The organism is Streptosporangiales bacterium (genome assembly GCA_009379955.1).
Classification (GTDB): domain Bacteria; phylum Actinomycetota; class Actinomycetes; order Streptosporangiales; family WHST01; genus WHST01.
Genome location: WHST01000037.1, coordinates 1 through 47,907, shown reverse-complemented (window position 1 = coordinate 47,907; position 47,907 = coordinate 1). Strand labels below are relative to the sequence as shown.

The 47,907-nt window shown below is 71.0% G+C and carries 48 protein-coding genes and 1 tRNA gene; 24 read left to right on the top strand and 25 right to left on the bottom strand.

The window, feature by feature from the left end; translation table 11 throughout:
* Positions 1 to 109: IS3 family transposase (locus tag GEV10_13450; protein ID MQA79462.1), on the top strand; the 109-nt coding region annotated here is incomplete at its 5' end.
* A gap of 272 nt (positions 110 to 381) precedes the next feature.
* On the opposite strand, the gene GEV10_13445 is transcribed toward GEV10_13450, so the two are convergent.
* Positions 382 to 1,257, bottom strand: coding sequence for a gfo/Idh/MocA family oxidoreductase (locus GEV10_13445; protein MQA79461.1), 876 nt, complete (start codon positions 1,255 to 1,257; stop codon positions 382 to 384).
* Between the two features lie 101 nt (positions 1,258 to 1,358).
* On the opposite strand from GEV10_13445, the gene GEV10_13440 reads away from it, so the two are divergent.
* The 8 genes from GEV10_13440 to rdgB all read left to right on the top strand — a co-directional run bounded on the left by GEV10_13440 (position 1,359) and on the right by rdgB (position 7,080).
* The gene (locus GEV10_13440; GenBank protein MQA79460.1) at positions 1,359 to 1,694 is read left to right on the top strand and encodes a YciI family protein; all 336 of its coding nucleotides are present in this window, start codon (positions 1,359 to 1,361) and stop codon (positions 1,692 to 1,694) included.
* 29 nt (positions 1,695 to 1,723) lie between these two features.
* Positions 1,724 to 2,116, top strand: a complete 393-nt coding sequence (locus tag GEV10_13435) for a VOC family protein (GenBank protein MQA79459.1) — start codon at positions 1,724 to 1,726, stop codon at positions 2,114 to 2,116.
* Between the two features lie 103 nt (positions 2,117 to 2,219).
* Entirely contained in the window at positions 2,220 to 3,470 is a 1,251-nt protein-coding gene (locus tag GEV10_13430) for an RNA polymerase subunit sigma-24 (GenBank protein ID MQA79458.1), read from the top strand.
* 11 nt (positions 3,471 to 3,481) lie between these two features.
* Positions 3,482 to 4,315, top strand: coding sequence for a glutamate racemase (locus GEV10_13425; protein MQA79457.1), 834 nt, complete (start codon positions 3,482 to 3,484; stop codon positions 4,313 to 4,315).
* A gap of 2 nt (positions 4,316 to 4,317) precedes the next feature.
* Positions 4,318 to 4,941 carry a LysE family translocator gene (locus GEV10_13420; protein MQA79456.1) on the top strand — a complete coding sequence of 208 codons (624 nt, stop codon included), beginning with the start codon at positions 4,318 to 4,320 and terminating at the stop codon, positions 4,939 to 4,941.
* Between the two features lie 37 nt (positions 4,942 to 4,978).
* The gene (locus GEV10_13415) at positions 4,979 to 5,728 is read left to right on the top strand and encodes an MBL fold metallo-hydrolase (GenBank protein ID MQA79455.1); all 750 of its coding nucleotides are present in this window, start codon (positions 4,979 to 4,981) and stop codon (positions 5,726 to 5,728) included.
* Positions 5,729 to 5,752: 24 nt separating this feature from the next.
* Positions 5,753 to 6,481, top strand: a complete 729-nt coding sequence (locus tag GEV10_13410) for a ribonuclease PH (protein ID MQA79454.1) — start codon at positions 5,753 to 5,755, stop codon at positions 6,479 to 6,481.
* Positions 6,436 to 7,080, top strand: coding sequence for an RdgB/HAM1 family non-canonical purine NTP pyrophosphatase (gene rdgB, locus GEV10_13405; GenBank protein MQA79453.1), 645 nt, complete (start codon positions 6,436 to 6,438; stop codon positions 7,078 to 7,080). The genes GEV10_13410 and rdgB overlap by 46 nt, the downstream gene beginning before the upstream one ends.
* A gap of 111 nt (positions 7,081 to 7,191) precedes the next feature.
* Here rdgB and GEV10_13400 read toward each other — a convergent pair whose 3' ends face one another.
* From GEV10_13400 to GEV10_13385, 4 genes are all read right to left on the bottom strand, one after another.
* Entirely contained in the window at positions 7,192 to 8,196 is a 1,005-nt protein-coding gene (locus GEV10_13400) for a hypothetical protein (protein ID MQA79452.1), read from the bottom strand.
* A 105-nt stretch (positions 8,197 to 8,301) separates the two neighbouring features.
* Positions 8,302 to 10,380: an MFS transporter gene (locus tag GEV10_13395; GenBank protein ID MQA79451.1), complete on the bottom strand. Its 2,079-nt coding sequence runs from the start codon at positions 10,378 to 10,380 to the stop codon at positions 8,302 to 8,304.
* A 217-nt stretch (positions 10,381 to 10,597) separates the two neighbouring features.
* The gene (locus GEV10_13390) at positions 10,598 to 12,151 is read right to left on the bottom strand and encodes an aldehyde dehydrogenase family protein (protein ID MQA79450.1); all 1,554 of its coding nucleotides are present in this window, start codon (positions 12,149 to 12,151) and stop codon (positions 10,598 to 10,600) included.
* A 44-nt stretch (positions 12,152 to 12,195) separates the two neighbouring features.
* A complete protein-coding gene (locus tag GEV10_13385) occupies positions 12,196 to 13,542 on the bottom strand; it encodes an L-lysine 6-transaminase (protein MQA79449.1) in 1,347 nt (448 codons plus the stop codon).
* Between the two features lie 220 nt (positions 13,543 to 13,762).
* Here GEV10_13385 and GEV10_13380 point away from each other — a divergent pair, with 220 nt between their 5' ends.
* Entirely contained in the window at positions 13,763 to 14,308 is a 546-nt protein-coding gene (locus GEV10_13380; GenBank protein ID MQA79448.1) for a hypothetical protein, read from the top strand.
* A gap of 126 nt (positions 14,309 to 14,434) precedes the next feature.
* Entirely contained in the window at positions 14,435 to 15,253 is an 819-nt protein-coding gene (locus tag GEV10_13375; GenBank protein ID MQA79447.1) for a DedA family protein, read from the top strand.
* On the opposite strand, the gene GEV10_13370 is transcribed toward GEV10_13375, so the two are convergent.
* The gene (locus GEV10_13370; GenBank protein ID MQA79446.1) at positions 15,040 to 15,915 is read right to left on the bottom strand and encodes a GNAT family N-acetyltransferase; all 876 of its coding nucleotides are present in this window, start codon (positions 15,913 to 15,915) and stop codon (positions 15,040 to 15,042) included. The two genes, GEV10_13375 and GEV10_13370, sit on opposite strands and share 214 nt — an antisense overlap.
* Positions 15,871 to 15,955: transfer RNA gene (locus GEV10_13365), tRNA-Leu, on the bottom strand. The genes GEV10_13370 and GEV10_13365 overlap by 45 nt, the downstream gene beginning before the upstream one ends.
* A 186-nt stretch (positions 15,956 to 16,141) precedes the next feature.
* On the opposite strand from GEV10_13365, the gene GEV10_13360 reads away from it, so the two are divergent.
* Positions 16,142 to 18,508, top strand: a complete 2,367-nt coding sequence (locus tag GEV10_13360; GenBank protein ID MQA79445.1) for a penicillin acylase family protein — start codon at positions 16,142 to 16,144, stop codon at positions 18,506 to 18,508.
* Between the two features lie 20 nt (positions 18,509 to 18,528).
* Here GEV10_13360 and GEV10_13355 read toward each other — a convergent pair whose 3' ends face one another.
* Together GEV10_13355 and GEV10_13350 are read right to left on the bottom strand one after the other, a co-directional pair.
* Complete coding sequence (locus tag GEV10_13355) at positions 18,529 to 18,738, bottom strand: redoxin domain-containing protein (GenBank protein ID MQA79444.1); 210 nt, start codon at positions 18,736 to 18,738, stop codon at positions 18,529 to 18,531.
* Positions 18,739 to 18,762: 24 nt separating this feature from the next.
* The gene (locus GEV10_13350; protein ID MQA79443.1) at positions 18,763 to 19,305 is read right to left on the bottom strand and encodes a MarR family transcriptional regulator; all 543 of its coding nucleotides are present in this window, start codon (positions 19,303 to 19,305) and stop codon (positions 18,763 to 18,765) included.
* A gap of 133 nt (positions 19,306 to 19,438) precedes the next feature.
* On the opposite strand from GEV10_13350, the gene GEV10_13345 reads away from it, so the two are divergent.
* The gene (locus GEV10_13345; GenBank protein MQA79442.1) at positions 19,439 to 20,371 is read left to right on the top strand and encodes a zinc-binding dehydrogenase; all 933 of its coding nucleotides are present in this window, start codon (positions 19,439 to 19,441) and stop codon (positions 20,369 to 20,371) included.
* Between the two features lie 6 nt (positions 20,372 to 20,377).
* Here the strand turns inward: GEV10_13345 and GEV10_13340 are convergent, their stop codons facing one another.
* The gene (locus GEV10_13340; GenBank protein MQA79441.1) at positions 20,378 to 20,848 is read right to left on the bottom strand and encodes a thioredoxin-dependent thiol peroxidase; all 471 of its coding nucleotides are present in this window, start codon (positions 20,846 to 20,848) and stop codon (positions 20,378 to 20,380) included.
* A gap of 268 nt (positions 20,849 to 21,116) precedes the next feature.
* Between GEV10_13340 and GEV10_13335 the strand changes: the two genes are divergently transcribed.
* From GEV10_13335 to GEV10_13325, 3 genes are all read left to right on the top strand, one after another.
* Entirely contained in the window at positions 21,117 to 21,422 is a 306-nt protein-coding gene (locus GEV10_13335) for a DUF3618 domain-containing protein (GenBank protein MQA79440.1), read from the top strand.
* A gap of 23 nt (positions 21,423 to 21,445) precedes the next feature.
* A complete protein-coding gene (locus tag GEV10_13330; protein MQA79439.1) occupies positions 21,446 to 21,805 on the top strand; it encodes a co-chaperone GroES in 360 nt (119 codons plus the stop codon).
* Positions 21,806 to 21,903: 98 nt separating this feature from the next.
* Positions 21,904 to 23,814 carry a glycosyltransferase gene (locus GEV10_13325; GenBank protein MQA79438.1) on the top strand — a complete coding sequence of 637 codons (1,911 nt, stop codon included), beginning with the start codon at positions 21,904 to 21,906 and terminating at the stop codon, positions 23,812 to 23,814.
* A gap of 28 nt (positions 23,815 to 23,842) precedes the next feature.
* Here the strand turns inward: GEV10_13325 and GEV10_13320 are convergent, their stop codons facing one another.
* Positions 23,843 to 24,577 carry a methyltransferase domain-containing protein gene (locus tag GEV10_13320; GenBank protein MQA79437.1) on the bottom strand — a complete coding sequence of 245 codons (735 nt, stop codon included), beginning with the start codon at positions 24,575 to 24,577 and terminating at the stop codon, positions 23,843 to 23,845.
* A 505-nt stretch (positions 24,578 to 25,082) separates the two neighbouring features.
* Between GEV10_13320 and GEV10_13315 the strand changes: the two genes are divergently transcribed.
* Positions 25,083 to 25,724 carry a hypothetical protein gene (locus GEV10_13315; GenBank protein MQA79436.1) on the top strand — a complete coding sequence of 214 codons (642 nt, stop codon included), beginning with the start codon at positions 25,083 to 25,085 and terminating at the stop codon, positions 25,722 to 25,724.
* Positions 25,721 to 26,263, top strand: a complete 543-nt coding sequence (locus tag GEV10_13310; protein ID MQA79435.1) for an OmpA family protein — start codon at positions 25,721 to 25,723, stop codon at positions 26,261 to 26,263. Before GEV10_13315 ends, GEV10_13310 begins: the two co-directional genes overlap by 4 nt.
* Here GEV10_13310 and GEV10_13305 read toward each other — a convergent pair.
* Genes GEV10_13305 through uraD form a run of 10 tightly spaced genes read right to left on the bottom strand, consistent with a single transcriptional unit; the run spans position 26,251 to position 35,625 of the window.
* Positions 26,251 to 27,288, bottom strand: a complete 1,038-nt coding sequence (locus tag GEV10_13305; protein ID MQA79434.1) for an allantoicase — start codon at positions 27,286 to 27,288, stop codon at positions 26,251 to 26,253. The genes GEV10_13310 and GEV10_13305 overlap by 13 nt on opposite strands.
* Complete coding sequence (gene allB / locus GEV10_13300; protein ID MQA79433.1) at positions 27,285 to 28,604, bottom strand: allantoinase AllB; 1,320 nt, start codon at positions 28,602 to 28,604, stop codon at positions 27,285 to 27,287. The genes GEV10_13305 and allB overlap by 4 nt, the downstream gene beginning before the upstream one ends.
* On the bottom strand, positions 28,597 to 28,983 hold the full coding sequence (locus GEV10_13295) for a gamma-glutamylcyclotransferase (GenBank protein ID MQA79432.1): 387 nt from the start codon (positions 28,981 to 28,983) through the stop codon (positions 28,597 to 28,599). The genes allB and GEV10_13295 overlap by 8 nt, the downstream gene beginning before the upstream one ends.
* Positions 28,984 to 28,998: 15 nt before the next feature.
* The gene (gene pucD, locus GEV10_13290) at positions 28,999 to 31,284 is read right to left on the bottom strand and encodes a xanthine dehydrogenase subunit D (protein MQA79431.1); all 2,286 of its coding nucleotides are present in this window, start codon (positions 31,282 to 31,284) and stop codon (positions 28,999 to 29,001) included.
* A complete protein-coding gene (locus tag GEV10_13285) occupies positions 31,281 to 32,657 on the bottom strand; it encodes an 8-oxoguanine deaminase (protein ID MQA79430.1) in 1,377 nt (458 codons plus the stop codon). The genes pucD and GEV10_13285 overlap by 4 nt, the downstream gene beginning before the upstream one ends.
* Positions 32,654 to 33,118 carry a 2Fe-2S iron-sulfur cluster binding domain-containing protein gene (locus GEV10_13280; protein MQA79429.1) on the bottom strand — a complete coding sequence of 155 codons (465 nt, stop codon included), beginning with the start codon at positions 33,116 to 33,118 and terminating at the stop codon, positions 32,654 to 32,656. Before GEV10_13280 ends, GEV10_13285 begins: the two co-directional genes overlap by 4 nt.
* Complete coding sequence (locus GEV10_13275) at positions 33,109 to 33,987, bottom strand: xanthine dehydrogenase family protein subunit M (GenBank protein MQA79428.1); 879 nt, start codon at positions 33,985 to 33,987, stop codon at positions 33,109 to 33,111. Before GEV10_13275 ends, GEV10_13280 begins: the two co-directional genes overlap by 10 nt.
* Complete coding sequence (gene pucL, locus GEV10_13270) at positions 33,984 to 34,811, bottom strand: urate oxidase (protein MQA79427.1); 828 nt, start codon at positions 34,809 to 34,811, stop codon at positions 33,984 to 33,986. Before pucL ends, GEV10_13275 begins: the two co-directional genes overlap by 4 nt.
* A gap of 2 nt (positions 34,812 to 34,813) precedes the next feature.
* A complete protein-coding gene (gene uraH, locus GEV10_13265; protein ID MQA79426.1) occupies positions 34,814 to 35,137 on the bottom strand; it encodes a hydroxyisourate hydrolase in 324 nt (107 codons plus the stop codon).
* Positions 35,134 to 35,625 carry a 2-oxo-4-hydroxy-4-carboxy-5-ureidoimidazoline decarboxylase gene (gene uraD, locus GEV10_13260; GenBank protein MQA79425.1) on the bottom strand — a complete coding sequence of 164 codons (492 nt, stop codon included), beginning with the start codon at positions 35,623 to 35,625 and terminating at the stop codon, positions 35,134 to 35,136. The genes uraH and uraD overlap by 4 nt, the downstream gene beginning before the upstream one ends.
* Before the next feature lie 230 nt (positions 35,626 to 35,855).
* Here uraD and GEV10_13255 point away from each other — a divergent pair, with 230 nt between their 5' ends.
* From GEV10_13255 to secD, 4 genes are all read left to right on the top strand, one after another.
* Positions 35,856 to 37,346, top strand: a complete 1,491-nt coding sequence (locus GEV10_13255) for a PucR family transcriptional regulator (GenBank protein MQA79424.1) — start codon at positions 35,856 to 35,858, stop codon at positions 37,344 to 37,346.
* Positions 37,347 to 37,454: 108 nt separating this feature from the next.
* Positions 37,455 to 38,429: a hypothetical protein gene (locus GEV10_13250; protein MQA79423.1), complete on the top strand. Its 975-nt coding sequence runs from the start codon at positions 37,455 to 37,457 to the stop codon at positions 38,427 to 38,429.
* A gap of 39 nt (positions 38,430 to 38,468) precedes the next feature.
* Positions 38,469 to 38,921: a hypothetical protein gene (locus tag GEV10_13245; GenBank protein MQA79422.1), complete on the top strand. Its 453-nt coding sequence runs from the start codon at positions 38,469 to 38,471 to the stop codon at positions 38,919 to 38,921.
* A 54-nt stretch (positions 38,922 to 38,975) separates the two neighbouring features.
* Positions 38,976 to 41,303, top strand: coding sequence for a protein translocase subunit SecD (gene secD / locus GEV10_13240; GenBank protein ID MQA79421.1), 2,328 nt, complete (start codon positions 38,976 to 38,978; stop codon positions 41,301 to 41,303).
* Positions 41,304 to 41,390: 87 nt separating this feature from the next.
* Here the strand turns inward: secD and GEV10_13235 are convergent, their stop codons facing one another.
* Both GEV10_13235 and GEV10_13230 read right to left on the bottom strand, forming a co-directional pair.
* Positions 41,391 to 42,308: a zinc-binding dehydrogenase gene (locus GEV10_13235; protein ID MQA79420.1), complete on the bottom strand. Its 918-nt coding sequence runs from the start codon at positions 42,306 to 42,308 to the stop codon at positions 41,391 to 41,393.
* Positions 42,309 to 42,356: 48 nt separating this feature from the next.
* Entirely contained in the window at positions 42,357 to 42,611 is a 255-nt protein-coding gene (locus GEV10_13230; GenBank protein ID MQA79419.1) for a hypothetical protein, read from the bottom strand.
* A gap of 155 nt (positions 42,612 to 42,766) precedes the next feature.
* Here GEV10_13230 and GEV10_13225 point away from each other — a divergent pair, with 155 nt between their 5' ends.
* On the top strand, positions 42,767 to 43,732 hold the full coding sequence (locus GEV10_13225; protein MQA79418.1) for an AsnC family transcriptional regulator: 966 nt from the start codon (positions 42,767 to 42,769) through the stop codon (positions 43,730 to 43,732).
* Between the two features lie 27 nt (positions 43,733 to 43,759).
* Complete coding sequence (locus GEV10_13220; GenBank protein ID MQA79417.1) at positions 43,760 to 44,065, top strand: EF-hand domain-containing protein; 306 nt, start codon at positions 43,760 to 43,762, stop codon at positions 44,063 to 44,065.
* Between the two features lie 999 nt (positions 44,066 to 45,064).
* On the opposite strand, the gene GEV10_13215 is transcribed toward GEV10_13220, so the two are convergent.
* Positions 45,065 to 45,838 (bottom strand): hypothetical protein, encoded by a 774-nt coding sequence (locus GEV10_13215; protein ID MQA79416.1) that lies wholly within the window; start codon positions 45,836 to 45,838, stop codon positions 45,065 to 45,067.
* 711 nt (positions 45,839 to 46,549) lie between these two features.
* Positions 46,550 to 47,587: a helix-turn-helix domain-containing protein gene (locus GEV10_13210; protein ID MQA79415.1), complete on the bottom strand. Its 1,038-nt coding sequence runs from the start codon at positions 47,585 to 47,587 to the stop codon at positions 46,550 to 46,552.
* Between the last annotated feature and the right edge of the window lie 320 nt (positions 47,588 to 47,907).

Below are 47,907 nucleotides of genomic sequence, written 5' to 3'. Positions count from 1 at the left end.
GCTGGACTGGTGCTACGGCTTCTACAACCACGACCGACGGCACACCGCCGCAGGCATGATGAGCCCGATCAACTACGAGAACGCCGTCCCCGACCGGGAAGCGGCATAAGGAACCCTCCACGATTTCGGGGGAACCACAGCGCTCACCCTCACCCGCGACCGCTTGCTACGCTTCACCCGCGAAGTGTCTTTCTCCAAGAGCAACAGGACCGTCGACAAGTCCCAGTTTCCCTTGCAGACAAGGCACTTTCGCATCACCACACCCCGTGTCGCCCCACCAGGTGTGAAAGACCGAGGTTAACGTGATCAACGGGTGCTTCACCTCGTGCAGGGACGAGGTGAAGTCCACCTCGGTGAGGTGAAGCTCCGACGACTGACGACTCAGAGCAGGTCGCCGGCTGCCGCGAGCACGCGCTGCACCTGCAGGCCGCGGTGGACGTCGCAGGCGGGTCCGGCGCCGGTGCCCTCGACCCGGTCGGCGAGCTCACCGAGCAGCACGCCGTACGCGTCGGTGGCCGACATCCCGGCGAGGGCGAACGCGTGGCTCCCCTCGTCGCCGAACAGCTCGACCTCGGCGAGAGTCGTCGTGAGCGGCACGCGCAGGCTCAGCAACGCCTGGCTGACCGCGCCGCTGTCGTGGTCGAGCACGAGGTGGACGAGGTCGCTCGGGCCGCGGGCGGCCGCGCGCACGCCGGTGACCGGGCCCAGCGCGGCGTCGAGCAGCTCGACGGCGTGCGGGCCGACGTCCCAGAGGGCGCCGGACTCGTGCCGCCACGGCGAGTCGGCGAACTGGCCCGCCAGGAGCGCGCCGGACACGAACGTCGCCTGTCCGCCGTGCCACTTCCCTGCATGGGCCTCGGTGAGGAACTCGCGTGCCGCCGGCAGGTAGCGGCAGGTGAAGAACACGCCACTGTGGACGCCCGCCCGCTCGGCGGCAGTCGCCAGCGGCTCCCCGGTGGCCAGATCGGCGGCGATCGGCTTGTCGAGGACCAGGTGACGTCCCCGCACCGCCGCACGCGTCGCGAGCCGCGCCTGGACCTCCGGCGGGACGCAGAACGCCACCGCGTCGACCGCCTCGACGAGCGTGTCGACGTCGTCGTACACCGGCACGCCGTGGGCGTCGGCGAGTGCGGCCGCAGCCTCGGCCCGGCGCGCCCACACGCCGGCGAACTCGACCCGCGGTGACGCGGCGAGGCCGACGCCGTGTACCTCGTGGGCCCAGGGGCCCGCTCCGACCAGTCCGATTCGCAGTGGCATGCCGAGACTCTATAGATCTCCGGGAGAAAGTCCCGGCGCGGTTGTCGATCCGGCGGCGGTCGTACGTCATCCTCGCGGGTGCACCGAGAGAAAGGACCGTGATGAAGTTCCTCCTGTTGCTGTACGGCGACGAGGCCGCGGATGCCGCGATGCCGGTCTCCGAGCAGCGTCGGATCATCGGCGAGCACGAGGAGTTCACTGATCGCCTCCGCGAGGACGGCGTCTACGTGTCGGGCGAGGCGCTCGACCAGTCGAGCTCGGCGAAGACGCTACGCGACGACGTCGTGACCGACGGGCCGTTCGCCGAGGCGCGTGAGCAGATGGGCGGCGTATACGTGATCTCGTGTGCCGACATCGACCAGGCGCTCGCGTACGCGAAGCAGGTGCCGAGGAGTCCCGGCCTGGCCGTCGAGGTGCGCCCACTGCTGGACTTCTGACCGGAGATCGACGGAGTAAGGAGCACGTGATGGCAGAGAACGTGAACGACTACGACAGGGTCACCTGGTGGGAGCTGCCGGTACCGGACCTGGAGAAGGGCAAGGCCTTCTACGGGGCGGTCTTCGGCTGGACGTTCCAGAACTTCGGTGGCACCTACGAGATGATCTCCACGTCCGGTGGCGACATGGTCGGCGCCCTCGACGGATCCCGCGAGACGCCGCCGGGCCACGGCGTGGCCGTCTACGTCAACGTCGCCGACCTCGAGGCGACGCTCGCCCGGGTGGCGGACAACGGCGGCACGGTGCTCGACGCGCGTACCGAGGTCGGCGGCGACATGGGCTGGTGGGCGCAGTTCCACGACCCCGCGGGCCAGCGGCTGGGCCTGTGCACGAGCAACCCGGCCAGGGAGGGCGGAAGCTGAGCGAGTGTCCCGCCGTTCTCCGCCGCTCCGCTCCTCGCTCGGTGGGCGGGTGGTGGCGCCGCGCGCTCCGAACCGCTGCGATGCTCACTTTGGAGAACGGCTCATGACCGACGCGGGTCAGGCCGTCGAGCAGGCGCACCGGACGCACTGGTCGCGCCTGCTCGCGCTGCTCGCCCGCGAGCTGCGGAGCATCGACCTCGCCGAGGAGGTGCTGCAGGACTCCTACGCGACCGCGGTGACCACCTGGCGCCGCGACGGCGTCCCCCGCAACCCACCCGCGTGGCTGCTCACCACCGCGCGCCGGCGCGCGCTCGACCGGAGGCGACGCGAGACGACGCTCGCCCGCAGGCTGCCGCTGCTGGTGACCGACGACGTCGACGACCCGCGCGCGCTCCCGGACGACGAGGTGACCGGCGTGACCACGATTCCCGACGAACGGCTGCGCCTGCTGTTCACCTGCTGCCACCCCACTCTGGCGCCGGAGGCACGGGTGGCGCTGACGGCTCGGCTGCTCGGCGGGCTCACGACACCCGAGGTCGCGCGCCTGTTCCTCGTCGCCGAGCCGACGATGGCCGCCCGCATCACCCGCGCGAAGAAGAAGATCGCCGGGGCCGGCATCCCGTACCGCGTGCCCAGCGACGCCGAGCTGCCGGAGCGGCTGCCCGCCGTCCTCACCGTGCTCTACCTCGTCTTCACCGAGGGGTACGCCGCGACGCAGGGCGACCGGCTGATCCGTGCCGAGCTGTGCGACGACGCGATCCGGCTCACCCGCATCCTCGTCGGGCAGGCGCCGGACGAGCCGGAACCGGCCGCGCTCCTGGCCCTGATGCTTCTCCACCACTCGCGGCGCGACGCCAGGATCGACGCCGGCGGCGAGGTCGTCCTGCTCCGCGACCAGGACAGGTCACGATGGAACGCCACCGAGATCGCGGAGGGCCTGGCACTGACGGAACGGTCACTGCGGATGTCACGCGTCGCCGGTCACTACGCACTCCAGGCGGCGATCGCCGCCGAGCACGTGAGCGCAGGCGCCGACGGCCCCGACTGGGCGGCGATCGCCGCGCTCTACGCGTTGCTCGACGAGCGGACGGGTTCCCCGATCGTGCGGCTCAACCGTGCCGTCGCCGTCGCCGAGAGCGACGGCGCGGAGGCGGGCCTGGCGCTGCTGGCCGGCCTCGACGACCGGCTGGGCCGCCACCACCTGCTGTACTCCACGAGGGCCGAGCTGCTGGGCCGGTTGGGTCGCCGCGACGAGGCGGTGGCGCAGTACGACCTGGCGCTCGCCGCCGTCGTCCCCGAGGCGGAGCGCCGCTTCCTCCGCAAACGCCGTGCCGAGGTCGCCGCTCCGCCGTAAGGTGGTGTCTCGTGGCCGACGCTCCCATCGGAATCTTCGACAGCGGCGTGGGTGGGCTGACTGTCGCCCGCGCCGTCCTCGACCAACTACCCCACGAGCCCGTCCTGTACGTCGGCGACACCGCGCGCTGTCCGTACGGTCCGCGACCGATCGCCCAGGTGCGCGCGTTCGCCATCGAGATGCTCGACGAGCTCGTCGCCCAGGGCGTGAAGATGCTGGTGATCGCGTGCAACGCGGCGAGCTCGGCGGTGCTCCGCGACGCGCGGGAGCGGTACGACATCCCGGTCGTCGAGGTGATCCGGCCCGCCGCGCGCCGCGCGGCGGGTGCGACGAGGAACGGTCGGGTCGGTGTGATCTGCACCCAGGCGACGAAGACGTCGGGCGCGTACCACGACGCGTTCGCCGCGGCGCCGCACCTGTCGGTGACCACCGTCGCCTGTCCGCGGTTCGTCGAGTTCGTCGAGGCGGGCATCACGACGAGCGACGAGCTCGTCGACGTCGCGCGTGAGTACCTCGCGCCGGTGCAGGCGGCCGGCGTCGACACGCTCGTGCTCGGCTGCACCCACTACCCGCTGCTGTCGGCGGTCATCTCCTACGTCATGGGCGACGAGGTGACGCTCGTGTCGAGTGCGGAGGAGACCGCGAAGGACGTCTACCGCGAGCTGCACGACAGCGGCCTCGCCCGTCCCGACGGCCTGCCGGAGCCACGGCACCACTTCCTCACGACCGGCGACGAGCACTCCTTCGCCCGGCTCGCGCACCGGTTCCTCGGCCCCGTGATCAGGCGTGCCGGCACGCTCGCGGACCAGGTCGGGCAGATCGACGAGGTCGAGCGGGCCGGCTGACCATGGAGTTGCTGCCGTTCCTCGTCCTGTGCCTGCTCATCACGGTCACTCCCGGCCTCGACACCGCGGTCGTCGTGCGCAACACGCTGCGCGCCGGCGCGGGCGCGGGGCTCCGTACCGCCGTCGGCTGCGCACTCGGGCTGTTCGTGCACGCCGTCGCGGTCGCCGTGGGGCTGGCCGAGCTGCTGCTGCGCAGCGAGGTGGCGTTCCAGGCGGTCAAGCTGGTCGGTGAGTTCGTCCTCGTGGTGCTCGGCGGCCGGTCGCTGTGGGCGGCATGGCGGGCGGGTCGGGTGAAGCACGACGTCGAGGACCCAGACGAGCGCGGGATCCGCCGTGGCACGCCGTTCCTGCAGGGCCTGCTCACCAACCTGACCAACCCGAAGGCGACGCTGTTCTTCATGGCGAGCCTGCCGCAGTTCGTCCCGAGCGACCCCGCGCAGGCGCTTCCCGTCGCGCTCGGGCTGGCGGCGATCGCGGTCGCGTTCAGCCTCACCGGGCTCAGCCTGGTGTCCCTCGGTGTCGGCAGGGCGCGGCACCTGCTCAGGTCGCCGCGGGTACGACGCGTCCAGGACGCGCTGCTCGGCGTCACCCTCGTCGCGCTCGGCGTGCGCGTCGCCACCGAATGACCCAGGCCCTCGGCCGTGCGTGTGGCACAGTCGGGGTATGCGGCTCACGGTGCTGGGGTGTTCCGGCAGCTTCCCCGGTCCCGAGGGACCCGCGTCCTCGTACCTGCTCGAGGTCGACGGCTTCCGCGTCGTCCTCGACATGGGCAACGGCTCGGTGAGCCGGCTGCAGCAGGAGGACGTCCTGTACGGCGTCGACGCGGTGCTGCTGTCGCACCTGCACGCCGACCACTGCCTCGACCTGTGCTCGTACTACGTGGCGCGCAAGTACCGTCCCGAGGGCCCCGCGCCGAGGATTCCCGTCTACGGCCCGCCGGGCGTCAACGCGCGCATGGACACCGCGTACGAGTACGTCGAGCCGGCCGGCATGGCCGAGACCTTCGACTTCCACGAGTGGGCCGACGGCGCGGGCTACGACGTCGGGCCGCTCCGGGTGACCGTCAGGCGCGTCTGGCACGCGATCGAGGCGTACGCGATGCGCATCGAGCACGACGGCGCCGTGCTCACCTACAGCGGCGACTCCTCCGTCGATGACAACCTGGTCGAGGCGGCGCGCGACGCCGACCTCTTCCTCTGCGAGGCGTCGCTGCTGACGGAGTGGAAGGTGCCCGACGGCGTGCACCTCACCGGACGGCAGGCGGGCGAGCATGCGCGGCGCGCGGCGGCCCGCCGGCTCGTGCTGACGCACCTGCCGCCGTGGACCCCGAAGGACCGCATCCTCGCCGAGGCGCGCGAGACGTACGACGGTGACGTCGAGCTGGCGCGCCCGGGCGCGGTGTACGAGGTCTGACGCCTGATCGGTAGGCTCGCGCGCATGTCCCGTCCAGACGAACGTACTGCCGAGGAGCTCCGCGAGATACGCCTCACCCGGGGCTGGACCGATGCCCCGGAGGGGTCCGTGCTCTGCGAGTTCGGCCGCACGAGGGTGCTGTGCACCGCGAGTGTCACGGCAGGGGTGCCGCGATGGCGGCGCGAGTCGGGGCTCGGCTGGGTCACCGCCGAGTACGCGATGCTGCCGCGCGCGACCTCGTCACGCAACGACCGCGAGTCCGTCCGCGGCAAGGTGGGCGGCCGCACCCACGAGATCTCCCGGCTCGTCGGCCGCGCGCTCCGTCCGTGTGTCGACATGAAGGCGCTCGGCGAGAACACCGTCCAGCTCGACTGCGACGTCCTGCAGGCCGACGGCGGCACCCGCACGGCCGCGATCACCGGCGCGTACGTCGCGCTGTGCGACGCCGTCGCGTGGATGCATGCCAGGGGCGGGATGATCGGCAAGAAGGCCCAGCCCCTCGTCAGGTCCGTCGCCGCGGTCAGCGTGGGGCTCATCGGCGACGAGCCGCGCCTCGACCTCTGCTACGAGGAGGACGTCGCCGCGGAGACCGACCTCAACGTCGTGTGCACCGGCGACGGCGCGTTCGTCGAGGTGCAGGGCACCGCCGAGGGCGAGCCGCTCGCGAGGGAGGAGCTCGACGCGCTGCTCGACCTCGCCGCGAAGGGTTGCGCGCAGCTCACCCAGATCCAGCAGGCCGCTCTCGCGTCGTGAGGCTCCTGCTCGCCACGCGCAACGCGCACAAGGTCGAGGAGCTGCGGCGCATCCTCGCGGCCGCGGGGATCGGTGCGGAGATCGTCGACGCGTCCGCGTTCCCCGAGGTGCCCGACGTCGCCGAGACCGGCGCAACGTTCGCGGACAACGCGCTGCTCAAGGCGCGCGCCTTCGCATCGGCGACGGCACTGCCGTCGGTCGCCGACGACTCGGGCATCGCTGTCGACGCGCTGAACGGCATGCCGGGCGTCCTGTCCGCGCGCTGGTCGGGACGCGACGGTGACGACCGCACGAACCTCGCGCTGGTACTCGACCAGCTCGCCGACGTCCCCGACGAGCGTCGCGGCGCGTCGTTCGTCTGCGCCGCCGCGGTGGCGCTCCCCGACGGCACCGAACGCGTCGTCGAGGGAACCCTGCCCGGTCTGGTCGTCCGCGAGCCGCGCGGTGGTGGTGGCTTCGGCTACGACCCCGTCTTCGTCCCCGAGGGCGAGACGCGTACGACGGCCGAACTGTCGCCGGACGAGAAGGACGCGATCAGCCACCGCGGCCGCGCCTTCCGCGCCCTGATCCCCGTCCTGCGCGACCTCCTCGCCACCTGACCCCCTGACCCGGCGCCCGGCTTGTCCCCGTTGATCACGTTAACGTGATCAACACGGACTTCACCTCGTGCCGGGACGAGGTGAAGTCCACGTTCGTGAGGTGACGTCCCGTCAGCCGGGGCCCTTGTCGTCTGTCACCGGCCAGCCGTACGACCACAGCGCCGTCAGCACCTCCCTGCGCTTCGGCCGCAGCGGGACGAGCGCACGCGCCTTGCCGTACTCGTCGCGCAGCCGGACCCAACGTCGGCCGGCGGTGCCCCTGGCGACCGACCACCGGGTGACCGTCTCGGCAGGCATCGCGCCGTATCGCACCGCCAGCCGGTCGCGGTCGATCGTCACCGTGAGAGGCGACAGCCGGCGGACGGCGAACGTCGCGCCCATGATGCCCAGCACCGCGAGGCCGAAGCCGCCCGCGGCGACGCTGATCGTGACCGCGGTCGTCAGGTCGGCGTAGAAGGCGGCGACGATCGTCGCGAACGCCGCGAGCCCGAGGACGACGACGGGGACGAGGAACGCCTTCGTGGCGGTACCGGCACCGAGCACGCCGTCGCGCAGCGCGATCTCGACGCCGACACCCGGCTCGTCACCGTACGGCCTGACGACGGCGCCGGTCCTTGGCGACCGCCACGCCCAGCCGCGCTCGAGCGCCGCGTGACCGACCGCCTCGGGGTCGAAGCCGCGGAGGCCGATCGACGCGGTGTCGACGCCGGCGACGTGCAGGTGGGGCTCGCCGTGATGGTCGGAGACGGTGAGCACGCCGTCGCCCGACCGGCGGAGCCCGGCGACCTCGCCGAGCGGTCCTAACGCGGTGATCTGGTCGGCGCGCACCTCGATCCGGTCCGCGACGTTCGCGGGCTGCCGGGGGTTCGCCGCACGCCGGCGCCTCAGTGGACCGGCGAGCCTGGTGAGGGCGCGGTTGACGATGGACACCTGCGTCACGGCGAACACGCCGCCGGCCACGCCGAGTACCAGGTTGACCAGGTCGCCGAGGAGGAACAGGACCACCAGCACCGCGGCCACGAACAGGGCGACCTTCAGTCGCGACAGCAGCACGGGCTTGCGCCCGACGACCGTGATGTCGGACCGCTCCGCCGACTCCATGGACGGCGACGTCATCGCGCGTTCCTCCCGGCATTGTTATGGGTTGCGGTGGGACGGTATCCGTCCGCGTGGCGACCCATGCCACCAGTGGCCTGATCCGGCCAGGGGAGGACGGCGCGGTCAGTGGAAGAGCTCGCGCGCCTCCCACTCGATGGCGCGCTCGTCGAGCAGCACGTGGTAGGCGGCGTCGCCGAGCGGGATGAAGCTGTCCTCGCTCGCCACCCGGCTCACCCGGCCGCGGTAGCCCGCGTCGAGGAGCGCGGCGATCACGCCCTCGGAGACGCCGCCGGTGCGCCTGGTCTCGTCGACGACGAGGACCTTGCCGGTCGCGTTGGCGTGCAGCAGGAGGTCGTCGACCGGGAGCGGCGCGAGCCACCGCAGGTCGAGCACGCGGACGCCCACGCCGGCCTTCTCCAGCGTGGTCGCGGCGCGCAGCGACATCGCGAGCCCGTTGCCGTACGTCACGAGCGTCAGGTCGTTGCCGTTGCCGTACACACGAGCGCGACCGAGCGGCACGTGGGCGGACTCCCAATCCTCCGGCGGCGCGTACGGGGCGAGCCAGCCGCCGTCGCCCTCGGTGTGCAGGTCCTTGGTGTGGTACAGCGCGATGGGCTCGAGGTAGACGCAGACCGAGCCGTCGACCTCGGCCGCGGCGAGGCAGGTGCGCATCATCGCGGCGGCGTCGTCGGGCCGTGACGGCGCGGCGATCACGATGCCCGGGATGTCGCGCAGGACGCCGACGGAGTTGTCGTTGTGGAAGTGCCCGCCGAAGCCCTTCTGGTACGCGAGGCCGGCCACCCGGACGACCATGCCGTTGCGGTACTGGCCGGCCGAGAAGAACTGCTGCGTGGCCGCCTCGCCGCGCAGCTGGTCCTCGGCGTTGTGCAGGTAGGCGAGGTACTGGATCTCCGGCACCGGCAGCAGCCCGGTGAGGCCGGCGCCGAGTGCGATGCCGAGGATCGACTGCTCGTCGAGCAGGCTGTCGAAGACCCGTGCCGCGCCGAACCGCTTCGCGAGCCGCTGCGTGACGCCGTAGACGCCGCCCTTGCGGCCGACGTCCTCGCCGTACACGAGCATGCCCTGGCGGACGGCGAGCGCGTCGGCGAGGGAACGGTTGATCGCGGTGGCCAGCGTGACGGGGCCCTCGTGCTCGGGCAGCCTGCCCTCGAAGATCCGCTTGCGCTCCTCCGCGTCGGCCGCGGTGGTGGCGACCTCGGCGACCCGCGCCGGACGCCGCGGCGCGAGTGACGCGGTGACCTCGGCGGTGCTGGACAGCCGCCGGCTGCCGCAGACCTTCTCCGCCGTGGCCATGACGTCGGCGCGGATCCGCTCGTACCTGTCGATCACCTGGCGCGGCTTGGCGACGCCCGACCGGACGAGCAGGGTGGCGGTGCCCACGAGCGGGTCGCGGGCGTAGTCGGCCTCGATCTCCGCGGCGCTCCGGTAGCCGATCTCGGCGTCGGTGCCGGCGTGGGCCAGGTAGCGCACGACGGACAGGTGCAGGAACGCCGGTGACCGCCTGGTGCGGACGTGCTCGACGGCGGCGGTGGCCGCGGCATGGCAGCTCTCCGGGTCGGCGCCGTCGGCGGCGAAGTAGGCGAGTCCCGGCCGGTTGCCGTACGCCGTCTCGATCCACCCGCGCGGTGTCGGGACGCTGATCCCGATGCCGTTGTCCTCGCAGACGAACAGCACCGGGAGCGGGAGGCCGGAGTAGCTGACCTGGCAGGCCGTGTTGATCGCGCCGACGGCGGTGGAGTGGTTGGCCGACGCGTCGCCGAAGCTGCACACGGCGATGGCGTCGTCCGGCCAGGCGCTCGGCACCCGTAGCTTCGCGGCCCGCCCGATCGCGAACCCGACGCCGACCGCGCGCGGCAGGTGCGAGGCGATCGTGGACGTCTGCGGGATGATCGACAGCGCGTGGTTGCCGAAGACCTTGTGCCGGCCGCCGGAGATCGGATCCTCGGCCGCGGCGACGAGGCTGAGCAGGACGTCGCGGACGGGTTCCTGCCCCGGCACCTGCGCGGCCCGGGCGAGGTAGAAGGCGCCGGACCGGTAGTGCAGCAGCGCCGGGTCGGTCGGCCGCACCGCGTCGGCGACGAACGCGTTGGCCTCGTGGCCGGCCGAGCCGATCGTGTAGAAGCCCTCGCCCTGGGAGCGCAGCCACCGCGCCGCGAAGTCGAGGTGCCGGCTGGCGGCCATGGCGTCGAAGACCCGCGCGAGCTGACCGCCGGTCAGGATGGTCCCGTCGCCGACCGGGGACCGCGGATCGAGGCGTCTGGCGAGCACGGGAAGGCTCCAGACGGCATCGGTGAAGTGCCGGTCCACCGGCTCGTCGCTGGGCGACAAGCGACGCTCCTCTGCTACCCCCGAGTGTCCCAACCTACCGTCATGATCGCACCTCGCGCGCTCACGCAGGTCAGTCGGGCAGGGTGAACGTCGTGTTCGGGACGAGCTCGGCAACGTCCATCTGGGCCTTCTGCAGCTTGCCGGAGTAGTCCCAGTTGAGCGACTGCCAGCGGGTGAACTGGTCGAGCACCCAGATGCCGGACTGCCGGCTGCCGTTGCCGGACTTGCCGTTGCCGCCGAACGGCAGGTGCGCCTCCGCGCCCGACGTCGAGTTGTTCACGCTGACCATGCCGGCCTTCACCCCGCGCCGGAAGCGGAACGCTTCCTTGGCGTCGTCGGTGTAGATCGCCGCGGACAGCCCGTAGCCCGGCAGGTTGGCCAGCTCGACCGCCTCGTCGAACGTGCGGTACGTCGCGACGCCGACGATCGGGCCGAACGTCTCCTCCAGGAACAGCTGGTCGTCGCGGCCGACGCCGTCGACGATCGTGGGGTGGTAGAAGATGCCGCCGTCCGCGTCGCCGACGAACCCGTCGCGCGGGTTGCCGGCCGTGATCCTGCCCACACCCGAGGAGCCGAGGACGCGGTGACCGTCGCCGACCCAGTCGAGGTACTCCTCGAACCGGCCAGCGAACTTCTCGTGCAGCATCGGCCCGAACAGGACCTCCCGCGTCGGGTCGCCGACCGCGGCCGACCGGGTCGCCTCGTCGAAGCGGCGGACGAACTCGTCGTGGATGCTCTCGTGCACGATCACCGTGCCGAGGGACGTGCACCGCTGTCCCGCCGTGCCGAAGCCGGAGAACAGCGCCCCCTCGACGGCGAGGTCGAGGTCGGCGGCCGGGGTGACGACCATCGGGTTCTTGCCGCCGAGCTCCAGGCACGCCGACTGCAGGTGCCGGCCGGCGAGCGCGCCGATCTCCGAGCCCACCGCGCTGGAGCCGGTAAAGCCGATCTTGTCGACGTAGCCCGCGTCGAGTGCCTGCTCGAGGCCGGCGAACGTCTGCTCGCCGTCGGCCAGGACCAGGTTGAGCACGCCGTCGGGCAGGCCGCCGCCCTCGACGAACAGCTCGTACATCGCATGCGCGCAGGCGGGGGAGTAGTCTGCGGGCTTCCACACCACGGCGTTGCCCGCGAGCAGCGCCGGGACGAGGTACCACGACGGCACGGCCACGGGGAAGTTGCCCGCCGTGACGACCGACACGACCCCGACCGGCTCGCGGAAGGTGAACAGCTGCTTGTCCGGCATCTCGCTCGGCACGGTCTGGCCGTACAGCCGCCTGCCCTCGCCGAGGAAGAAGTCGCAGGTGTCGACGATCTCGCGGACCTCGCCAAGCGCCTCGGCGTACGGCTTGCCGATCTCGCGGGTGACGATCGAGGCGAGCCGCTCGGCGTTGGCCTCGACGACCCGCCCGATGTGCGCGATCGCGCGCCCGCGCACCGGCGCGGGCACGTCGGCCCACGCGCCCTGCGCGTCACGCGCCGCCTGGCACGCCGCGAGGTAGGTGCCGCTGTCGCCGAAACGGACCTCGGCGACGGCCTCGTCGAGGGTGGCCGGGTTGTGGGACGTGACGGTCCCGCCCGGAGCGTCCGTGACCGGCTTCCCCGCCACGACCGAACTGACAGCCATCATGCGCGCGATCCTCCCCCGTGTTCATCCCGTGGTCTTCGTCGTCATGCCATGCCCGACAGTGCGCGGTCGAGTGCCGCGACCGCCATGCCCAGCTCATCCTCCGTCACGACCAGGGCCGGACGGAACCTGACCGACCGCTGACCGCACGGCAGGACGATGACACGCTCGTCGCGCAGCCGGACGATCAGCTCGTCGCGCACCTCGCCGGACGGGACGTCGAACGCGCACATCAGGCCGCGGCCGCGGACGTTGGTGACGGTGCTCGGGTGCCGCTCGGCCAGCGTGCGCAGGCCGGCGAGCAGGGTCTCCCCGCGCGCCGCCGACCGCTCGAACAGGCCCTCGGACTCGATGACCTGCAGCAGGCGGGTCGACCGCACCATGTCGACGAGGCCGCCGCCCCACGTCGAGTTGATCCTGCTCGACACGCGGAAGACGTTGTCGGGCTCCTCGTCGACGCGGCGCCCGGCCATGATGCCGCCGACCTGGACCTTCTTGGCGAACGCGACGACGTCGGGCTCCAGCCCGAGCTGCTGGTACGCCCACGGTGTGCCGGTGCCGAGCCCGGTCTGCACCTCGTCGAGGACGAAGAGGGCGTCGTACTCGTGGCAGAGGTCCTGCATCGCGCGGAGGAACTCCGGCCGCAGGTGGTTGTCGCCGCCCTCGCCCTGGATCGGCTCCGCGATGAAGCAGGCGATGTCGTGCGGGTGTGCCTCGAACGCCGCCCTGGCCTGGCCGAGCGCGTGCCGTTCGGCGGCCTCGACCTCGGCGAGGTGCTCCTCCAGCGGGAACGTGATCGCCGGGACGTCGATGCGCGGCCAGTCGAACGCCGGGAAGCGGTCGGTCTTGGTCGGGTCGGTGTTGGTGAGCGACATCGTGTAGCCGGTGCGGCCGTGGAACGCGCGGGTGAGGTGCAGCACCTTCGTGCCGAGGTCGCGCGAGCGGCCCGCCGCCTCGTTGCGCCTGCTCTTCCAGTCGAACGCGGTCTTGAGGGCGTTCTCGACAGCGAGGCCGCCGCCCTCGACGAAGAACAGGTGCGGCAGCGCCGGGTCGCCGAGCACGCGGGCGAACGTCTCGACGAACTCGGCGTACGCCACCGAGTAGACGTCGGGGTTGGCCGGCTTGTTGGCCGCGATGCGGGCGAGGTGGTGCAGGAACTCCTCGTCGCCGGCGACCGCCGGGTGGTTGGCGCCGAGCGGCGCCGAGGCGAAGAACGTGTAGAAGTCGAGGTAGGACTCGCCGGTGCGGGCGTCGACGAGCCACGAGCCCGAGCTCCGCACCGGGTCGAAGACCAGCTTGAACCCGTCGGTCAGCAGGTGCCGGCCGAGGCTCTCGTGGACCCGCTCGGGGGCGACGGTCGCCGTGGTGGTCTGGTGCAGGGCTGTGGGCATGTCGTTCGCCCCCTTCGCTGGTGGGTGGCCTGTGTGGAGGATCTTCGGTCGATTTCCGTATTCACGGGAAGACCTCTCCACCCTAGCGCGAGACGCGGGAAGATTCCCAGTGCCGAGAGGACGGTGGCGAGCCGATGGCCGACCGATGGCCGCGCGGTAGCGACCGCGGTCAGACTCACCCGGGTACGCAGGATGCAGGACCTGGAGGAAGGACGAGACGATGCGGAAGATCATCGAGCAGGGCGTGGTCACGCTCGACGGGCAGGTCACCACGCCGCAGGACTGGCTGCCACGGTTCTGGGCCGGTGAGTTCGAGAAGCACTCGCGCGACCTGCTGTTCTCGGTCGACGCGCTCCTCTACGGGCGGGTCAGCTGGGAGGCGCACAAGGACGTCTGGCCGACCATGGAGGAGGCCTTCGGCGACTACGCCGTGCGGATGAACGGCATCAAGAAGCACCTCGCGTCGACCACGGTCACCGAGACTGCCGAGTGGAACACCGAGCTCCTGCAGGGTGACGTCGTCGACGCCGTCCGCGCGCTGAAGGACCAGCCCGGCGGCGACATTCTCAAGGTCGGCACCGGCGGGCCGTTCAGCCGCACCCTGATGCAGCACAAGCTCGTCGACGAGTACCTCTTCTGGCTGTTCCCCGTCATCGCCGGCAGCGGCGGACGCCTCTACGACGGGATCGACCCGACCTACCTGAAGCTCGCCGACGTGACCAGGCTGGACTCGGGAGTTCTCGGCCTCACCTACGTGCCCGAGTAGGTCCGCGCGTCTCGTCGCCCACCGTGACGGGGGATGGCCCTACCTCACTGAGGGCATTGTCACCCTCGCGCCGGAGTCGCCCGACCACATACCGTTCTCCTCAGGGACGGGAGAGGCGGACGCCGGATGGAAGACGTGCTGCTCGGGCATCTCGTACCCCTGATGGCGTCGCCGTGGCTCTACGTGATCGTGTTCCTCGTGTCGGCGATCGACGCGTTCTTCCCCCTCGTCCCCAGCGAGACCGTCGTCATCACCGCCGGCGTCTTCGCGCTCACGGGCGCGCCGAACGTCGTACTCGTGGTCGTCATGGCGGCCGTCGGCGCGTTCATCGGCGACAACATGTCGTACGCGATCGGCAGGTTCGCCGAACGACGGCTCGGTGACCGGTTGTGGCGCAGCCCACGCCGACGCCGGGCGCTCGAGTGGGCGCAACGGATGCTGCGCGAGCGTGGCGGGCAGGTCATCATCGCCGCCAGGTTCGTCTCCGGCGGACGCACCGCGACGACGATCGCCGCGGGCGCGCTGGAGTTCGACCGCCGGCGGTTCCGCGTGTTCACGGCCGTCGCCGCCGTGGCATGGGGCGTGTACGCGGTGCTCATCGGCTACCTCGGCGGCATGGCCGGTGCCGGTAGTCCCGTCCGTGGCGTCCTCATCGGCATGGCGATCGCCCTCGGGCTCACCGCGCTCGTCGAGGTCGTGCGATTCGTCGTGCGGCGCGTGCGGGTGCGCGCTCAGGCCGACGGGGTCGGCCAGGCGTACACGTCGACCACGCGGCGGAAGCCCCGGTCGACGAGGGCGTCCTCGAGCACCGGGTCGTCCTCGCCGCACACGACCACGAGCTGGGCGTCGCGACGCGTGCCGGCGATGGCGGTCGCGGCGTCGACGAGCGACCCGCGCCGACCTGCGACGCGGTCGACCAGACCTGTCGTACCGCCGGGGTCGTAGACCGGCGGCGCCTCCGTCGACGGCGCGAGCACCGCGTAGCCGCCGCTCCCGTCGGCCAGGACCGTGGCGGCGGCCGGATCGGTCGGCGCGAAGGTGTGGAGCGACGCCGCGGGCAGCTCGGTGGGCGGCGCGACGGTCTCGACGTCCGCGGGTGGCGCGGTGTCGGTACCGGCGAGGGAGAGTCGCCAGTACGCCGACCGCGGCCGCAGCCCGACCGTCGTGCTGCAGCCGACGAGGCGGATGTGCTGGCGCGGCACGCACATGGCGGCGGGCCGCTCGGACACGGCGCGCAGCAGCTCGATCATGCCGTCGCTCCACCAGCCCTCGTCGAGGGTGGCGATGTCGTCGACGATCCACCGGTCCTGCTGCCGGACGGCGAACGCGCAGCCCACGACCTCGTCGCCGGACGCCACCACCCGGGCGACGGCGTCTGAGGAGTCGAGTAGTGACCCGAGGTACGCCTCGTGCGCGGCGTCCGCACCGGCCGCCGGTGAGAAGAACTCCGGCTCCCAGGACGCCCGCTGCTCGCGCGCCCGCCGGGTGATCTCGACGATCGCCGGGAGGTCGTCGGCCGTCGCCTTGCGGATCGTGGTCACCGTGGCTCCTTGTCGCGATCGTGGTGCGGGAGGAGGGACTCGAACCCACACGCCCGAAGGCACCAGGTCCTAAACCTGGCGCGTCTACCAGTTCCGCCACTCCCGCGACGTGCAGGCACATGCTACGAGGGCGGCCACGCCGGGCGTCGCCGGCCGCCGTGATGGCGCTGCGTCGTCCTCTGGTCCGAGGTCTGGTCACGCGTCGTGGACCAGGTGTATACACAGTGCCAACTGCCGCGGGCAGTCCTGCGACAGCGAACGCACCGGGGGTGGGCCCTGTCGAGGAGTCACCATGCGCCGTCGATCCCGTCTCGGTCTGCGGCCAGCCGTGCTCTGTGCCGCCTTCACGGTCGTCGCCCTCACCGTCCCCGCCGCCGCCGGCACCGCGGGGACGGCGTTCGCGGGGCCCGGCGGGAGCACCACCCACCGCATCGAGGGACTCGACCAGCGCGTGGAGATCGCCATCGACGACTGGGGCGTGCCGCACCTATTCGCCAAGACCACCGACGACGCCTTCCTGGCCCAGGGCTTCAACGCCGCGCGGGACAGGCTGTTCCAGATCGACCTCTGGCACCGGCGCGGACTCGGCCGGCTGGCCGAGGCGTTCGGTCCCGAGTACGTCGAGCAGGACCGGGCGACGAGGCTCTTCCTGTACCGCGGCGACATGGACGCCGAGTGGGACTCGTACGGGACGGACTCCAAGCGGATCGCTACCCGCTTCACGACCGGCGTGAACGCGTACATCGACTGGGTGAAGCGCAACCCGGAGGCGCTGCCGCAGGAGTTCCGGATGCTCGACTACCTGCCCGACAGGTGGCAGCCGGAGGACGTCGTCAGGATCCGCACCCACGCGCTGGTGTCCGGCCTGAGCGGTGAGGTCGACCGGGCGAGGCTCGCGTGCGCGGGCGGGCTCGACATCGACCCGCTGCGCAAGTGGCTGCAGCCCGCGCACCGGGTCGAGGTGCCGGACGGCGCCGATACCTGCCTGCCCGACGACCTGCTCGACGTCTACGACCTCGCGACGCAGCCGGTCGAGTTCACCGGTGACGCCGAGCGCCCGCTGGCGCGCCGGCCAGCCGCCGACGGTGCCGAGGAGGGCAGCAACAACTGGACGATCACCGGGGATCGGACGACGACGGGACGGCCGATCCTGGCCAACGACCCGCACCGCAACCACCAGGCGCCCTCGCTGCGCTACATCTCGCACCTGTCGGCCCCGGGCATGAACGTGATCGGCGGAGGTGAGCCGGCGCTGCCCGGCATCTCCATCGGGCACAACGAGTCGATCGCCTTCGGCCTCACCGTCTTCGGCATCGACGCCCAGGACCTCTACGTCTACGACCTCGACGACGCGAACGCGCGCTACCGGTACAAGGGCGGCTGGGAGGACCTGACGACGGAGCGCGAGCGGGTCGCCGTCCGCGACGGGGCGAGCAGGACCGTCGAGCTGCAGTACACCCGACACGGCCCCGTGATCTATGTCGATGAGGCGAAGCACAAGGCGTATGCGGTGCGCAGCACCTGGTCGCAGCCGGGGACCTCGGCCTACTTCGCCAGCATCGGCTACATGCGCGCCGACGGCTGGGACGGCTTCCTCGACGCGATGGCGCGCTGGGGCGCGCCCGGCGAGAACCTCGTCTACGCCGACGTCGACGGCAACATCGGCTGGAAGCCCGGCGGCCTCGCCCCGCGCCGCACCGGCTACGACGGACTGCTCCCGGTGCCGGGCGACGGCCGGTACGAGTGGGACGGGTTCATCCCGAGCGAGGACCTGCCGGAGGTGTTCAACCCGCGCGAGGGCTTCTTCGCCACCGCCAACCAGTACAACCTGCCACCGGGCACCTCCCCTGCGAACGTGACGGCGTACGAGTGGTCCGGCCCCGACCGGCACCAGCGGATCGTGTCGGTGCTCGCCAAGGACCGCGACCACTCGCTGAGGGAGTCGGGCCGGCTGCAGAACGACGTCGTCAGCCCGCGGGCCCAGGCGCTGCTGCGGCTGATCCGGCCGCTGCACTCCACCGACCCGACCGAGGCGTTGGCACTGCGGTTCATGTCGCGCTGGAACGGCTCCGAGCACCTCGGCTCGCGCCAGGCCACCCTGTTCGAGGGGTACTGGGAGGCCCGGCTCGACACAGCGGTACGCGACGCCCTCGTCCCCGCGGAGCGGCGCGACCTGATCGAGACCGTCGACTGGCTCGTGATCATGGACGTGCTCGAGCATCCGCGCAGGTGGCTCGGCGCCGGTGCGGTCGCGGAGCGCGACAAGATCCTGCGGTCGACCCTGCGTGAGTCCTACGCCGCGGCGGCCCGCGAGCTGGGGTCGGACACCGCGGCGTGGGGCTACCGGGGCAACTCGCGCACGATGCCGCACCCGCTCGGTGAGCGCGAGCCGTCGTTCGACGTCGGGCCCTACGCGATCCCCGGGTCGAGCACCACGCCGATCGCGAGCGGCAACGCGTCGTACCGCCAGGTCATCGACGTCGGCAGGTGGGACAGGTCGCTGGCGATCAACACGCCGGGCCAGTCCGGCGAGCCGGGCGACGAGCACTACCGCGACCTGGTCGAGATGTGGTCCAAGGGCAGGTACTTCCCGCTGCTCTACAGCAGGGCGGCGGTCGACCGGCACACCGAGCAGCGGATCGTGCTCGTCCCTGCGTGAGGGGGAGGACGCCCGGTGGGTCAGGCGGCGGTGAGGTCGCGCAGTAGCCGGGCGACGTGGCCGGTGGCCTTGACGCCGTACATCGCCTGCTCGACCCTGCCGTCCTCGCCGACGACGACGGTGGTGCGGATGACGCCGACGACGGTCTTGCCGTAGTTCTGCTTCTCGCCGTACGCGCCGTAGGCCTGCAGCACGGCCTTGTCGGGGTCGGGGAGCAGTGGGAACGTCAGCTTCTCCGCGTCGCGGAACGCGCACTACGTCGCGGCACGTGGGGTGGGGCTGGGGCGGCGTTTGCGGGGGGCGGCGGAGCGGGGTGGCTGGGTGCGCATGTGGTCGCGTACGCGGGTCATGATGTCGCCGAGGCGCTGCAGGTCGTCGTCGGAAAGGGGTTCGATCAGCAGCCGGCGGACGACCTGGATGTGGCCGGGCAGGATGCGGCCGACGAGGGCGAGGCCGTCGTCGGTGATGGTGACCAGGGTGGCGCGCTGGTCGTCGGGGCTGGGGTCGCGAGTGATGAGGCCGGCCCGCTCCAGCAGGCCGGCTTGGTAGGTCAGGCCGCTGCGGCTGTAGACGACGCCGTCGGCCAGAGACGTCATCGTCAGTTGGCCGTCGGCGGCCGCGAGGCGGGTCAGGACCTGGAACTGCACAGAGCTGAGGTCGCCCTCGGCGCGTAGGTGTTGTTCGACGTGGTGCTGGAGCAGGCTGACGGCCTCCATGAGCGCGAAGTAGGCGCCCAGCTGCCGGGGATCGAGCGCCTGGTCGCCCTTGGCGCCGGTGTCGGCGTGGAGGCCGGTCATTCAGCCACCGTACATGTGCGAATTCAAAGCACTGTGACGAGCGCCACGCTCCCGAGACATGTGCTTCGAAGTCGAAGAAGATTAGGATCGTCCTTGTACTTCGATTTCGAAGCAATCGAGAAAGGGAGAGATCATGAAGGCTGTGCGGTATCACTCCTACGGCGACAGCGACGTCCTGGTGTACGAGGAGGCGGAGCGGCCGGTGGCGGATCCCGGGCAGGTGGTGGTGCAGGTGGCCGGCACCTCGTTCAACATGCTGGACGTCGCGATCCGCGTGGGCATCCTGCGACAGACGGCCCCGGTGACCTTCCCGCACGTCCCGAACTGCGATCTGGCAGGCGTCATCACCGAGATCGGCGAGGGCGTGAGTGGCTGGAGCGTAGGGGACGCCGTGGTGGCGTTCCTGCCGGCGACCGCGCCCGGCGCGGCCGCCGAGTACGTCGCCGCACCCGCGGAGGTGCTGGCCGCCGCTCCCCGCACGGTCGAGCTGGCCGACGCAGCGGCACTGCCCTTGGTCGGGCTGACGGCCTGGCAGTCGCTGTTCGAGCACGCCGACCTGACGGTGGGGCAGAGCGTCCTGATCAACGGTGCGGGCGGTGGGGTGGGCGGGTACGCGGTCCAGCTCGCCGCGCGGGCCGGTGCCACCGTGGCCGCGACCGCCGGCCCGCGCAGTCGCGACCGCGTCCGCTCCGCTGGCGCGGACCGGATCGTCGACTACACCGCTACCCCCGTCCCGGAGTCGCTGGACGGTCAGCAGTTCGACGTGGTGCTGCACCTGGTGCGCAACAGCCCGGAGGAGACCGCACAGCTGTTGGGCCTGGTCGCCGACGGCGGAACCTTCGTCAGCACCACCACGCCCGGCCCGGACGATGCCGGGCGAGGGGTGCGAACGGAGCAGGTCCTCGTGCGCAACGACGCCGCCCAGCTCGCCGAGCTGGTCACCCGCGTCGACGCCGGCGACCTGACGATCGATGTGGCCGAACGGCGGCCGCTGGCCGACCTGGCCGCCGTCCACGACCAAGCCGTTATCGGACAGCTGGCCGGTAAGACGGTCCTGATCCCCTGACCTGGGTCAGGCGGCCAGATCGCGCAGCAGCCGGGCGACGTGACCGGTGGCCTTGACGCCGTACATCGCCTGCTCGACCCTGCCGTCCTCGCCGACGACGACGGTGGTGCGGATGACGCCGACGACGGTCTTGCCGTAGTTCTGCTTCTCGCCGTATGCGCCGTAGGCCTGCAGCACGGCCTTGTCGGGGTCGGCGAGCAGCGGGAACGTCAGCTTCTCCGCGTCGCGGAACTCGGCGAGCCGCTCCGGCTGGTCGGGGGAGATGCCGAGGACGGCGTAGCCGGCGCCCTCGAGCTCGCTCAGGTTGTCGCGGAAGTCGCAGGCCTGGGTCGTGCAGCCCGGCGTCATGGCCGCCGGGTAGAAGTAGACGACGACCTTGCGGCCGGCGTAGTCAGCGAGCGAGACGTTCTCGCGGTCCTGGTTCGGCAGGGTGAAGGACGGGGCGGTGTCGCCTGGTTCCAGGCGGGAGCTGGTCATGGTCCGACCGTATCGCCAGCACTCGGCGGGGTGCATTGGTGCTGGCCAGGGCGTTCCTGGATACTAGGCCGTGTCTGCTCATGACTGTCCGGGCTACGCGACGCCCATGGCGGCCACTGGCGGCGTTGTCGGAGCTCGCAAGTATGCCCAGTACGAGCTCGTCCTCCGCCGCCGCCATTGACCGCCCTGGACGCCGCTCGCCTCGAACGCCATGAGCAGACACGGCCTAGCCCGACGGCAATCGACGGTGGACACGGAGGGGTAGCACGTGAGCGACGCCCCGGGAAGCCCCAGCGAGCTCGAGCGTCAGATCGAGCGGGCGCGCACCGACCTCGCACGTTCGGTCGACGCGATCGTCGACAGGGTGCACCCGAAGCGGGTCCTCGAGCGCGGCATGGGTCGGCTGAAGCAGCGCGTCGGCGGCGCGACCGCGCAGCTCGAGGCCGCGGCCGACCATGACCCCCACGGTACGCACGACGGCGGTCCCGTCGTACGCAAGGAGTACCTCATCGCCGCCGCGGCCGTGGTCGTGGTCGGCACCGCCGCGATCATCGTCTGGCGTCGGCGCAGGTAGCGACAGCGGGTACGGTTCATCACGTGAGTCCTGCGTCTTCTGCCGCCCGTTCCTCGCTGGAGGAGGGCCTGCCCATCCGGTTGCTGCACGACCGGGTCCTCGTCCACGTCGACACCGCCGACGGCGAGCGCCGGTCGGCCAGCGGTCTCGTCATCCCCGCGACCGCGAGCATGGGCAAGCGCCTCGCCTGGGCAGAGGCCGTCGCCGTCGGCAACAACGTGCGCACGGTCAAGGTCGGCGACCACGTGCTGTTCGACCCCGAGGAGCCCGCCGAGGTCGAGGTCCGCGGCGTCAACTACGTGCTGCTGCGCGAGCGCGACATCCACGCCGTCGCCGCCGAGCGCCTCGAGGATGCCGGCGGCAGCACCGGCCTCTACCTCTAGGGCGTCCCGCCCCGTCACGAGTGGAGTCCACGTGGGATCCACCGGCGCCCCTGACGGGCCCCGCGGCGGTTACTTCGCGTTCATGTCGGTGACCTGGTGTGTTCGTCGCGCGCGTCTACGCTCCCGGACATCGGGTCGTGCTGTCGCAAAGACCGCCGGCGGCAGCTGGCACACAGGGAGGTGGATCGGTGTCCGGGGTCGCAGATCCGGTCACCGCGCCCGTCGTGACGGTGGTCGTCATCGTCTACAACGACGCCGCACGGTTGCCGACGGCCATCCGCTCGGTCCTCGACCAGTCGCTGCGCGGGGTGGAGATCGTCGTGGTCGACGACGCGAGCACCGACGGGTCGGCGAGGGTCGCGCGCCGGATCGCGGCGCGGCATTCCGACCGGGTGCGCGTGATCGAGCTCGAGCGGAACTCCGGCGGGTGCAGCACGCCGCGCAACACCGGTATCGAGAACGCCCGCGGTGCGTACGTCATGTTCCTCGACAGCGACGACACCATCGAGCGGCACGCATGCGCCGTGCTGTACGCCCGGGCGCGCGAGACGGGCGCCGACTTCGTCTCCGGACGCTGCGTGCGGGTGCAGGTCGACGACAGCGGCGTGGAGAGCCAGTGGTGTCCCAAGCTGTTCGAGGAACCGGGCATCTACGAGGCCGTCCGCGACGACCCCGACCTGCTCAACGACACGCTCTCCACCAACAAGATCTACCGGCGTGACTTCCTCGACCGCGTGTCGCTGCGGTTCGCCGAAGGTCTGCACTACGAGGACCTGCTCTTCAGCGCGCAGGCGTACCTCGAGGCGCGCAGGATCGCGACGATCCCCGACCGGGTCTACAACTGGACGATCGTCAGGCGCAGCACGAAGAAGTCGATCACCGGGCGCCGGTCGGAGCTGCAGAACTTCATCGACCGGGTCGAGGTGCACCGCCGCGTCGACCAGTTCCTGCTGAGCAGGGGGGCCTGGGACCTCAAGCTCCACAAGGACGTGAAGTTCATCAACCACGACCTGCAGCTGTACGTCTCCGACCTCCGGCTGCGCGGCGCGGAGTACCGCAGGGAGTTCCTCGCCGTCGCGCAGCGGTACCTGACCGAGCTCGACCCGTCCGCCTTCGAGGAGTGCAAGCCGGTCCACGGGATCATGGCGTACCTGCTGCTCGTCGGTGACACCGAGCGCGCCATCGTCGCATCCGACTTCGCCGGCAGGAAGGGACGCAGGGGTCGCCTGCTCACCGACCTCGTCCGCGAGGACGGCCGCGTCTACTGGTGCGGCGAGTACCTCGACACCGACCTCGGCCGCGCGCAGCTCGACGTGACGGAACTCGGGCTGCACGACGTGCCCCTCGACGAGATCGAGCTCGGCAACGAGCTGCGCCTGATGGCGCTCACCGACGGCCGCGTCTACCTCGCCGGCGAGGTGGTCAACCCGCTCGGGCGGATCGAGGCGAGCGGGCTCACCGGCGCACTCGAGCTGTTCGACATGCGGCACCGCCACCGGAACGTGCGCATCCCCGTCGACGTGTGCCACGGACCCAGGCGCGTCGCCTGGAGCATCGACGCCGACGTGACCGGCCTCGTGCGGCCGTTCGGCATCGTCGATCCCTCCTGGGGTCTGCGCCTCTGGTTGGACTCCGGGACCCAGCGCATCGCGACGCGCGTCACCGCCGACCGCCAGTACGCAGGCGCCGAGCTGCCGGCACGCCCGCGGATCGGACGCGGGGTGGGCGACCACTTCGAGACGCGGCTGACCGAGGGCGGCCTGCTCGGCCTGCGGGTCGTCGCCAGGGGAGCGGTCAGCAGGACGACGACCGGCGTCGGACGCCGTGTCGTCGGCACCCGCACCGGGCGGCGGCTGTTCACCGGGATCGTCGCCACCGAGCGCCGTCTCATGGCGCTGCTGCGTCCTTCCCGCGGCGGCAACGGCACGTCGCGTCCGGAGAAGTCGGCGCCGGAGTCGCCCGCGAGGTCAGAGCCTCACGGCGCGGCGACGAGCACCGTGCGGCTCTGACCGTCTTCTCGCCCCTGCGCCGTCCTCGTCAGTTCGTGGCCTTGCGCGCGACGATCGCGACGTAGGGCAGCTCGTCGCCGCTCACGGAGAGCCGGTGGACGTACGTCTGCTCGGAGCACACCTGCAGCCGGCCGTCGGCGATCATGTCGCGGATGAGGGCGGCGAAGCCACCCTCCTCGACGTTCTCGAGGAACGCGTCCTTGATGTTGAAGGCGACCCAGCCACCCGGCTCGACGAGGTCGTACGCCGCCTGGAACGCGGACGGCGGGATGTCGCCGAAGCCGAGCGCGGCGACGCACGTCATGCAGGTGATGGTGCGCGCCTGCAGGTCGCGTTCGGCGTCGTCGGGAAGCGCGCGGATGTCGCCCACGTAGTACGTCTCGTAGACCCGCGGACGGTCGCGTCGCGCGGCCTGGGCGGCCTCCTCGATGATGTCGGCGGCGACGAGTGACCCGGCGCCGAGCTTGCGCAGCTCCTCGCCCACCATGCCGTTGCCCGCGCCGAGGTCGAGGACGTGCAGGTCGGCGACCGACTCGCCCGCCTTCTTGACCTGTTCCACCAGCGACGACGCGATGATCTGCGGCGACGAGCACTTGAGCAGCTCGCTGAAGAGCTGCTCGTACAGACCGGGGACGGTGTAGATCTCGTGGTAGTCGTGGAAGCGGATGCGCCGCTCACGCCCGTCCTCGACGACGAGGCAGTACTCCTCGTCCTGACTCAGTCCCTGCTCCGTGCTGGGAAGACGTACGGACAATCCGGGCATCGGTCGTTCTCCTCAATCGTGGGGGATGAACGGTCTCGGTGGCCCGACCGCCGGCCGGTTTCGTCGACCGGACGGGTGTCCGGCCTACGCGAGCGACATGTGAATACCCGTGGAAACGGCGTCAGCCTGCGGCGGCACGTGTTCGGGCGCGACCAGTAGCGACGCTAACGACCACGCAGGTCGTGCCAGCGCGTCGATGGACTCGGCGAGGCCTTGCGGACTTCTCGCACCGACCTGAGGAGCCGAGCGCCTGACCGCGGTGTGGTGAGTCGATCAGGCTGCATGACGTATATCTTAGCGAGTGCCGCCCGCTCCGACGTCACCCTGCGTGATACCCGCAGGCCACCGTTCGAACGGCCGGTCGGCAAGCGCGCCGCTGTCACCGCTGGTGACATAGCGGACACGGCTGTCGTCGGCGGACCCCCGAACCGACGCGCCGCCACGCGCATCGCAGCCCGCGTCACGACCGAACGGTCGTCGAAGTCGAAGTGGAGGTCAGGTGCTCATGAGATGGTCACGGGGATCGCGAGGAGGCCGCGGCGTCGCCGCGGCGTTCGGGCTCGCCGTCGTGGGGTTCGTGCTCGCGGGTTGTACGGGGTTGCCGACTGCCGAGCCGAGCGAGGGAGCGTCGCAGGGCTCGAAGTCGAAGGCGCCGGGCAAGGCGATGACATTCGACCTCGTTGCCGACCAGGGCGGCACGGTGACCGTCGACGTGCCCGCGGAGCCGATCGCGTCGGCGCCCACGAGCACGGAGGGTCTGACGATCGAGCTGTACGCGGTGCAGCGGTCGGACAACGTCGTGAACGTCGTGGTGGCTGCGCACAACACGGGAAAGACCACCATCCCTCTCCAGGACGTGACGACGAATCTCGACGAGAGCCCGAGTGCTCTCGAGCACGACGCCAGCAACATCGCGCTCCTCGATGCCAAGGGTCTGAAGGAGTACCGCACCTTCCGCGAAGACGGGGAGGACGGCCCCTGCCTGTGCAGCAAGACGCACGACATCGGAGATAACGAGGAGGACGACTTCGCGCCCGGCGAGCGACGCCACTACGTCAGTCAGGTCGCGGCGCCGCCGGCAGACGTCACCAAGGTGACGGTGCTCGCCGGTCTCGGGTCCTTCCCCGACGTCACGATCGAAGGATGACGCGGATGCGAACCCTTCACCGTGCAGGGGTGGTCGCGGCGCTCGCGGTCGTGGTCGCCGGCGGGCTCCCGTCTGTGGCTGCGGCTGCGGCCCTGCCACCACCTCGGGTGATCGAGTTGAAGCCGCGGGTGATCGACCTCGAGCCGCGTGTCAGGGACGTCAAGCCGAAGGTGAAGAAGAACGTGTACACGGTCGACGCGGATGTGCTGTTCGCGTTCGACAGCGCGAAGCTCTCGCCGGACGCGACCGACGTGCTCGGCGATGTCGTCAGCACCCTGCGGTCGAAGAGCGCGAAGTCGGCGACCGTGGTCGGCTACACCGACTCGGTCGGGTCCACGTCGTACAACAAGCGGCTGTCCGCGCAGCGGGCGAAGGCGGTCAGTGACCACCTGGAGTCCAAGGTCGGCGGTTCGGCGACGTTCAAGGCGGTCGGGCGTGGCGAGAGCGACCCCGTCGCCGAGAACAAGAAGTCGGATGGTTCGGACAATCCAGCGGGCCGACGGCTGAACCGGCGGGTCACGATCACCTACGTGACTTGACCAGCGGCCGTGTCCGGCCAGCGTCGTCGCAGCATCCTCTCGTACGCGTCCTGGGTCAGGCTGCCGAAGCAGCGCAGCCTGGCCAGGCCGCCGTCCGGGTACACATCGAGCGTCACGTGCGTGACGGGACCCGACGGTGGGAGGACGAACCGATGTGGGGTGTCAGGCTGCAGCCGGGTCTCTGGCAGCAGGTCGGACCACGTGGCGCCGGCACCGGGATCGACCCCGTCGTCCACGTCGACGCCGCGCAGGGCGGCCGATCCCGGTGCGTTGCCGACGAAGTGCGTCGTGTCGATCTCGACCACGCGGACCTCCCCGCGGCCGGCGAGACGCAGCAGCACCCAGTCGTTGCCGTCGTCGCGGCGTCGCGCGGTCTCCCAGCCGTCGCCCATCACCGCGGCCTGTCCCGGCATGATCAGGTTGTCCGGCCGCGAGTAGAAGCGGTTCGACGCGTCGACGACGCGGCCGCCGTTGACGAGGGCGACGAGGTCGAGCGGGAGGTCGGCGAACGCGCGCGGATCGGGCACCGGCTCGCCGTGCACGCGCAGCCGGGCGACACCGCCGTCGGGGTAGACGGACAGCCGGACATGCGTGTAGGGCCCGGAACCGTTGGCAGTGAACGCATTGCGCACGTCGCCGGCGAGTGACGACCGGTCGACGATGGTCGTCCAGGTGGCACGTTCGAGCTCCGCGGGTGACGGGTAGCCGTCGACGGTGCAGGCCTCGACCGAGCACTCGGGCGGGAAGTTGCCGCGGAAGAACGCCGTGTCGACGACCACCCCATGCACGATTCCTGGCACGCCGAGCCGCACGATCGCCCAGTCGTGTCCCGACGTACGGCGCCTGCGGGTCTCCCAGCCGTCGTACACCTGGCCCTTGGCGCCGAAGGTGCGCGGGTGGTGGACGGGCTCCTCGGTACGGACGAGGTTCTCCTTGTCGGCGAACAGGTCGTCGTTCGCGGCGACGACCCCGCCGCCGACGGCGCGCACCGCGAGGTCGGGCAGTGTGGTGAAGTCCTCGATCATGCCGCCTCCCGGCTCAGCAACCGACCGCCAGGTCGGTGGTCGCAACGACGCCCGCGCACCCACGTGTCGAGCACGGCACCCGTCACCTGTCGGCCGGCGTAGGGCGTGAGTGGGTGCCTGTGGTGCAGCGTCGCGGGATCGACCACCCACTCCGCGTCCGGGGCGAACGCGACGAGGTCGGCGTCGCACCCGGCGGCGATGCGTCCCTTGTGGCGCAGGCCGGCGAGCGTGGCCGGTCCCGCCGCCATCCAACGCGCGACGTCACCGAGGCCGTGGCCGCGCGCGCGTGCCTGCGTCCACACCACCGGCAGGCCGAGCTGGACGGACGCGATGCCGCCCCACGCCGACGCGAACCCGCCGCGCTTGAGAGCGGGCGGGCACGGCGAGTGGTCCGACACGACACAGTCGATCGTGCCGTCCGCCAGTGCCTCCCACAACACCTCGCGGTTGGCGCCGGGACGGATCGGCGGGCAGCACTTGAAGACGGTGGCGTCGTCGCGGACGTCCTCGGCGGCGAGCGTCAGGTAGTGCGGGCACGTCTCGGCCGTGAGGCGTACGCCATCCGCACGCGCGGACGCGACCTCCGCGACGGCCTCGGCCGCCGACAGGTGCAGCACGTGGGCGCGGGCGCCCGTCGCCGCGACGAGCTCCGCGAGCCGTGCGACCGCCCGGGTCTCCGCGGCGACGGGACGCGACGCGAGGAAGCCTGCGTACGCCTTCCCGTGCACGGCGGGTGCGGCGGCGAGCGTGGCGGAGTCCTCGGCGTGGACGATCAGGAGGCCGTCGAACGCGGCGAGCTCCGCGAGCGCGGCGCGCACCTCGTCCCACGACAATGGCGGGAACTCCGGTACGCCCGAGTCGGTGGTGAAGCACTTGAAGCCGAGCGCGCCCGCGTCGTGCAGCGCGTGCAGCCGGCCGAGGTTCGCCGGCACGGCGCCGCCCCAGAAGCCGACGTCGACGTGCGCACGTCCCCGTGCCGCGTCGCGCTTGGCGTCGAGCGAGGCCGGGTCGAGCGTCGGCGGCAACGAGTTGAGCGGCATGTCGACGATCGTGGTGACACCGCCCGCGGCGGCGGCTCGCGTCGCGGACGCATAGCCCTCCCACTCCGTACGGCCTGGCTCGTTGACGTGGACGTGAGAGTCGACGAGGCCGGGGAGGAGCGCGTGGCCGCCGAGGTCGACGACCTCGGCGGCGTCGACCGCCGCGTCGTGGGCGAGCACGCCGGTGATGCGTCCGTCCGACACGGTCACCGTCGCGGCGCGCTCACCGTCGGGCAGGACCGCGTGGGTGGACCTGATCGCCAGCTCGTCACCCATGCGCGTCCTGGTACGCACGCCAGCTGCCAAGCTCCGAGATGTCGACGAGCGCGGGATCGCCGCGGTACGCCTTGCGCAGCACCATCGCCAGGGACGGCGCGCCGTCGTCGAGCTCGATGACGCCGAGCTCGAGCTCCGCCGGCTCGACGGGCAGCAGGGAGTCGCGGAGCACGTCGAGGGGCAGGTCGTAGACCTCGCCGGCGACCCGGTGGCCCTCCTCGCCGTCGGCCGCGCGCACCATCGCGGGGTACTCGCCGCGCACGGCGTAGAAGCGGTAGTGCGGTGCCGACCACGTCCGTGCCACCAGAGGTGCGCCACCCAACATCGGGTGCAGTGGTCCGTCCGCCATGCCGCCGCCGTTGAGGAACATGTGCACCACGAAGGCCTCCAGGCTCTACGTCACGAGGTGGTCTGGTCGTACCGGCACCCTGCGCAACGCCCGACCCGTCGCCGCGCGGATCGCCGCCACCACCGCGGGCGTGGACGACAGCGTGGCCGGCTCGCCGACGCCGCGCAGGCCGTACGGGGCGTTCGGGTCGGGATGCTCGAGGATCGCCAGCCGCATCGGCGGCATGTCGAGGATCGTCGGGATCAGGTAGTCGGTGAACGACGGGTTCCTGACCAGGCCGCCGTCGAGGACCATCTCCTCGAGCACGGCGAGGCCGAGTCCCTGCGCCGTACCGCCGTGGATCTGGCCCTCGACCGCGGTGCGGTTGACGACCCTGCCGACGTCCTCGACGGCGGCGAGCTCGACGACCTTGACCAGGCCGAGCTCGGTGTCGACGTCGACGACCGCGCGGTGTGCGCAGAGCGCGAGTTGCACGTGGGTGTCGCCCTGCCCGGTGACCGGGTCCATCGGCTTGGTCGCCCGGTGCCGGTACACCTCGGTCACGTCGATCGGACCGTCACCCACGACCCGGGCGAGCGGCACGGGCGCGGGCAGCGCGGAGGAGACGGCGCCTCCGTTCAAGAGAACGAGGTCGTCCGGCGCGATCCCGAGGCGCGCGGCGATCTCGTCGCGGATCCGAGCGCACGCCGCACGCATCGCGCCCGCGGTCATGTACGACTGCCGCGAGGCCGACGACGAGCCCGCGGAGCCGACGTTCGTGTCGGCGGGGTCGAGGACGACGCGGGAGACGCCGAGCTCCGTGCGTGCGATCTGCGCCTGCACCGTCACGAGCCCCTGGCCCACTTCGGCGGCGGCGCTGTGGACGCGGACGACGGGTTCGCCGTCGACGACCTCGAGCCGTAGGTGTGCGGTCGAGTAGTCGTCGAAACCCTCGGAGAAGCAGAGGTTCTTGATGCCGACGCCGTACCCGACGCCGCGGATCACACCCTCGCCGTGCGTCGTGTTGGCGACTCCGCCCGGCAGGGACCGCAGGTCGGCATCGCTCTCCGCACGCGCCGTCGGCATTGGCATCGCGTCGAGCTCGCGCAGGATCTCGGCGAGTGGAGCGGGCGAGTCGAGCACCTGACCGGTGGCGAGCCGCGAGCCCTCGTGCACGGCGTTGCGCACCCTGATCTCGACCGGGTCGAGACCGACCGCCGCCGCGAGCGCATCCATCTGCGACTCGTACGCGAAGCACGCCTGCACGGCACCGAACCCGCGCATCGCCCCGCACGGCGGGTTGTTGGTGTAGACGCCGTACGCGTCGATGGCGACGTGCGGCACCTCGTACGGGCCGACGCCGAGCGACGCCGCGTTGCCGACGACGGCGCGCGTGGTCGCGGCGTACGCGCCGCCGTCGAGGACGATCTCGGCCTTCACGTACACGAGCCGGCCGTCGGCGTCGGCGCCGTGCTCGTACCGGAGCGTCGCCGGGTGCCGGTGCACGTGACCGTAGAACGACTCCTCGCGGTTGTACGCCATGCGCACCGGCCGGCCCGTACGGAGCGCGAGCAGGCAGGCGTGTACCTGCATCGACAGGTCCTCGCGCCCGCCGAACGCGCCGCCGACGCCGGCGAGCGTCATGCGCACCTTGTCCTCGGGCAGCCCGAGGCACGGCGCGACCTGGGCGAGGTCGACGTGCAGCCACTGCGTCGCCACGTGCAGGTCGACGCCGCCGTCGTCCGCCGGGATCGCGAGTCCCGCCTCGGGACCGAGGAACGCCTGGTCCTGCATGCCGACGTGGTACGTGTGCGCGACGACGACGTCGGCCGTCGCCACCTCGGGGTTGCCGACGCGTACGGGCTGGTGGCGCACCACGTTGCCCTCGGCGTGCACCCGCGGGCAGTCGCGGTCGAACGCCGCGCGCACCGCGTCGGTGACCGGCTCGAGCACCTCGTAGGCGATCTCGATCAGCGCGAGCGCGCGGCGCGCGGTCTCCGGATGCTCGGCGGCGACGATCGCGACGGGTTCGCCGTGGAAGCGGACGACGTCGATCGCCAGCACCGGCTGGTCCCTGTCGTCCTGGCCGTGGTGCTTGGCACCGGGCACGTCGGCGTGGGTCAGCACCGCGTGCACACCGGGGAGCGCGGACGCCGCGCGTACGTCGAGGCGCAGGATCCGCGCGTACGGATGCGGGCTGCGCAGCGTGGCGCCCCAGAGCATCCCGGGCGCGGTGAGGTCGGACGCGTACGGGAACGCGCCGTCCACCTTGAGTCGGCCGTCGGGACGGACGGGGTCGTCCCCGACCCCGCCGGGGGTCGTGGCGAGGAGCTCCGCCGCCGGTGGTGTCACGGCGAAGCCGCCGTGAGTCGACGGTGGGCCGCGCGGGCGTCGCGGGCGAGTACGCCGGCGTCTGCGGTGCGCAGCTCACCGTCCTCGACGACCGGACGTCCGCCGACCGCGAGCAGCCGCAACGGCGCCGGCGGGCCGAGCACCAACGCGGTCACCGGGTCGGCGATGTCGGCGTGGCCCAGGCCGTCGAGCCGCCACAGCGCGACGTCGGCGAGCTTGCCGACCTCGAGCGAGCCGATCTCGTCGCCCCGGCCGAGTACGCGCGCGCCGCCGATGGTGCCGAGCGCGAGCGCGTCGCGTGCGGACATCGCGGTGGGGCCGCCGCGCAGCCGCGCGGTGTAGAGCGCCTGCCGCAGCTCCTCGACGAGCATGCCGGCCTCCTGCGACGCCGCCCCGTCGACGCCGAGACCGACGTCGACGCCTGCGTCGAGCAGTGCGCGTACCGGCGCCATGCCGGTGCCGAGCCGCGCGTTGGAGCTCGGGCAGTGCGCGACACCGGTGCCGGTCACGGCGAGCCGTCCGATGCCGGCCTCGTCGAGGTGCACGGTGTGGGCGAGCCAGACGTCGGGACCGAGCCAGCCGAGCGAGTCGACGTACTCGACCGGGTCGCGACCGAACGTCGCGCGGCAGAACTCGATCTCGTCCCTCGTCTCGGCGAGGTGGGTGTGCATGCGCACGCCTTCACTCCGCGCGAGCTCGGCCGACCGCTTCATCAGGTCCGTGCTGACCGAGAACGGCGAGCAGGGCGCGACCGCGATCCTCGTCATCGAGTCGAACGACGGGTCGTGGTGACGTGCGATCGCGTCGGCGGTCGCGGCGAGGACCGCGTCGACGTCCTCGACGACGTGGTCGGGCGGCAGCCCGCCGTCGGACTCGCCGAGGTCCATCGAGCCGCGCGTGGGCTGGAACCGTAACCCGATCTCGGACGCCGCCTCGATCTCCGTCGCGAGCAGGTCGCCGCCGCCTCGCGGGAAGACGTAGTGGTGGTCGGTGCTCGTCGTGCAGCCCGAGAGAGCGAGCCAGCCCAGCCCGGCGCGCGCGGCGGCGCGCACGTCGTCGACGCCGATCCGCGCCCACACGGGGTAGAGCGCGACGAGCCAGTCGAACAGCGTGTGGTCGGTCGCGAGACCGCGTGTCGCCCACTGGTAGAGGTGGTGGTGGGTGTTGACGAGTCCGGGCGTGGCGAGGCAGCCGGATCCGTCGACGCGCGTGGTCGGCACGTCGTCGTCGTACGCCGGCGCCGGTCCTGCGCCGACGGCGGCGATCCGGCCGTCGAGCGCGACCACGTGGCCGCCGGCGTGCTCGGTGCCCCCGGCGTCGACGGTCGCGATCGCCGCGTTCTCGACGACGAGCCGCGACGTGGAGCTGCTCATGCGCGCCTCCGTTCGGCAGCCAGGCGTACGGCGTCGAGGATCTTCTCGTACCCAGTGCAGCGGCACAGGTTGCCGGCGAGCGCCTCACGGATATCGGGGTCGGTGGGGTCGGCGTCGCGGTCGAGCAGCGCGTGGGTGCTGACGACGAGTCCCGGCGTGCAGAACCCGCACTGCACGGCCCCGGCCTCGACGAACGCGGCCTTGACGGCGTCGCCGTCGCCGTCCGTCAGGCCCTCGACCGTGCGTACGCGGTGTCCCTCCGCCTGACCGGCGGCGACGAGGCACGAGCAGACCAGCGTGTCGTCGAGGTAGATCGAGCAGGAGCCGCACTCGCCCTGCTCGCAGGCGTTCTTGGAGCCGGTGAGGCCGAGCCGCTCGCGCAGCATCGACAACAGGCTCTCGCCGGGCCAGACGTCGTCGGCCACCCTGGCCTCGTCGTTGACGGTGAGGGTCACGCGCATCGGTACTCCTGCCACGCCCAGCGAAGGCACCGCCTGGCCAGCACCGCGAGCGCGAGCCGCCGGTACGCCGCCGTGCCCCTGACATCGTCGATCGGCCGTGCCGCCGCCGCGACCAGCTCGCCGAACCTCGTCGCGAGGCGTACGTCGATGTCGTCGCGCGACTCCCACGGGAGCTCGGCGGCGGCGAGCTCCTGCGCCTGGGGAGCGCGCAGCGGCGTCGGTCCCGCCGAGCCGATGCCGGTGCCCACGGTGCGGGCCGACGTGTCGAGGGCGAGCGCGAACGAGCAGACCGCGATGACCATGGCGTTACGGGTGCCGATCTTCGCGAACTGCTGCGGCCCCCGCTTCCGTGGCACGAGTACCGCGGTCACCAGCTCGTCCGCCGCGAGGGCGGTGCGCTTCACGCCGGTGAAGAACTCCGCCACCGGGACGAGCCGCGTGCCGCGCACACCTGCGACCTCCACGTCGGCGCCGGTCGCGAGCAGCGGCGGGTGGCAGTCGCCCGCGGGAGACGCCGCACCGAGGTTGCCGCCGACGGTGCCCCTGTTGCGGATCTGCGGCGACCCGACGGTGCGTGCGGCCAGGGCGAGGCCCGGCAGCTCGTCCGCGAGCTCATGGACGATCCTGGTGTACGTGACGGCGGCGCCGACGCGGACCCGATCGCCGTCGCGCTCCCACGTACGGAGCTCGGCGACCTCGGACAGGTCGAGCAGCACCGCCGGCCGGCGTACGTCGAAGTTCAGCTCGACCATGATGTCGGTGCCGCCGGTGATCGGTGCGGCGTCGGGATGCGCCGCCTTCGCCGCGAGCGCCTCGGCGAGCGTCGTCGGTCGCAGGAAGACGGGAGTGTCCAGCGCGGTGGTCGTCATGTCCGCTTCACCGTCCCCTCGATGAGGCCGTACGGACGGTCCGCGGCGTGGAAGACCTCGCCGGGGTTGTCCCTGCCGAACGGCGCCAGGTCGACGAGGAAGTGGTGCCGGTTCGGCAGTGCGAGCAACACCTCGGCGACCGCGGGCACGCGGTCGAGCACGCGCTCGCCCATGGCGTAGAGCGTCTGCTGCAGCGCCAGCGAGTAGGTGTCCGCGAACGCGGAGACGAGCCCCTCGCGAGCCGCCGTGTACGCCTCGGCGAGGTCTCCCGACGTGTCGGCGTACCGCCACGTCGCCGTCACGGCCGTCGCGAGGATGCGGTCGGTGGTCGGCTCGAGCGTCGTGTACTCGTCGACGGCGAAGCCGGTGAACTCCGAGTCGGTCGAGTTGAGCAGCAGCAGGTCGCGCAGGCCCGCCCACACCGAGACGGTCGACCCGTCGTACGACACCTCGGCGGTACGGACCTCGCCGCCCTCGCCGCGGCTGAACGAGTGCGGGCCGACGCGTTCCCACGGATGCCGGCGCAGCCGCACCCGTGCGGTGTGGATCGGCGGCTGGGTGTCGACGAAGTGACGCGCCAGCCGTTCACCGAACGACTCGATGCCTCCGACGCCGTCGCGCGCGAGCGCGTACACCGTGTTCTTCATCGTGTCGGTCGGTAGCACGTGGGCGTTGTCGCCGTGCAGGTGGCTGTCCTCGAGGTCGCCGCCGAGCGCGACGTCGACATCGAGATCGGTGATCTCGTGACGGGGGGAGTCCCGGTCGATCCTGACGACGCGTACCTCGGCCTTGCCGTAGCTGCTGGCACCGAGCGTGGCGCCCATTGTCAGCTCCCTCGGTAGGTCGTGTAGGAGAACGGGCTCGCCAGCAGTGGCACATGCTGGTGGGCGTCGGGATCGGTGACGGTGAACGTGACCACCACCTCGGGATGGAAGGCCTCCTTGCCCTGGTCCTGCCACCATGGACCGGTCGCGAAGACGATCCGGTGCACGCCGGGTCGCGACGGCCAGTCCGTGATCCGCCCGTCGTCGTCGGTGCGGGCGTGCACCACCTGGGCCCAGCCGTCGCCCGTCGAGCGCCACAGCGTGACGGACATGCCGGCCGCCGGCCGTCCCGTCGTCGCGTCGAGCACATGCGTCGAGATGCTCATCGGATCATCTTCGTCAAGCGCAGCCGGACGATCTTCCGCAGCTCCCTGGTCGTCTCCGTCCACTCGGTGGCCTCGTCGTTGCCGAGCCGTCGCTTCGCCTCGGCCAGCACGTCCAGCGCCGACAGCCCGGTCGCGCAGACGAGGAACACACGGTCGAACCGCTGCTCGTACGCGGCGTTGGCGGCGGCGAGATCGGCCCCGGTACCCGTGGCGGTGCGGACGCTCGACTGCTCCTCCCTGGACCACGCGGACTCCCGGCCGTCCCCTGCCGGACGTTCGCCGATGCGCGGGTGCGCCGCGACCACGGCCTCAACGGCGGGCCGGCCGAGCGCGTCGAACGCCGCCTCACCCGCCGCGACGAGGGACGCCACGTCGCGGTAGGGGCGGCCGCCGGCCACCCGCTGCGCCCACCCCGGCGAGGCGCAGCAGGGCGCGAGGGCGGCGGCCGCCGCCTCCGCCTCGAGGCGGTTGAACGAGTCGAGGGTCACCACCGGTGCCGTCGACCTCCCCCCTGGATCCGTGCCACGAGACGTGTATTGCACGCCACGTGCCCACCTCGCCACAACCGGCCGCCCGTACGAGATCGCCCACCCGGAAGCGCCGAACCGTCGTAGATTCCTCCAAGTCGCACCGCCTCCCGGCCCTCCGCCCCGTGGAGAATGGACACGTTCATCCGCGCCGGCGGTGACCGGCCCGGTGGGACGGAGAGGGGAGCGCGGTGGACCTGCGGTCGCTGCTCGCGACTCCGGCGCTCGGGCTGTCCCTGCGCGTCGGCGAGGCGGCGCTCGGCCACGAGGTGCGCTGGGTGGTCACCACCGACCTGCTCGACCCGCGCCGCTACCTCGCGGGCGGCGAGCTCGTCCTCACCGGCATGATGTGGCGGCACGACGAGACCGACGCCGAGACGTTCGTCGCCCACGTCGTCGCGGCGGGCGCCGTCGCGCTGGGGGCGAGCGACCCGGCACTCGACGACGTCCCGCGTGACCTGGTCGACGCGTGCAAGCGGCACGGGCTGCCGCTGTTCCACGTCGGCCGCGAGGTGTCGTTCTCGACGATCACCGAGCACGTCGTACGCCGCCTCGCCGCCGGGCGCTCGGCCGACCTCGCGACCCTGCTCGGCCGGCACCGGTCGCTCATCGAGGCCGGCACCCGGCTCGGCGGCGTCCTCGGGCTCGTCGCGGAGGAGCTCGGCCTGTCGTGCTGGGTGCTCTCCGGAACCGGCCGGACGATCGAGGGGACGGCCGCCCTCGGCGACGAGCAGCGCGCGGCGATCGCGGCCGAGGTCGCACGCGGTGGGCCGCTGCCGCGGCGGGTCACCCACCGCGGCACCGACGGGTACTCGGTGTTCGGCGTGGGTGCGCCGCCCCACGTGAGCCGGCTGCTCGTGGTCGACGACGACCACACCCGGTGGTCGCGGGAACGGCGGGGAGTCGCCGACGAGCTCGTCGCGATGGTCGCGCTCGACCTCGACACGTGGCTACGCGAGCACCGTACCGACGACGACCTGTTCACCCTCCTCGACGACGACACCGACCCGGGCACCGTCGCCACGCGTCTGCGCGTCGCCGGGCTCGACCCGGGAGCGGGCCTGCTCGTCGCCGTCGCCGACGGCGACGAGGCCGCCGCGGTGCTCGCCGAGGCGGTCGAACCGGTCGCGCGGCACTACGTCTGGGCGCGGTATGGAGGCGGCGCCGCGGCGGTGGCGCAGCTGACCGGCGGGGTCACCGGTGTCGCACGGGACGCGGTCGCCGTGCTCGCGCCGGCCCTGGCCGCGTCCGGCATGCGGGTGACCGTCGGCGTCAGCGACCCGGTCACGTCGGTGGACGGCCTCGCCGGGGCGTGGGCCGAGGCGAGGCAGGCCCGCGAGATCGCCGCGCTCGACCCGGCCGCCGCCTCCCTCGCGGGTTCCGAGCGGCTGGCGTCGCACGTGCTCCTCCTGGCGAACGTCTCCACCGAGGTGCGCCACGCGTTCCGTTCGCGGGTGCTCGACCCGCTCCTCGCGTACGACGAGCGGCACACGTCCGACCTCGTGCACACGCTCGAGACGTTCCTCGACTGCGGTGGCTCGTGGTCGCAGTGCGCCGCCGAGCTGCACGTGCACGTGAACACCCTGCGCTACCGGATCGACAGGATCGAGCAGCTGACCGGACGCGACCTGCGCCGTCTCCCCGACCAGGTCGACGTCTACCTGGCGCTGCGCCTGCGCTGACGATCGGCCGGACGGCCGATCGCCGTTCCTCCTTCCGGTCGATTCGCGCCCACGCCGCCGCTCGTAGCGTCGTGATCCAGGCGGGCGTCGACGATCGGAAGGTCGCAGATGAGCACCCAGGTACTCCCCGGACGGTGGCCGACGAGCACGCGACTGGGTCGGGTGCGCCTCGCCGCCGGGTACGGCCTGCTCCTCGCCGTCGTGCCGTACGCCGCTCTCAAGGTGGCGTGGCTGTCAGGCTCGCCGGTCGGGATACCGGCGGGCTCCCCGGCCAGGACCGAGTTCGGCGTGGCGAACGCGATCACGCTGGCGCTCGACCTCGCGGTCGTGGTGGTGGCGCTGGCGCTGACCCACCGCTGGGGGCAGCGGCTGCCCGCGTGGACGGTGTTGCTGCCGGCCTGGGTGGGCACCGGGTTCTTGATCCCCGTCGTCGGGCAGGTCGCCGTGGGGTTCGGGTACGGCCTGCTCACCTCGGGACGCCTGGTCGACCTGGAGAACGGACTGGTCGACGGGCCGACGTACACGCTCGTCTACGCGTCGTTCGCGGCACAGGGTCTGCTCCTGACGCTGTGCTTCGTCCTCTACGCCCGCGTGCGCTGGGCTTCGGTGCTCGATCGCGAGACGGCCCTCCGCCCAACTGTCGAGCGGATCTACACGACGCTCCCGCGGACGTTGGCCGGAGCCGGTGCAGCGGCCGCGTTGCTGGTCGGTGGCGCGCGCCTGTACCAGGCGGTCGCCGCCCCCGACAGCTGGCGCGCGGAGCCGTGGACCTTCTACACCAGGGTCACCCAGGGGGTGGAGGGTCTGCTGGCGGTCGCGGCCGCGGTCGGCGTGCTCGCCCTCGCCTACGGCGCTTCCCGCGTGCGCACCGCCCACGGTGTCGTCTTCGCCTGGACGGGCTCGGCGGTGCTGTTCTCCTGGGGCATGTTCGTCACGGTCGCCGCGGTCAGCCGCGCGCCGCTGTCGGAGGGCATCACCCCGCCGGCGGCGGTCGTCAGCCTCGTCTCGCTCCTCGCCGGTCTCGTGGTCGCGCTGGCCGGCGTGCTGACGCTGGGCCGCCTGCCCGGCAGGCCCGCTGCGTAGAGTAGGTCCCTCACATCGCCGAGCGAGCGGACACGGGTCATGGTGCGCGACGTCGAGCGTCGGCTGCTGCCGACGGCTCTCGCCACCCTGCTCGCGGCCCTCACCCTGCTGCTCGGTGTCGCGGGCGCGTCCACCACCACGCTGGCGAGCCGCACGGCCAACGCCGGCGCCGAGGGCGGCTCCGCGACGACGGGCCAGGCGACCTCGACCAGCGGCGGACGGCTCGCCGTACGCGAGCGCACCGCCGCCGCGACGTCCCGGACCCACCGGGGCACCTCCGCCGCCGCGGCGGCGTTCGGATCCGCGAGGGCCGGTTCGGTCGCCGCCGCAGGCGGCGCACCGTCCGGCGTGGTCGCCACCTCACCGGCCGACGTCGCGTCCTTCGCCATGGCGTCGCTGGGTGTCGCCGTCGCGACGCCCGCCGACCGTCCGACCATCGGCCGCGAAGGTGTGCCGTCCGGACGCGGTCCTCCGTCCGCCTCCGGAGTCTGACGGTCCCTGTCGGTCCGCGCGGCGTCGCCCGCGCGCCTCTCCCGGAGGCTTTCCTTGTCCCGTGCACCCATCGTGCGCGCCGTGATCGCACTCGCGATCATCGGCGGCTCCCTGTACTTCGCGTTCACCAGCTCCGCCCGCCTCGGCCTCGATCTGCGCGGCGGCACCCAGATCGTCCTCGAGGCCAGGGACGGCCCGCGCACCAAGGCCGACGCCGAGACGGTCGACAGGACCGTCGAGGTGCTCCGCGGCCGCGTCGACGCCATCGGCGTGTCCGAGCCGACCCTCACCCGGTCGGGGGAGCGGCGCATCATCATCGAGCTGCCCGGCCTGCAGGACCCCGACAAGGCCGTCGAGGTCATCGGCAGGACGGCACAGCTCTCGTTCCATCCCGTCCGCGGCGTCGTCGAGCAGGGCGCCGAGCCGGAGAAGCCGGAGAAGGGCGGCCGCATCCTCGCCGACGAGGACGGCCAGCGGCTCGTGCTCGGTGCCTCGACCCTGTCCGGCGAAGGGGTGAGTGGGGCGGAGGCCGCGCTCGACCAGGAGATGGGGACCCAGTGGGTGGTCAACGTCGACTTCGAGGGCGAGGGGCAGAACGCCTGGCAGCAGCTGACCGGTGAGGCTGCCTGCGCCCAGCCGGGTGACCCGAAGCGCCGCGTGGCGATCGTGCTCGACGACAAGGTCATCTCCTCGCCGCAGGTCGACCCGAGCATCCAGTGCCAGGCCGGCATGTCCGGTGGCTCGACGCAGATCACCGGGTCGTTCAGCCAGGGCGAGGCGAACGACCTCGCGGTGCTCATCGAGGGCGGCGCGCTGCCCGTCCCGGTCGAGATCATCGAGCGCCGTACCGTCGGCCCGACGCTCGGCGCGGACGCGATCGACGCGTCGGCCAAGGCGGGGATCATCGGTGTGATCCTGACCGGTCTGTTCATCATCGTCGTCTACCGGCTGGTCGGCTTCCTCGCGGCGATCGCCCTCGGCTGCTACGCGCTGATCTCGTACGCCACGCTCGTCGCTCTCGGGGCGACGCTGACCCTGCCGGGACTCGCGGGCTTCGTCCTCGCGATCGGCATGGCGGTCGACGCCAACGTGCTCGTCTTCGAACGCGCGAGAGAGGAGTACCAGCTCTACTCCGGCAAACGGAAGCTGCAGACGTCGATGGCGACCGGGTTCGCCAAGGCGTGGAGCGCGATCATCGACTCCAACGTCACCACGCTGCTCGCCGCCGGGTTGCTGTTCTTCCTCGCCTCTGGCCCGGTCCGCGGCTTCGGCGTGACGCTGTCGATCGGTGTCATCGCGTCGATGGTGTCGGCGCTGCTCGTCACCCGGGCGTTCGCGGACTGGGCGATGCGCATCCGTCCGCTGGAGACGCATCCCCGCCTCACCGGCATCTCGTCGACGGGACGGGTGCGCGACTGGCTGGTGCGGCGCAAGCCCGACCTGATGAGCAGGCGCAAGCTGTGGCTAGGCATCTCCGCGGTGGTCGTCGTGGTCGCGATCGCCGGTATCGGGATCCGTGGGCTGAACTTCGGTGTGGAGTTCACCGGCGGGCAGCTGACCGAGTACTCGGCGACGAAGAACGTGTCGGCCGACGTGGCGCGTGATGCGGTCTCCGACGCGGGCTTCCCGCGTGCCGTCGTGCAGACGTCCGGCGACAACATCTCCGTCCGGACGGGCACGATCACCGACGCGGAGTCCGAACGCATCCAGGTCGCGCTCGAACGCGTCGCCGGTGACGTCTCGATCGAGCGCGACGAGCTGATCGGTCCCAGCCTCGGCGACGAGCTGCGCAACAAGGCGCTCATCGCCCTCGGGGTCGCACTCGTCGCGCAGCTGCTCTACCTGGCGATCAGGTTCAGATGGACGTTCGGTGTCGGCGCCGTGCTCGCGATGTTCCAGGACGTCCTCATCGTCGTGGGCACGTTCGCGTGGCTCGGCAAGCCGGTCGACGGTGTGTTCCTCGCGGCCCTGCTCACCGTCATCGGCTACTCGGTCAACGACTCGGTGGTGGTCTTCGACCGCATCCGCGAGGTGTGGCGCGACAACAGGGGCAAGAAGCGCGCGCCGTTCGCCGAGGTGGCGAACATGGCGGTGCTGCGGACGGTGCCGCGCACCGTCAACACCGGCATGGGTGCGCTGTTCATCCTCGCGGCGCTCGCAGTGCTCGGCGGCGACTCGCTCACCGACTTCTCGGTGGCGCTGCTCGTCGGCATCGTCGCGGGGACGTTCTCGACGGTGTTCACGGCGACGCCCATCGTCGTGGGATTGGCGAGCAAGGCCGGCGGTCCGCCGCAGGCCAGGAGCGGAAGGCCGGCGAAGAAGTCGTCGGGCGGCCGGTCGCGTTCCGGCAGCGAGCGCAGCGACTCCGGCGCGGTCATCTGACCGGCGTCCACCTGGGGTCCCCGGTGGTGGTCCTGGTCCCTGCTGGGGTCCCCGGTGGTGGTGCCCGGCCCTGCTGGGGTCCCCAGGTCAGTCGGGGAGGAGCACGACCTTGCCGCGGACGTGTCCGGTCTCGAGGGCCCGGTGCGCCTCGGCGGCCTGGTCGAGCCGGTACGTCCGCGACACCGCCACGCGCAGCCGACCCTGCTCGTAGAGCTCGACGAGACCGGCCAGCTTCGCCGTCGACCGCCTGGTGTCGAGCGCGCGGACACCGAGGCGCTTCGCCGCCTCCGGATCGACGAGGGTGCCGACGCGGTCTCGGTCGGCGACGAGCTCGACCGAGACCCGCAACGCCTCCTCGGTGCCGGCGGCGTCGAGCGCGGCGTCGACCCCTTCGGGCGCGGCGGCGCGCACCCGGTCGGCGAGCCCGTCCCCGTACGTGACGGGGATGACACCGAGCTCGCGTAGGTAGTCGTGGTTGCGCTCGCTCGCCGTGCCGACGACGGTGGCGCCGTACGCGACGCCGAGCTGCACGGCGTACGACCCGACGCCGCCGGCCGCGGCGTGGACCAGCAGCGTCTCGCCCTCGGTGACGGCGAGGTCGGCGAGCGCGGTGGCAGCGGTCTGGCCCGACGCGGTGAGCACGCCGGCCTCGTCCCAGGGCATGCCCGCCGGCTTCGCGACGAGGTGGTCGGCGCGCACGACGGCGTGGTCGGCGTACCCCGTGAACGGCACCCAGCCGAGGACCTCGTCGCCGACCGTCCATGCGGTGACGTCATCGCCGACCAGGTCGACCATGCCCGCGATCTCGTTGCCGAGCGTCTGCGGGAACACCGCGGGCTTCCACGACGCCGCGCCACCGCGGCGGAACGTCACGTCGAACGGCGACACCCCCGCCGCCCTGACGTGCACGCGCACCCGGCCTGCTCCGGCGTCCGGCGGTTCGACCTCCGAGGTCTCGAGTACCTCTGGCCCGCCGTACGCGGAGAACGTGACGATCCGGCTCACCCTGCGCCTCCCCTGTCGACGCCGACAGGCTCGCACATGCGCGCGCCGTCAGGCGGTGAGGATGGTGCCGCGCGGTGCCGGGTACGCGACGGGGGACGGGCCCAGTCCGGACCGCACCAGCGTCTCGGCCGCGGCGAGCGCCGCCCTCGCGGGGTTCACCACGGGCAGGCCGAGGTCGGCCGTCAGCCGCTCGGCCACGCCGAGGAAGCCGAGGGTGAGGTAGCCGAGCACGAGGGTGTCGGCGCCGGCTTCGCGCAGCCGGTCGGCGGCGGCCCGTACGCGAGTGGCGGTCTCGTCGCCCATGTCCCTCGGTGCCTGCCTCGACTGCCTGGTTCCCGTCGGCGGTAGCGGCCATGACTGTCCTCCTGGATGGAGAAATCCGGATATGATCCCACAGGTCCGATGAAATCTAGCAGAACTACGGTTGGATCTGGAGAGAACCGGCAGTGAGTCAGGTCGTGCTGACGGAACTGGACCGTGCGCTGGTCGCTGCGCTCCACCTGAAGCCGCGGGCGCCGTGGGAGCTGCTCGCGCGGTGGCTCGACGCGTCGGAGTCGACCGTCGCCCGCCGCGCCGCGCGCCTCTTCGACTCGGGCCAGGTCGCCGTCGTCGGTCTCGTCGACCGGACGAGTAACGGCCACGGCCTGGAGGTCTCCGTCCGGGTCGGTTGCCGGCCGGGGACGGTGGAGCCCGTGCTGCGTGCCGTGGCCGGTGACTCGGACGTCCGTTTCGCGGCGGCGCTGACCGGTGCGGGCGGCATCCTCGTCGAGGCGGTCGCCGCGGACCACGAGGCGCTGCTGCGTCTCGTCGACGGCTCGATCGGCTCCGTCGACGGCGTGGTCGACCACACGACCGCGGTGATCACCGACCACCACACCGGGGCGTACGCCTGGGACCCCCAGATCCTCGACAAGGAGACGGCCGACGCGATCAGGGCACGTCCCGACCCCGCCGAGCCGGCGGAACGCGACACCGGCGACCCCTTGACGGAGCAGGAGTCGAGGATCGTCGAGGCGCTCGGCCGCGACGGCCGGATGTCGGTCACCGACCTCGCGTCGGCCGTCGGCACCAGCGCGTCGACCGTCCGGCGCCGCATGGACTCCCTGAGCCGCCGCGGCATCCTCCACTTCCGCACGGTCGTCGAGCCGTCGATCCTGGGCTTCGGCGCGGAGTACATGCTCTGGCTGGAGACCGAGCCCACCCGCACGGCCACCGTCGCCGCCCGGCTGGCCGCACACCCGGCCGTCCGCTACCTGGTCGGCACGTCGGGGGAGTACACGCTCTTCGGCGCCTGCGCGCTTACCCGCGGCGAGGACCTCGCCGACTTCCTGTCCGAGGCCCTGGGCGACGGCCGCGGCGTCCGCCGCGCTCACCCCCACCTGGTGCTGCGCGCCGCCAAGCGCCACTGGCGCCGAACGCGATGACGCACCCACGCTCGGCAGGTCGGACGCATGACGTCGTCCACTGCCGTGTCGGCTTCGATAGATTCCCGACTAGCGGATCGTCTACGGAGGAGCAGACTCATGTCGGATGCCCGTGAGGCAGCGAGGGCCGAGTTCGAGAAGTTCGACACCGATCACGATGGTGTGATCACCGTCGAAGAGGTCCGGCAGGTGAACCAGGCGCTCGGCGTCCATGCGGTCACCGATCAGGAGATCGAAGCGTTCGTCACCTCGGCAGACCGCGACGGTGACGGGAACCTCACCCTGGAGGAGTTCGTGGCGCTCGTCGGCGGCGGCCGCCACGAGCAACGGTAGCCAAGAAGCTACGAACCAGAGCCCATGATCGCCGATGGCGACCATGGGCTCTGGCCTGCGCAACAACGAGGTCAAGCGACTCAAGGCATACGCTCAGACCCGACGCCAACCCGCCGGAGGAGCCGTTCACGGGTGCGCTGCGAGGGTCGTCGGCGGAGCTTCACCTCACCGACGTGGACTTCACCTCGTCCCGGCACGAGGTGAAGTCCATGTTGATCACGTGCACGTGATCAAACGGTGCAGGCGGCGAGCCTATTGACGAGTCAGAGTATGGAGAGATAAGCGGTGGGTAAGCCGTGGGATCGAGCCCATGACCACCCGTGCTGCCTAGATGATCATGGCGCTGACCTGCAGTGATGGTGCGCCGCCAGGGACTCGAACCCCGAACCCACAGATTTAAAGATGGCTTCTGTCAACGTCTGTCGGCAACTGTTGACATGCCCTCTGACCTGCGATGGAGCGGGTTCGGACCTGCGGTCTTGGGGGAGTGGTCGTGGCCGGTTGCCAACGTTTCGTGTGAGCCAAAGTGTGAGCTGGACCGTCGGCAGCCAGTCTGCTCCCTCAGCCCGCGATAGGTGCTGCCCTTCGGGCCGGCCGGGTTCGGTCAAGCGCGAGTGTGCAGTTCCGCTCGCGCTTGACGGGTTCCGGTCGGTCTGGAATCCCCATGATCAAGTCGCGGGGTGAGGGAGCCCCACCGACCACCGCAGGCCGCGTGATCTGCGGATGCGGTGCGGACCTGTCGCGTCTGGGCCGTCAGCAGCACCCCGAGAGAGAGCTCGACGTCTCCTGGCGGCCTCGTGCTGTGCGCGCCAGTCGACCGGCGCAGGCCGTGCACGACGAGGGCGCTCACGCCCGCAGGAGTGCCGGACGCCGCGTCGGCGGCGCGCGCGGGGCCGGAGGGCCCGCCTTGAAGACGTACAGAAAGTCATCACGGCTCGTAGCGCCAGCGCCGGCTGTCCCGGCGGCAACTGCGAAGGCCAGCAAACTGCGCATCTGACATCAGCCTTCGGAATGATTGAGCTGCGTGTACAAAGTGAGGCGATGGCCAGACGTTGCTTGAACGCCTGACAGTTCGCCCGCCCAGCAGGAAATATCCACTAACATCCGCCAAGGCCGCCGATAGTTGTGCGGATCTTCAATGGTAGCCATTCCCAAAATGACGTGTGGCGTTTCTTCGTCATGTAGACGGATATCGCGGACATCGTTCGCGCACGTTCCTCGGACCAACCAGTTCTGCTCCACGCGAACACTGGATACAACTTCGATCATCGGTCGGTTAGTCTCGTCGAGATCCTCCGACATGGCAATGTACCGCCCTCTAAGGGCGGCGAACACGTCGGTAGCGATAGCAAGAAACTCGGGTGATCTGTTGTGCCTCTCGAGCAACGACTCCAACTTGACGTTCAATACATCGTGCTGGCCCGGGAGAGCAGTGTCGTGATACAAGCCCGCAAGTGTAGCGACCGATTCGACGTCCGTAGATCTACCTCGTTTGCTTTGGGCAATGCCAGTTGTCACCTTTAGGCCCAGACGAGCGAGGGCGTTCTCGATTGTGCGAACCCACGGCGGTCGCTGCAATGACTCAGTAATGATGATAGCTAGCAACAGTTCTCGATCAACGCGGAAATTTCGCGCCGCTGACTCCACCGCATTATTGACCTTCGCACTCAGCTTCAAACGTTCTTTCTTGGCGAGCCCGTCAATGTCTATCTCCTGGCCCCCGCGATCACTAACGAACGCTGCGATCAGTCCTGCGAGTGGCGCAGTGAACAAAGCTCCTAGGAGTGCCGTCGGTGTGGGAACTGCGTCTCTTGCGATCGGGCCAAGAAAGAAGCCAGCGACGCTTCCAACTAAGATTAGACCAATTCCCGATAGTCGCAAGTATAGAGCTGACGTGGTTGCTTCAGGGTGAAGCGCCCGCCAGCGAGGCAGATGATGCCATATGACAAGACCGGGAGACAGGATCAAATAGACGACTATATAGACGATGAGCGAAATGACGCCATTGCCCCTCAATCGTTCAGTAGTAACTGCACTTACGGCTGAGGCACTGAGAACTGGCAAGATTCTGAATGCTAGCCATGTGATCCATGTACGACTAGATTTGTATCCCGTTAGGTCTCGTGCAGTGAAATAGTGTTGTGGCCAGGCTGTTCGGAATACAGCGTAGAACAGCCATGTCACGCCTGATGCAAGGAGTGGGACGATGAATGTTGCGATCATGCTTGACCCTCTTCGTTGTCGCTACACATGGTGTCTGGCGCGACAATAGAGAGGCGAGATTGAGGATGATGCGAAGATTCGGAGATCAGCGCTCGCTGACGGGGCTTCGTGAAGCCTCGCTACTTTCAGTTAGTTCGGATTCTTGGCAGCGTTGCTTGTGCATGCGAGTCAACTGTGTGGTAGTGCTCGCAGATCTGTCAGTCAGCCCGGCTGGCTACTGGCCGAACCCCTCGCTTGGGAAGGTCGCTCACACAGCTCGGTCTAGTCATTAACGTCTACCCACTCACTGACGTCCTCACCGGTGGGGCTGCGCACTCCGCCGGGTTCGAACAGCGAGATGGTGACTGGTTCGACCTGGAGGCCCTTGCTGCGCCATGGTTCTCGCGGCTGTGTGGCGAGTCGCTCTAGGAACCGGATCTGGCCGTTGAAGTAGTCGTGATACGGGGTTCCTTGGTCGAACACCATGACGGGACCTTCGGTGCCACGCTTGCCAGCCCCGTAGAGCATCACGCGACACGCGTCGTCGATCTCCTCGACGGCGAATGCGCACGGGAAGTTGTACGTCCAGACGTGGAAGCCGGCTCCTTGGTCGGCCACACGGGCGATGCGTTCCTGTGCGTCGTAGAGCGGACGCAAGAACTCCCGCGTGTACCGGACCGGATCCTCCATCGAGGCCTCGGCTGGCTCCAGCCGGTACCGGTCAACCCGAGAATCGCAGTAGGGGTGCATCACGTAGAAGTGCACCGGGATCTCGACCGCCTTGCGCTCAAAGAGGGGTAGCGCCAGGTCGGAGACGTAGAAGTTGCGAGTGAGGCCGAACATGTTGATCCGCTCGCGTGCGGATTGGAGTCGTCCAAGCAGGTCAGCTTGGGAGTCGTCATTGGTGCGCGGGAACATGTTGGCAAGACCTGCTTGCTGCAGGTGGTTCACGTCGGCTTTCGAGTAGTCGGTGCCGAAGCCGAGGCGGCTGGGACTTGTCTGGTACAGCCGACACAGGTAATCGATCCGCTCTTCTGAGGGGCGGACGTCGCCGTGCTCCCACTTGCAGAGATGTGCTCCTGAGATGCCCGGAGCCTTGAGTCCGTCCTGCTCGTACAGGGCGTCGAGTCGTTTCGAGACCTCGGTGCGAGTCCAGCCGTGAGCAAGTCGCCACGCTTCGAGAGGCAGCAACTCGGGCAACTCCAAGGTGATGGCGTGAGCGATCGCCTCGACATTGTCGCCGGTCGTTAGACGGCGGATCCGGATGTCGTTGGCGTGAGCCGCGAACTGCTTCCTGCGGGCCCGATCGATCTTTCCCATGTTGCCACCGTAGCGCAACGACAGTTGTCATGCAAAGACAAGTGTTTTGTCACGCGGACCCATTGGCGTGGCAATCACCTCCGGGTGAGTCTGGATGGCATCACGTCAGTTCGAAGTGGCCACGAGGTCACGCTGACGAGGTTCCGAGGAAGGGAACAGTCATGAAGCTCATCATCAACGCGGAGAGCAAGCAGGTGACGGTGTCGAAGGACCCGGAGGAGAAGAACGACCAGACCGGTCGTCAGAAGACCGAGCGTGACACGGGCCGGCCGATGTGGTCTACCCAGGTGGTTGTGATGGACGAGGACGGGGCCGAGGTG

Excerpts from the sequence above, each read along its gene's own strand:
- GEV10_13445 (MQA79461.1), bottom strand. The coding sequence starts at position 1,257 with ATGCCACTGCGAATCGGACTGGTCGGAGCGGGCCCCTGGGCCCACGAG.
- GEV10_13440 (MQA79460.1), top strand. The coding sequence starts at position 1,359 with ATGAAGTTCCTCCTGTTGCTGTACGGCGACGAGGCCGCGGATGCCGCG.
- GEV10_13435 (MQA79459.1), top strand. The coding sequence starts at position 1,724 with ATGGCAGAGAACGTGAACGACTACGACAGGGTCACCTGGTGGGAGCTG.
- GEV10_13430 (MQA79458.1), top strand. The coding sequence starts at position 2,220 with ATGACCGACGCGGGTCAGGCCGTCGAGCAGGCGCACCGGACGCACTGG.
- GEV10_13420 (MQA79456.1), top strand. The coding sequence starts at position 4,318 with ATGGAGTTGCTGCCGTTCCTCGTCCTGTGCCTGCTCATCACGGTCACT.
- GEV10_13415 (MQA79455.1), top strand. The coding sequence starts at position 4,979 with ATGCGGCTCACGGTGCTGGGGTGTTCCGGCAGCTTCCCCGGTCCCGAG.
- GEV10_13410 (MQA79454.1), top strand. The coding sequence starts at position 5,753 with ATGTCCCGTCCAGACGAACGTACTGCCGAGGAGCTCCGCGAGATACGC.
- GEV10_13400 (MQA79452.1), bottom strand. The coding sequence starts at position 8,196 with ATGACGTCGCCGTCCATGGAGTCGGCGGAGCGGTCCGACATCACGGTC.
- GEV10_13395 (MQA79451.1), bottom strand. The coding sequence starts at position 10,380 with ATGGCCGCCAGCCGGCACCTCGACTTCGCGGCGCGGTGGCTGCGCTCC.
- GEV10_13390 (MQA79450.1), bottom strand. The coding sequence starts at position 12,151 with ATGGCTGTCAGTTCGGTCGTGGCGGGGAAGCCGGTCACGGACGCTCCG.
- GEV10_13385 (MQA79449.1), bottom strand. The coding sequence starts at position 13,542 with ATGCCCACAGCCCTGCACCAGACCACCACGGCGACCGTCGCCCCCGAG.
- GEV10_13380 (MQA79448.1), top strand. The coding sequence starts at position 13,763 with ATGCGGAAGATCATCGAGCAGGGCGTGGTCACGCTCGACGGGCAGGTC.
- GEV10_13375 (MQA79447.1), top strand. The coding sequence starts at position 14,435 with ATGGAAGACGTGCTGCTCGGGCATCTCGTACCCCTGATGGCGTCGCCG.
- GEV10_13360 (MQA79445.1), top strand. The coding sequence starts at position 16,142 with ATGCGCCGTCGATCCCGTCTCGGTCTGCGGCCAGCCGTGCTCTGTGCC.
- GEV10_13350 (MQA79443.1), bottom strand. The coding sequence starts at position 19,305 with ATGACCGGCCTCCACGCCGACACCGGCGCCAAGGGCGACCAGGCGCTC.
- GEV10_13345 (MQA79442.1), top strand. The coding sequence starts at position 19,439 with ATGAAGGCTGTGCGGTATCACTCCTACGGCGACAGCGACGTCCTGGTG.
- GEV10_13340 (MQA79441.1), bottom strand. The coding sequence starts at position 20,848 with ATGACCAGCTCCCGCCTGGAACCAGGCGACACCGCCCCGTCCTTCACC.
- GEV10_13320 (MQA79437.1), bottom strand. The coding sequence starts at position 24,577 with ATGCCCGGATTGTCCGTACGTCTTCCCAGCACGGAGCAGGGACTGAGT.
- GEV10_13315 (MQA79436.1), top strand. The coding sequence starts at position 25,083 with ATGAGATGGTCACGGGGATCGCGAGGAGGCCGCGGCGTCGCCGCGGCG.
- GEV10_13310 (MQA79435.1), top strand. The coding sequence starts at position 25,721 with ATGACGCGGATGCGAACCCTTCACCGTGCAGGGGTGGTCGCGGCGCTC.
- GEV10_13305 (MQA79434.1), bottom strand. The coding sequence starts at position 27,288 with ATGATCGAGGACTTCACCACACTGCCCGACCTCGCGGTGCGCGCCGTC.
- allB (MQA79433.1), bottom strand. The coding sequence starts at position 28,604 with ATGGGTGACGAGCTGGCGATCAGGTCCACCCACGCGGTCCTGCCCGAC.
- GEV10_13285 (MQA79430.1), bottom strand. The coding sequence starts at position 32,657 with ATGAGCAGCTCCACGTCGCGGCTCGTCGTCGAGAACGCGGCGATCGCG.
- GEV10_13280 (MQA79429.1), bottom strand. The coding sequence starts at position 33,118 with ATGCGCGTGACCCTCACCGTCAACGACGAGGCCAGGGTGGCCGACGAC.
- GEV10_13275 (MQA79428.1), bottom strand. The coding sequence starts at position 33,987 with ATGACGACCACCGCGCTGGACACTCCCGTCTTCCTGCGACCGACGACG.
- pucL (MQA79427.1), bottom strand. The coding sequence starts at position 34,811 with ATGGGCGCCACGCTCGGTGCCAGCAGCTACGGCAAGGCCGAGGTACGC.
- uraH (MQA79426.1), bottom strand. The coding sequence starts at position 35,137 with ATGAGCATCTCGACGCATGTGCTCGACGCGACGACGGGACGGCCGGCG.
- GEV10_13250 (MQA79423.1), top strand. The coding sequence starts at position 37,455 with ATGAGCACCCAGGTACTCCCCGGACGGTGGCCGACGAGCACGCGACTG.
- GEV10_13245 (MQA79422.1), top strand. The coding sequence starts at position 38,469 with ATGGTGCGCGACGTCGAGCGTCGGCTGCTGCCGACGGCTCTCGCCACC.
- GEV10_13230 (MQA79419.1), bottom strand. The coding sequence starts at position 42,611 with ATGGGCGACGAGACCGCCACTCGCGTACGGGCCGCCGCCGACCGGCTG.
- GEV10_13220 (MQA79417.1), top strand. The coding sequence starts at position 43,760 with ATGACGTCGTCCACTGCCGTGTCGGCTTCGATAGATTCCCGACTAGCG.
- GEV10_13210 (MQA79415.1), bottom strand. The coding sequence starts at position 47,587 with ATGGGAAAGATCGATCGGGCCCGCAGGAAGCAGTTCGCGGCTCACGCC.